The sequence below is a fragment of the Erwinia endophytica genome (assembly GCF_009295515.1).
Classification (GTDB): Bacteria; Pseudomonadota; Gammaproteobacteria; order Enterobacterales; family Enterobacteriaceae; genus Erwinia; species Erwinia endophytica.
The window spans coordinates 1-57,223 of record NZ_RQVV01000023.1 but is presented as its reverse complement, the minus strand read 5'-3'; the positions used below and the strand labels follow the sequence as shown (position 1 = coordinate 57,223).

Below are 57,223 nucleotides of genomic sequence, written 5' to 3'. Positions count from 1 at the left end.
GCCTCAAGCTCTTCTGCGCCCCGGCCAAAGATAAAAGGATCCCCCCCTTTAAGGCGTACCACGCGTTTACCGCATTGTGCCTGTTGCAGCAGGATCTGATTAATCGCTTCCTGCGGCACACAGTGGAAGCCCGCCCGTTTCCCGACAAAGATCCGTTCAGCATCGCGCCTGACCAGCTCCATGATCTCATCCGAGACCAGGCGGTCATACACCACGACATCGGCTTGTTGGATAGCTTGTAGTCCTTTCAGGGTCAACAAACCCGCATCACCCGGTCCGGCGCCAACCAGTACCACTTCCCCCTTGTTATCAAGCGGTTCGCTGAATAAGGTCTCGGTCAGTTTTGCCGCCTGCGCGGTATCTTTATTGGCCAGGGTTTGCGCTAACCGGTCATGATGAAACACTTTTTCCCAGAAGCGTCTGCGTTGGCCCATTTCGCTGAATTGGTTTTTAACCCGCAGACGCAGGGAACCCGCCCATGTTGCAATGTTACCGAGGTGCTGTGGCAGGATGGCCTCGATTTTTTCACGCAGCAGACGGGCCATCACTGGGGCCGTACCACTGCTGGAAATCGCAATCATCAGTGGGGAACGATCAACGATTGACGGCATAATCGCGCTGGCGCCATCAGGGGCGTCGACCACGTTACAGAACACGCGTCGCGCTTCGGCAGCCGCACTGACCTGCTGATTAACCTGCTCATCATCCGTCGCGGCGATAACCAGCCAGCAGCCGTCAATCATCTCTGCTGCAAAAGGGGTCTGGATTAGCGTCAGTTCGCCAGACTGCTGCCATAGCTGGAATTGTGGCGAGAAGCGCAGTGCGCAAACGTGCAGGTTCGCCCCGGCTTTCAGTAACAGCCGGGCTTTGCGCTCGGCAATATCGCCGCCGCCAACCAGCAGACAGGTTTTGCCACGCAGTTGGCAGAATAACGGGAGATAATCCATATGACGCTCACAGTAATAAAAAGGGCCGCTTAATGCGGCCTCAATATAAGTATAAGACAGGCATCAGACAGCGACTTCAACCTGGCCGTCACGCACTCTGGCGGGCCATGCCGTTATCGAGTGCGAGGGATCTTCCATACACTGACCATCGCTCAGGCGAAAGTGCTGCTTTTTCAGCGGACTGGCAACCCACAGTGACTGCTGATGTTCGGCAATAATACCGCGTGATAGTACGCTGGCCTGGGCAAAAGGGTCAATGTTACTCAGGGCGTATACGGTTTCCTCCGCTGAGGGACGGAAAATAGCGACCTGATGACCCGCCACCAGCGCACAAACGCCGGTCGCGGGCAGGATGCACTCTACAGCACAAACAGTATGCCATTCGCTCATGATTGCTCCTCCAGCAGCACCACCGGGATGCGCTCTTCCGGGCGGGCAGGACGGTGCTGATCACGTTCTGCCACAACCTGTACCAGCGGATCACGCTGGGTATCGTTAACAAAGTGCGCGAAGCGGGCCAACTGGTCACTGTCGCTGAGGGTGGCTTGCCACTCACAGGTGAATGATTCACGCAGGCGGGTGATTTCACTTTCCAACTGGGCGTTCAGGCCCAGCTTGTCGTTGATGATCACCTGCCGTAGATAGTCGATGCCGCCGTCGAGGCTTTCCAGCCACAGCGAGGTGCGCTGTAGTTTATCGGCGGTACGAATATACAGCATCATAAAGCGGTCGATATAACGGATGAGCGTCTCACGATCCAGGTCTGCCGCCAGTAAGTCGGCATGACGTGGCTTCATGCCGCCATTGCCGCAAACATACAGGTTCCAGCCTTGCTCGGTGGCGATGACCCCGACATCTTTGCCCTGCGCTTCGGCACATTCACGGGTACAGCCTGAGACACCAAATTTCATTTTGTGCGGCGTGCGGATGCCTTTATAGCGGTTTTCCAACTCCACGCCCAGGCCGACGCTGTCGCCGACGCCGTAGCGGCACCAACTGCTGCCCACACAGGTTTTTGCCATACGTAGCGCTTTGGCATAGGCATGACCGGTTTCAAAGCCTGCGGCGATCAGTTGCTGCCAGATGGCGGGTAGATCGTCTTTCTGTGCGCCGAACAGGCCGATACGCTGTGAACCGGTGATTTTGGTGTAAAGATGGTAACGACGGCTAATTTCGCCAAGGGCGATTAAACCTTCCGGGGTAATTTCGCCGCCTGCGGAACGGGGGATGATTGAGTAAGTTCCGTCTTTTTGAATATTGCCCAGAAAGTTATCGTTACTGTCCTGTAGCGCGATGTGCTGTGGTTTCAGCACATATTCATTCCAGCATGAGGCCAGCAGAGACGCGACCGTAGGCTTACAGATTTCGCAGCCGTAACCCTGGCCGTATTTCGCCAGCAGTTGGTCGAAGGTCTTGATCTCTTCCACGCGGATCAGGTGATACAGTTCCTGGCGGGAGTAGTGGAAATGTTCGCAGAGGTGGTGATTAACGACGATCCCCTGGCTGCTCAACTCAGCATTCAGTACCTGGGTCATTAAAGGTACGCAACCGCCGCAGCCAGTACCGGCTCTGGTTTCGGCTTTCAACGCCGCCACAGTATGGCAACCATTCTGGATGGCGTTGATCAGGTCACCTTTGGTCACATCGAAGCAGGAACAGATCTGCGCCGTTGCCGGCAAGGCGCTCACGCCTGGCGCCGGTTTGCTGCCTGCATGTTCAGGCAGGATCAGCGTGTCAGGATGCGCCGGTAGTTCGATGGCATTCAGCATCAGTTGCAGCAGATTGCCGTAATCACGGGTATCGCCGACCAGTACCGCGCCCAGTAGTTTTTTATTGTCGGCGCTGACGATCAGACGTTTGTAGATTTCCTGCTGCTCGTCCAGATAAACATAGCTACGTGCGCCCTCGGTGCGACCGTGGGCATCACCAATCCCTCCCACATCGACACCCAGTAATTTCAGTTTGGCGCTCATATCCGCGCCGGTAAACGCATTATCGTTGCCCAGGAGATGGTCGGCTGCGACCTGCGCCATTTTATAACCTGGTGCAACCAGCCCGTAGAGCCGGTTTTGCCAGGCGGCGCATTCACCGATGGCATAAATATCCGCATCGGCGGTCTGGCACTGGTCATTGATCGACACTCCGCCGCGCTGCCCCAGCGGCAGTTTGGCCTGGCGGGCGAGGGTATCCCGAGGGCGAATGCCGGTAGAGAAGACGACGAAGTCGACTTCCAGCTCGCTGCCATCGGCAAATTTCAGCGTTTTGCCGCCCGCCGGTCGGTCGATAATAGTCTGGGTATTTTTGCTGGTATGGACCAACACGCCCATTCGCTCAATCTTCTGACGCAGTTGTTGTCCACCCTGCGGATCGAGTTGTTCAGCCATTAATACTGGAGCAAATTCAATGACGTGTGTTTCAATGCCTAAATTTTTCAGCGCGCCAGCGGCTTCCAGCCCCAGCAGTCCACCGCCGATGACCGCGCCACGTTTGCTACGGCGTGCGCAGGATTCGATAGCATTGAGGTCTTCAATGGTGCGATAGACGAAGCAGTCCTGACCGTCGGCGCCATTGATTGGCGGGATCCATGGATAAGAACCGGTTGCCAGTACCAGCTTGTCGTAATGGACGTTTCTGCCGGTATTGGAATAGATAATCTTTTTCTGGCGGTTCAGGCTGATAGCTTGTTCACCTGTCAGCACTTCGATCTGGTGTTGCGGGTAAAAACCGGTGGGCACCAGTGACAGCTCTTCCTCCGTATGGTGGGAGAACCAGGCGGAGAGGTGTACGCGGTCGTAAGCGACGCGGGGTTCTTCGCAAAAAACGGTGATGGCAAACTGGCCGGGAGCGGCTTTTTTTACCAGTTCTTCGATCAAACGATGTCCAACCATGCCGTTGCCAATAATAACGAGTCGGATGCTCATTTTTGCCTCACATTGCAAAATCATGCCGCTACAATAGCGCGCATCACTGTAGGGTTATTGATGTACGTCAAGCTGCATTTCAAATACTCCTTTATGGGTAGATGTATGATTTATCACAATTTTAATAACCTGAGGAAATCCTTCGACTTTCCCTTTCTGCACTCCAATAGCTAATAATGGTAATCAGCGTGCAGCTTTGGAAAACAGTGGTATGGTTATCAATAATCACTGGTGTCGAGGAGTGTTTCCATGTTGGCTGCTAATTTGAAATGGATTAATCACGTTCGGTTGCCGTGGCGTGAAGGACTATGGCAGATTGCCATTCGCGACGGCAAAATCGCCGCGCTTTCGCCGCAACCGCAAAATGCGCCTGTTGCGGATGCACTGGATGCGGAAGGCGGGCTGGCTTTTCCCCCCTTCATTGAACCTCATATTCATCTGGATACCACGCAAACAGCGGGGGAACCGAACTGGAACGAGTCCGGAACATTATTTGAAGGCATTGAGCGCTGGGCGGAACGTAAGGCTCTGCTGAACCATGAAGACGTGAAAACGCGCGCCCGGCAGACCTTGAAGTGGCAGATTGCCAACGGCATCCAGCATGTCCGTACCCATGTTGACGTTTCCGATCCCTCGTTAACCGCACTGCGGGCGATGTTGCAGGTGAAACAAGAGATGGCGCCGTGGGTGGATATACAACTGGTGGCGTTCCCGCAGGAAGGCATCCTCTCTTATCCCGACGGCGAGGCGTTGCTGGAAGAAGCGCTGAAGTTGGGCGCTGATGTGGCCGGCGCTATTCCGCATTTTGAGTTTACCCGTGAATACGGTGTGGAATCGTTGCATAAAGTCTTCGCGTTGGCGCAGAAGTACCAACGCATGGTGGATGTGCATTGTGATGAGATAGATGACGAGCAGTCGCGTTTTGTGGAAACGGTCGCCGCGCTGGCGCTGCGCGAAAATATGGGCGCACGGGTAACGGCCAGTCACACGACAGCGATGCATTCTTATAACGGGGCTTATACTTCACGGTTGTTTCGCCTGCTGAAGCGTTCTGGTATTAACTTCGTTGCTAATCCGTTGGTGAATATTCACTTGCAGGGACGTTTTGACAGCTATCCGAAACGGCGTGGCATTACCCGGGTGAAAGAGATGCTGGAGGCCGATATCAACGTCTGTTTTGGTCATGATGACGTATTCGATCCCTGGTATCCACTGGGTACCGCCAATATGTTGCAAGTGCTGCATATGGGGCTGCATGTTTGCCAACTGATGGGGTATGGTCAGTTGGATGAGGGGATAAAGCTGATCACCACCAACAGTGCGCGAACGCTGCAATTACGGGATTACGGCATCCAGACTGGCAACAGCGCCAGTTTGATAATCCTGCCTGCCGACAATGGTTTTGACGCGCTGCGTCGTCAGGTACCCGTCCGTTACTCAATCCGTCATGGTCGGGTGATTGCACAGACTAAACTTGCAGAAACCACGATTCACCTTGATGAGAGTGAACACGTCAATTTTAAGCGTTAGCGGCGCTGACGAAAAAACCGGGGAAAGCTCCCCGGCGTGGTGGTTTGGTGTGGTCAGTGTGCGGATACAAGGCCGCGTTGTTTATGCTTGCTGACAAAACCCAGCAGCAGACACATCACGAACACCACTGCGTACAGGCCATTTGCGGTCATCAGGGCCGCGTGCGGGCCACCCTTATCCACTATGGGGCCGGTGACCACGAAAGTTAACATGGTGCCGACGGTGCCGCAGGTCAAAATAAAGTTCACTAACCTGGGCGAGGATATACGGGTCTGTAGCGATCCCAGGGTGATGATGGTGGTGTAAATGGCGCTGGAACAGAAACCCAGACTCATCATGATCCCTTTCAGCATGGCGGCATCGTTACAGCGGACGAACCAGTACATCAGTGCCGTGGAGAGCAGGGCCAGCACGGTGACGATGCGCTGAGGATCGAAAAAACGCAGGATGGCGCTGAACGCCCACATGCCAATCATGTAGGAGGTCCAGAAGGTGCCCACCAGTCCGCCAGCCTGGGCCAGGTCCATGCCCCGGTCTTTGGTGGCATATTGCGGTACCCAACTGATAAAACCTAACTGCCCGAGGATATAACACAAGGCGGCGACGGACAGGAACAGTACGCCAATACCCCATTTTTCCTTTTCTATCATCGGCTGGTTAGGGGTTTTCTTGCCCAGTTGTGGGAATTGAAAACACAGCGTCAGTACGAAGATCGCCACATAAATCACACCGATGCAGACATACACCCAGTACCATGGCAAGGAACGCGCCAGGATAGCAGCGGCGATGATCGGGAAAATGGTGCCCGCCATGCTGAAGAAGGAATCGGTAAACAACAGGCGTGAGCCGCGCTGACGGTCTTCATACAGATGGGTTATCAGGAAGGTGCCGATCGACATGGTGATACCACTGACCACCCCCAACACAAACATGCACAGTGAGAAAACGCTCAGACTGTGGCTGGTTATCAGGCCCAGCACCGCCAGCACCATCAGCACAAAACCAAATATCAGTTGGCGTTTCAGTGGGATGATTTCCATCAGCCAGGCATTTAAAAACACCGCCGCCAGAATACCGGCGTTAAGGAAGGTAAAGGTATTGCTCATCTGTGCGACGGGCAGGTGGAAATACTCCGCAATATTTTCCAGCACCATTCCTGTGACGATGACGACAGCGCCGGTTAGCGCATAGGAGAGGAAACTTATCCAGGTCAGTCCGATTCGATCGCGATTAGTCATTGTGGTAACTCGTAACTCGTCAGTCTTAAGGATCGTGAAGCAGGACGCTCACGATGAACTCTGGCAGTGTAGCGAGAATGGTGAACCGCTTGAATAAATAATAAAATATTTGGTTTCAATTACATAAGTTTCGTGATGAATATCACCGTTCTCACTGTCGCGTCTGGGATCGTCAACGTGTCATGCACGTAAATAAAGGTAAACCTCTGGCGCAGTGATAAGGCTCTCTTTACAATCAACGTTGTTTTTTCTGGCCTGTAGCCCTCAGTAAGGAATCTTTCATGTTAAAACGTACTTTGACCGCGGTCGCCACTGTGCTGGCATTGTCCACGATTTCCGCTTCCGCGCTGGCTGCGCAAGGGGATACTCACGTGCTGCTGACGACCTCGGTGGGCAATATTGAGTTGGAGCTCGATAATCAAAAGGCCCCGATCTCGACGAAAAATTTCGTGGATTACGTGAATAGTGGTTTCTACAACAACACCCTGTTTCACCGTGTTATCCCTGGTTTTATGGTGCAGGGGGGCGGCTTTACCACTGATATGCAGCAGAAACCGACCAATGCGCCGATCAAAAATGAAGCGGACAATGGCCTGCTGAACAAGCGTGGCACCATCTCAATGGCGCGCACTGCCGACAAAGACAGCGCCACCAGCCAGTTTTTTATCAACGTTGCCGATAATGCCTTCCTCGATCACGGTCAGCGTGACTTCGGCTATGCCGTGTTCGGCAAAGTGGTTAAAGGGCTGGATGTGGCCGATAAAATTTCGCAGTTACCGACGCAAAATGTGGGACCTTACCAGAATGTTCCCGTGAAGCAGGTGACCATTATTTCGGCAAAAGTCCTGCCTTAACTTTTCGTTGGCGCCGTCTGACCTTCCGGCTGAGCGGCTGATTGAGATGCTGGCGGCGGCGTTGGTAACGTGGTAAGCGAATGGCAGGAAAATGTGTAGAATAGCGGCCTGCCAATCCAGTCGGAGCGCTGATGCTGCTGCTAATTGATAATTATGACTCTTTCACCTGGAACCTCTATCAATATTTCTGTGAGCTGGGGGTGGAAGTGTGCGTACAGCGTAATGATCAACTGACGCTGGAACAGATAGCGGCTCTACAACCGGAAAGGTTGGTTATCTCCCCCGGACCTTGTACGCCCGATGATGCGGGGATCTCGCTGGCCGCCATTGCGGCATTCTCCGGGAAACTCCCCATTCTGGGGGTTTGCCTGGGGCATCAGGCCATCGCCCAGGCTTTTGGCGCACGGGTCGTACGGGCACGAGAGGTGATGCACGGCAAAACCTCGCCGATTGAACATAACGACAGTGGCGTCTTTACCGGACTGAATCATCCGCTGACCGTGACCCGTTATCACTCGTTGATCGTTGAAAAATCCACTCTCCCTGCCGAGTTTGACATTACCGCCTGGACGCTGCGTGACGGAGAACCTGATGAGATTATGGGATTTCGCCATCGTCATCTGCCGCTGGAAGGGGTGCAATTCCATCCGGAGAGCATCCTCAGTGAGCAGGGACATCAGCTATTGAATAATTTTCTCCGGCAGTAAAATAGTTGCCTTAAAGTGATTTTTTATGCATATTTTGTGATTATAATTTCACTTCCTTGCAACGTAAAAAATGGGGTAGTCAATGGCAGCGGATAAATTAGCAGTAACGCGGACAACCTTCGATGAGGTGATCCTGCCGGTTTTTTCACCTGCTCAGTTTGTGCCGGTGAAGGGTAAGGGCAGTCGGGTCTGGGATCAGGCAGGGAAAGAGTATATTGATTTTTCCGGCGGGATCGCCGTAACCGCGCTGGGCCATTGTCATCCGGCGTTAGTGGCAGCCTTAAAAAGCCAGGGTGAAACGCTGTGGCACACCAGTAATGTATTCACCAATGAGCCCGCGTTGCGCCTTGCCAGCAAGCTGACCGCAGCCACTTTTGCTGATCGGGTGTTCTTTGCCAACTCTGGCGCTGAAGCTAACGAGGCGGCTTTCAAGTTGGCGCGTTACTATGCCGCCAAACGCCATTCGCCTTATAAGAGCAAAATCATCGCTTTCCATAATGCTTTCCACGGACGCACACTGTTTACCGTTTCTGTTGGCGGTCAGCCGAAATACTCTGATGGTTTCGGTCCGAAACCCGCCGATATTGTCCACGTGCCGTTTAACGACCTGGACGCGGTTAAAGCGGTGATTGATGACCATACCTGCGCCATCGTGGTGGAGCCGATCCAGGGAGAGGGCGGCATCACCCCCGCCACGCCAGAATTTATGCAGGGTCTGCGCCAGTTGTGTGATGAATATCAGGCGCTGCTGGTACTGGATGAAGTGCAGAGTGGCATGGGCCGTAGCGGCAAGTTGTTTGCTTATGAGTACTATGGCGTGTCGCCGGATATTCTGACCACCGCGAAAGCGCTGGGCGGTGGCTTCCCGATCAGTGCGATGTTGACCACCCGTGATATCGCCTCGGTCATGTCGCCAGGCGTGCATGGCACCACTTACGGTGGTAACCCGCTGGCCTGTGCGGTGGCTGAGGCGGCGCTGGACATCATCAATACGGAAGCGGTGTTGCATGGCGTGGAAACCCGTCGTCAGCAGTTTGTTAGCGCCCTGCAGGATCTTGACGCGAAGTGGGATCTGTTCAGCGACATCCGTGGCAAAGGCCTGCTGATTGGTGCGGCGCTTAAGTCGCAGTATGCCGGCAAGATGAGCGATATTCTGCAGGCGGCGGCGGCGGAAGGCGTGATGTTGTTGACGGCGGGTACTGGCGTTATCCGTTTTGCGCCATCGTTGGTGATTGAACCGGCTGATATTGCCGAGGGGATGACTCGCTTCGCCGCGGCTGTGGGCACGGTGTTGGCGGCTTAAAACGGTCAGACAGCCTGAGTCATCAGGCTGATTTCCTTAAGCGCCGTGACAACCAGAGTCCATGATGGGGGCGGTTACTCCATGCCAGAGAAGAGATGGTGTGCATAACGCTGAGATGTCCCAGGATCCGTTGTACATGTCTTTCCAAAATGGTTACGGCTCCCTGTTGAATCTCAACTTGTGCATCCAGCAGCATGTCAGTGTCTGAACTGGGGCCATCATATTCCAGCCGCTGCTGACAACGTTGTAAGGCTATCTCACACGATTGTAAGCAGCGTTGCGCCAGGGATGGGGTCAGCATGGTGTGCTCCCGTGCGAGGATAGTCATCGCATTGATGTGCTCAACAATAAACTGGCTGTGCGTCACCCAAAGTTTCATATCCACCAGATAGCGGTCATTAAAACCCGGTTCCTGCATCGCCTGGTGCAGCGAGTTAAACAACGCGTTATGTGCCTGGTTGACGCGCATCCTTTGCCAGGCCAGCTTCTCCGGGTCTTGCTCATTGCCGAGCAACATCTGTAGCGCCTCCTGATAGGTTTCCAACGCATCGTGCGCATTCTGCCGCAGTAAGCCGCTTTGCCACTGCGGCCACAACCAGATCATGCCGCCGAAAGCAATCAGACAACCCATCAGGGTATCCATCAAACGTGGCAGCAGGAAGTCCGCGCCATTAAGCGACAACAATTGCAGCGAGTAAACGGCGGTTACGGTAAAACCAATCATTGCCCAGCCGTAGAATTTACGGATAAACAGATAGCTGACCAGAGTGATAACCAACATCACCAAGAGCATCAGCGTTTCGGGCACCTGCAATTGCAGGGTAATGGCGGCGATGACCAGTCCGGCAAAGGTGCCGAGTGCCCGGTGTTGAATACGTACCCTTGTCGCACGGTAGCCGTTTTGGCTGACAAACATGACCGTCATCAAAATCCAGTAGGGCTTGGGTAAATTAAAGAACAGCGCCAGCGAGCTGCCAAAAGCCAGCATCACCGCGAAGCGGGCAGCGGTGCGCAGTGCAGTGGATTTCAGCGAAAGGTAGTTTTTTATCGCCGGTAGCAAGGGCAGGCGGCGCTGGCGATCAGCCATCAGATCGCGTTGATAAAGAGGCCGCTGGTTGCGTAGCACCCGGGCTATCCGGCTGAAATGGTAATAGCAGAAACTGCCCACGGTGTTATCCGGGTGTTGGCGCGAAATTTTCTCCAGTGCCTGTAACGGTTTATCCATGCTGAAACGTTCCGGGAGCTTGTGGTACAGGATATCATCCGCTAACTCGCGCAACCTTGCCGCAATTGTCTGGGCATTCCAGCGGAGCACTGCCTCGGCATGGCTTTGTTCCACCAGTTTCAGTACTTCTTCCGGCTGATGCAGACTGACGGAGATATGTTCTTGCAGATCCAGCGCGACCTGAAAGGCGCGGGTTAGCCGTTTGTGATGACTGTCGTTGTTAGCGGCTAACATGTGCATTTGTTGGTAGCAGGTGGTTATCAGATCGACCGCTTTCTGCTGGCGGATGAGCAACGGCGGCAGGGTTTTTTCCGGGTCTGCCAGACGGGTCAGCTGTGTGTATTTTACCTCGCAGTAATCCGCCAGTTCACGGTACAGCAGGCTCAGTGTTTCGCGCATCGGCTGCTCTTTCCACAGCCGGAACCAGCACCAGTTGAAGACGCCATACCACACTGTGCCCATCACATAGAGCAATGGCGGTTGCCAGACAGGCACTCTGCCGGCAAGACTCAGGGTGAAGATGGCGGCAATCAGCGAACCGGGCAGTAATCGCCCATGTAGTGGGCTGATTTCTCCCGTCACGCCCAGCAACATAGCCATCACCAACAAGATAACCGGCAGGGGAACATGATGTTCGCCAAGGTACTGGATCAGGAAACTACTGAAGGCAAACAGGCTTCCCCCAACGATTAGCCGCTTAAAAAAGCGTTTATGCGGGGTATCAAGGCCGGCATTGTTGCAGCAAGCTGGAACTAACGAGAACAGCAGCCCTTTTTGCAAATCGCCCAGCAACCAGCCAATCGCGACGGGCAAACACAGCACCAGCGTTTGACGCAGTGCATAATTGACTTCAGGGTGATAAATGATTCGACGCCACATCGCTCCATACCAAATAAAGGCGCAACAGGGACTGTCGCGCCGTGGATCAGAGCCGGTTAGCGTGTACCGTAGACAACGATAGTTTTACCGTGTGCGGAGATCAGATTCTGATCTTCCAGCATTTTCAGGATTCGCCCAACGGTTTCACGGGAGCAGCCAACAATCTGGCCGATCTCCTGGCGGGTGATTTTGATCTGCATGCCATCAGGGTGAGTCATGGCATCCGGCTGTTTAGCCAGATTCAGTAGGGTCTGCGCAATGCGACCTGTCACGTCGAGGAATGCTAAATTACCGACTTTCTCAGAGGTTACCTGCAGACGACGTGCCATCTGTGAAGAGAGACGCATCAGAATATCGGGGTTGACCTGGATCAACTGGCGGAACTTTTTATAGGAAATTTCAGCGACTTCACATGCGGATTTCGCCCGAACCCATGCGCTGCGTTCCTGGCCTTCTTCAAACAGGCCAAGCTCACCAATAAAATCACCTTGATTGAGGTAAGAAAGGATCATCTCTTTGCCTTCTTCATCCTTAATCAGCACTGCTACCGCGCCTTTGACGATGTAGTAGAGCGTTTCCGCTTTTTCACCCTGGTGAATCAGCGTGCTTTTGGATGGATACTTATGAATATGGCAATGTGACAGGAACCATTCAAGTGTCGGGTCTGTTTGCGGTTTGCCGAGAACCATTCGCTGTTATCCTCTATTGTAATCGTGCCTTAAATTCAGGGGCTGAATTCCCTGGCAGGCGTTGTAATAGTCAAGCGTTTCCCTGGGCAGGAAATTTATTCGGGCTTTTGTTCAAAGCCTGGCTCGTTATGTCATTCCGTTTCGTCATGATTGTAGAGTACTGACGAAGGTATTACAGCTTTGTTTGTAGCACAGCTTTGGACGGGTGTCTTGTGTTGTCTCGCTTCAGCATAGTGCGAAATTTGCTGCATTGCCGTTTTTGTTACTAAAGCGTAATCTGACGTTAACTGAATGAATTAGAGGAATTTGTTATGCAAGCACGAGTCAAGTGGGTGGAAGGGCTGACCTTTTTGGGAGAATCCTCATCGGGACATCAGGTATTGATGGATGGCAACTCCGGTGATAAAGCACCCAGCCCGATGGAAATGGTGCTGATGGCGGCGGGCGGCTGTAGTGCGATTGACGTGGTTTCTATCCTGCAAAAGGGCCGCCATGCGGTAACCGATTGTGAAGTGAAGTTGACCTCTGAGCGGCGTGAAGAAGCGCCACGCCTGTTTACGCATATCAATCTGCACTTTATTGTCAGCGGTAAGGCGCTTGCTGATAACGCGGTGTCGCGTGCTGTTGACCTCTCTGCGGAGAAATATTGTTCCGTAGCCCTGATGTTGGGCAAAGGAGTGGCGATAACCCACAGCTATGAAGTGATTGCGCTGTAAAATGTCCCACGCCCCGCAGCGCCGGGGCATTACTCTATTGTCTTCCCTTCGATGAGCCGTTTCACCAGCGGTCCCATAATCAGTTCCATCGCCAGCCCCATTTTACCGCCTGGCACCACCAGCGTATTAATTTGCGAGATAAACGATCCCTGTAACATGGTCAACAGATACGGAAAATCAATATCTTCCAGCGCCTGAAAATGGATAACCACAAAGCTCTCATCGAGAGAAGGGATGCCCCGTGCAGCGAATGGATTGGAGGTATCAACGGTGGGTACGCGCTGGAAGTTAATATGCGTACGGGAGAATTGAGGGGTGATGAAGTTAATGTAATCTTCCATTGAGCGGACCACAGAATCCATGACCGCTTCACGTGAATGACCGCGCTCGCTGGTATCGCGCACCAGTTTTTGGATCCACTCCAGGTTGACGATGGGCACCACGCCTACCAATAGATCCACCTGCTGCGCAACATTGTTTTGCGGTGTGACCACACCGCCATGCAACCCTTCATAGAACAGGACATCAGTGGGTTCCGGCAACGGCTGCCATGGCGTAAAGGTACCGGGTACCTGATTCCATGGCACGGCCTCGTCGTAAGTATGCAGATATTTGCGGGACTGACCGCGGCCGCTGCGGCCATATTCCTGGAAGGTTTGCTCCAGAAGCGCAAAATCGTTGGCTTCCGGGCCAAAATAACTGATGTGTCGTCCCATATCGCGTGCTTTACGGATCGCCATATCCATTTCAGGCCGGGTATAGCGATGAAAGCTGTCGCCCTCCACCTCTGCTGCATGCAGGTTCAGCTGCTGAAAAATTTTCCGGAAGGCCAGACTGGTGGTGGTGGTTCCCGCGCCGCTGGAACCGGTTACGGCAATCACCGGATGTTTGGCAGACATAGCAGAGCTCCCTGAGAAAGATCATATCGAATCAGCATTGGTATCATGTTTCGCGCACGGGTGTCACCTTTGCCCCTCTCCGATGCCAAAAAAGCAACACGCCGCCGCAATTTTGCTGCTTCATTTAGTGTTCAAAATTAATCAGACTGAATAAAACAGTGCAGGAGATAACTTTCGATGAATATGCCGTCGTCACGCTGGTGGTGGGATCTCTCTACCCGTGAATTCAGCGAGCTGGAGATGGACAAAATTGTTGCGGTGCTGCCGACTGGCGCGGTGGAGCAGCATGGACCGCATTTGCCGGTCAGGGTGGATGCCGCGATTAATGCCGGGATTATTGCCGAAGCGGTCGGAATGATGCCCGCGGACCTGCCTGTGCTGATCCTTCCCGCGCAGCCGGTCGGCAAATCTGATGAACATCTCAATTACCCCGGTACGCTGACCCTTCCTTATGATGTGTTGGGTAAAGTGTGGTTTGAAGTGGCAAAAAGCGCCTGGCGCGCCGGGATCCGCAAGCTGATTTTCTGGAACTCGCATGGCGGCCAGCCGCAGCTGATGGAAATTGTCTGCCGCCAGTTGCGTATTGAGCTGGGAATGTTTGCCGTCGGGGCCAGTTGGTTCCGCACCATCGATTCCAGCGATCTGTTCAGTGAACATGAGCGGCAGCACGGTATTCACGGCGGGGAGTCGGAAACCAGCGTGATGCTGCATCTTCATCCAGATTTGGTGCAGATGGCGTACGCGGAGAATTTTGTTTCCGCTTCGGTGGCACTGGCGGAAACCTGCGGCATTCTTACTCCAGAAGGCGGCGTGGGCTTTGGCTGGATGGCGGAGGATCTGCATCCTTCCGGTACTACCGGCAACGCATCTGCTGCGGATGCTGAGCGCGGCAAAATCGAAACCCGACGGGCGGCTGAGGCGCTGATTAAGCTGATCCGTGAGGTGCAGGTTTACCAGCCGCCTTATCAGTCTGCTTAGCCTAAGCCATCTGGTTCATCATTGCCTTGATCGTTTCTGCCAGCACGCTGCCAATGGCGCTGGTACCACGATCGTGCCCAATCAGCATCAGGTTCTGCGTGCGCTGCGCCAGCTCACGCACCGGAATATAGATCAGCCTGCCGCTGCGCAGATCGAACTCAATATCAAATGGCGTCAGGAAGGTCAGCGCCTGGTCGACCATGGCCGCCTGACGCATCACCTCGATCGAATTGGTTTCAATGACCGGATGCACGGTCACCAGCGCCCGTGAGAACAGATCGTTCAGATAGGGACGGATCACCATCGATTTGTCGGCAATCACCAGCGCATGGGGCACACAGTCGCTCAGGCGCAGGCTGGTTTTATCCGCCAGTGGATGGCCGGGAGCGACCACTGCCCCCAGCCGTCCGACCGCGCTGCCCAACGTGCGCAGGGAAGGGGGTAAATCAAAGTCGAATCCCAGCCCTAAATCCGCCTCGCCCGACTCCACTGCACTGGTAATGTCGTGCCCGGTGGTCATCTGCCGCAGGACTAATTTTACCCTTGGATTCGCCCGTCTGAATTCCGCAGCCACGCGGGGGATCAGGTTAGCCGCCAGCCCGCTCATCATCGCTACTGTCACTTCGCCGCGCCTCAGCCCTTTCAGTTCCTCAATCTTAATCTGCGCCCATTCCAGCTCTTTAAATGTCTGGCGCACGTGGTGGATCAGCACTTCTCCGGCGGCGGTCAGCATCATTTTGCGCGGCAGGCGCTGGAATAGCGGAGTGCCAAGCTCTTCCTCCAGCGCGAGGATTTGCCGGTTAATGGCAGAGGCAGAAATATGCAGTCTGCTGGCCGCTTTTCGGATTGACCCGCTGCGCGCCACTTCATCCAGGTAGGTCCACAGGCGATGCTGAAGCATAACGACTCCGTAGTGTTGCCTTTAAGGCATCGTTGAGTACGAAAAACTGTGCTTTTAAGGTAACGAAAATCGCGGCATAACTGAACAATCTTCAGTTGAGGGGGCATAAAAAATGGCAGGTGTAAGTCGCAGGGGATTTGCAAAGATGCTGGCGGGCGCGGTGATGTTACCGGCTCTGGCGCCGTTACTTTCTCGCCGCGCGCTGGCAGCGGATAAGAGCATCAAAATCGCGTTGCTGTTGCCGGGCTCGGTCGCCGATGGCGGCTGGAGCATGCTGGCGTATCAGGGGTTGCAGGCGCTGAAAAAAGAGGGCTTCCGCGTGGCCTGGAGCGAAAGCGTGCCGCAGGCGCAGATGGAGCAGGCAATCCGCGGTTATGCCGACGACGGTTACTCGCTGATTATCGGCCACAGCTTTGAGTACGGTTCGGCGTTTGCCGAAATTGCCCCTGACTATCCGGATACCCACTTCTTCGCCTCCACCTTTAAGCCGGGTGAAACAGCGCCGGGCAACGTGGAATACGTCAATCTCGCCTATCTGCAGGCGGCTTATGCCGCAGGCGCACTGGCAGCACTGATTTCTGATAAAGGAAAAGCGGTCGGCTTTGTCGGCGGCGGTGATAACCCAACACAGCAGGCAATGATGCGTGCCTTTATTGCCGGTGCCGAGAAAACCCGCCCGGGCGTGAAAGGGCTGGGCGTGGTCACCGGTGATTACGATAACGCAGCGAAGGGCAGAGAGGCGGCAACTACCATGATCGGCAATGGAGCCGATGTGATCTGGCATGCTGCTGATGTGACCGGGCTGGGGGCGCTGCAGGGTGCCGCCGCCGCGAAAGTTAAAGCCATCGGCTGCTATGCCGATCAGATGGATGTTTCCCCGGCGTACATTGCCTGCAGTCTGAAGCAGAACCTCGACTGGATGGTGGAAGAGGTCGGCCATTCCGTGGCGAATAACGCCTTCCTCGGTGGCAAGGAGTGGGCACCGACGGTGGCAAAAGCCTGGTCTGTGGTGCACGGCAAAGATCAGTACAACAGCAAGCTGGTCAGCGCTGAAGCCTGGCAGAAATTCACTGCCATCTGGCAGCAGCTGGATAACGGCACCCTCGTGCCGAAAGTGTGAGCGAGCCTGAAGTGATGGTAGCGATGCAGCCCCGTGTAGCATTAAACAACGTGACCAAGCGATTTGCGCGCGTCACGGCGAATGACGGCGTGTCGATGAATGTCGCCGCAGGGGAAATCCACGCGCTGCTCGGTGAGAACGGCGCGGGCAAAAGTACCCTGATGCAGATTCTTTACGGGCTGTATCAACCCGACGAGGGCGAAATTGTTATCGACGGGCACCCGGTGACCCTGCGCGATCCCGGGGATGCCATCGCGCACGGCATTGGCATGGTCCATCAGGAATTTATGCTGGTCCAGCCGATGACCGTGGTCGAGAACGTGATTCTTGGCCTGAAGGAAACCCGTAGCGGCCGTCTGGATTTGCAGGCGGCAGCGCTGCGGTTACAGGCACTTTCCAGTCGCCACGGGCTGGCGGTCGATCCCTGGGCGAAAATTCAGCATCTGCCAATCGGGGTCCAGCAGCGGGTGGAAATCCTCAAGCTGCTGTATCGCGATGCACAGGTGCTGATCCTCGATGAACCCACCGCCGTGCTGACGCCGCAGGAAAAAGAGGGGCTGTTTGCCACGCTTCGCTCGCTGCGGGAAGAAGGGCGTTCGGTGGTGATAGTGACGCATAAGCTCTACGAAATTATGGCCGTGGCGGATCGCGTATCGGTGATGCGTGGCGGCAGGATGATTGAAACGGTGGCGGTGGACGAAACTTCAGAAACCGATCTTGCCCGCCGCATGGTTGGACGCGACGTGGTACTGCGGGTGGAGAAAACCCCGTGCCAGCGTGGCGAGGAGATCCTGCATGTGGACAACATCGCGCTGCGCGATGAAACCGGTCAGCAAAAAATCTGGCGTGCCTCGCTGAAAGTCTCTGCCGGAGAAATTCTCGGTATTGCCGGGGTGGATGGCAACGGTCAGTCTGAGCTGGCGGATGCGCTGCTTAATCTGCGGCAAATTGAGGCGGGCCGCATTCTGCTGGCCGGAGAAGATATTTCAGCGCTCTCACCGGCGGCACGCCGGGCGAAGGGCATCGGTTTTATTCCCGCCGACCGCCGCGGAGTCGGTTCCGTCATCTCGTTGTCGATAGCGGACAATGCCATGCTCGGTGACCAGCAGGCGTTCACTCATGCCCGCGGCTGGCTGCTGGACCGCAAAAAGATTGCCCGTCACGCCCGCGCGATCATCGACCACTTCAAAGTACGCACGCCGGACACTGATTTCGAGGCGGGCAAACTCTCTGGCGGCAACCTGCAAAAACTTATTCTGGGACGTGAAGTGGCCCGCAAACCCCGGCTACTGGTGGTTGAGCAGCCTACCCGTGGGCTGGATGTGGGTGCTGTGGAAGCGGTCTGGCAGGGGTTGCTGGCCGCCCGCGACAGTGGTTGTGCGATTGTCATGATCTCCGCCGAGCTGGAAGAAATTCTCAACCTTTCCGACCGCATCGCGGTGATGTATGGCGGCCAGATAGCTGGCGTGCTGGATGCCTCTGACGCCACGGCAGAAAAGCTGGGTGAACTGATGGCGGGCGGTAAATTAACGGGAGCAGGCGATGACTAGGCTGCTTGAAAAACGACTCGCCCCTGCGGACTCTTCCGCCGCCGTTATCGCCACCACCTCCGGTGCGATGCTGGCGGCATTTGTTATTGCCGGGCTGCTGTTTATTCCCTTCGGCGGCAACCCTTTCAGCGCTTACAGCTTTTTGTTCAGCGAGGCTTTTGGCTCTCTGCGGGGTTTTAGCCAGACGCTGGTGCAGGCCACGCCATTAATCCTGATTGCACTGGGAACTATCGTTATCTGGCGTGCCGGGCTGGGTTATATCGGTTTTGAAGGCTGTTTCCTGGTTGGCGCGGCGGCAGCCAGCTGGGTCGCGCTGGCCGGAACACCACAGGGTATACCGTGGGCGCTGCCCGGCTGGGGTTACTGGCCTGCGGTGATGGTGGCCGCTTTTGTCGCTGGAGCATTGTGGGCCGGTTGGGTTGGCTTCCTGCGCGTGCGGTTTGGCGGCAATGACGTACTGATTTCGCTGATGGCGAACTACGTGGCGGTTTTTCTCATTCAGTATCTGGTCTCCGGCCCGATGCGTGCGGTGGGTGACCTGCCACAAACGCCGCGCTTACCACATGATACGTGGCTGCCTTTTATCATGAAGGGCATGCGTGCGCACTGGGGACTGGGTATTGCGCTAATCGCCACTCTTTACGTCTGGTGGCTGATCCGTGCCACGCCTGCAGGATTTGAAATCATCGTCAGCGGGCTGAATCCAAAAGCGGCCCGCTATGGCGGCATCGCCGTCGGCAGGCGGCAGATGAGCGCGGTGCTGCTAGGCGGCGGTCTTGCTGCGCTGGCCGGACTTTGCGCCGTGCTTGGCGTGCAGCACCGCCTGATGGAAGGATTGTCCGGCGGCGTGGGCTTTATAGGCGTGGTGGTGGCGTTACTCGCGAGGCTGAATCCGCTGCTGGTGATCCCGACCGCAGTGCTGTATGGCGGCCTTGAAGTGGGCGGCAGCGCGATGCAGCGCCAGACTGGCCTGCCAACGTCAGTGGTGCTGATCCTGCAAAGCCTGGTGGTGATCCTGATCCTTGCCGGAGACATTCTGCGCTACTACCGGCTGCGCTGGCCTGGCCGCACTCCGGCGCAGCAGTTGTCGGAGGAGAAATCATGAGCGCGCTGATGAATATAGATACGGCTTTCATCGTCACCTGGCTTGCTGCCGCAGTGCGTCTGGCGGGGCCGGTGCTGCTGGCGGCGCTGGGTGAAATCTATGCCGAGCGGGCTGGCGTGCTGAATATTGGCATTGAGGGCACTATCCTGATGGGGGCGCTCGCCAGCTATATGACGGCAGTTTACAGCAGCTCGACGGCTCTGGGATTTATCGCCGGTGGTGTGGCCGGGCTGGCGGTGGGTGTGCTGCTGGCGGCTTTGTACCTGCGGGCTCATGCCAGCCAGATCGTGATTGGGATTGTCTTTAATATCCTGGCTGGTGGCGTGGCGACCTGGATTTATTCGCTGGTGATGGGCGATGCCTCTTCCCCTACCATTACCATGCTTAACCCGATTCATCTGCCGCTGTTGTCGAAGATCCCCGGCATTGGGCCGGTGCTGTTCACTCAGCCTTTGCCCCTCTATCTCACCTTGTTGCTGGTGGCTGTGGCGCATTTTGGCCTGTTCCATACGCGCTTTGGCCTCTCGTTGCGTGCGGTGGGTGAAAACCCGCGTGCGGCACATGCGGCCGGGCTTAATGTACTGCGCATTCGCACCTGGGGCGTGCTGCTCTCCTGCCTTGGCGCAGGGCTGGCTGGCAGCTATCTGGTCACCGCTCAGATTGGCCTGTTCCGCGACAATATCGTCAGCGGTCAGGGCTTTATCGCGCTTGCCATCGTTATATTTGGGCGCTGGAGCCCGGTGAAAGCGCTGATTGCCGCGTTTATTTTTGGGGCTGCCGATGCGCTGCAGCTCTCACTGCAGCTTTTCGAAAGCAGCCTGCCGCCACAGGTCTTACTGGCTCTGCCTTATCTGTTGACCATTCTCGCTATGTCAGGCGTGGTAGGACGGACGGTGCAGCCTGCGGCGTTAACCCAGCCTTACCGGAAGGAGTAAAGGATGAAGAATTTCCGCTTAACCAACCCTGCGGAGGCTCAGGTCTTCCGCATCAGTCCGCAGGACACCAACTACTTTGTCGTACTGTTCGACAGGCATCAGGACGGGATTGAGAATATCTTCGTGGTGGAAATTTTCACCGTTGGCGGTGCCACACCGCCGAATGAACATGCCCATGCGCATGAGTTCTTCTATGTCTTACAAGGCGAAGGCATCGCGCGCTGTAATGGCGACGAAGTGACTATTCGCCAGGGTGATGCGTTACTGCTGCATCCGGGCAATGAGCATATGATTAAAAATACCGGCAAGGGTAAGCTCTATACCCTGACGGTGATGACGCCGAACGAAGGCTTTGCTGAGCTGATCCGTAGTGGCCAGCCGATGACGCTGGATGAAGAAGATCTGCGCGTGCTGTGCGGGGGCTGATATGGCAGGGAATCTTCTGGGCAGTTCCGCGCACAACCAGTGGCGGGTGTCAGCCGGGCAGGTGGATATGGTACGCGCGCCGGTGCTGCCCAATCCGGTGACGCTGACCAGCCGCGGTCGGGAGGTCACTTTCGATCTCAACCGCACAGCGCTGTTGGTGATTGATATGCAGAATGACTTTTGCCATCCCGAAGGCTGGCTGGGGCATATTGGCGTGGATGTCACTCCGGCTCGTGCGCCTATCGCACCGTTGCAATCTCTGCTGCCCGGCCTGCGGGAAGCGGAAGTGCCGGTGATCTGGCTGAACTGGGGCAACCGTCCTGACCGGCTGAACCTCAGCCCGGCGCTGCTGCACGTCTACAACGCGGACGGCGAAAGCGTGGGGCTGGGCGATCCTTTGCCGGTGTCTGGAGCGCCAGTGCTCGAAGCCGGAAGCTGGGCTGCCGATGTGGTTGAAGAACTCAAACCTGCGGCCAGCGATATCCGCGTCAATAAATACCGTATGTCTGGTTTTCAGGACACCGAGCTGGACAGCATCCTGCGCAATCTGGGGGTGACCACGCTGCTGTTTGCCGGGGTGAACATCGATCAGTGTGTGCTCTGTACGCTGCAGGATGCCAACTTCCACGGCTATGACTGCCTGCTGCTGGAAGATTGCAGTGCCACCACTTCCCCGACGTTTTGCCTCGATGCCACGCTGTACAACGTGCAGCAGTGTTTTGGGTTTGTCGTCGGATCAACCGAGCTGCTGCCGCAACTGTAAGGAATCGCCGTGTCTTACCTTCTTGCCGATGGCTGGATCATCACCATGAATCCGGACCGTGACATTCTCCAGCAGGCCAGTTTGCTGATTTCCGGTGACCGGATCGCGGCTATCGGGACGCGGCAGCGCCTGCAGGTGGCCAACCCGGAAGCGGAAGTGATCGACTGCCGCGACAGCATCATCATGCCGGGTATGGTGAACACCCATACTCACCTTTTCCAGACGCTACTTAAAGGGCTGGGGGATGACATGGTGCTGAAGAAGTGGTTCACCTGCATGACCGGGCCGAGTGCTGTGGCACTGACCGAAGAGGATGTGTTTGCCGCTGCGCTGCACGGCTGCGTGGAGTCGATCCGTTCTGGCGTGACCTCGCTGGTCGATTTTATGTATGCCCATCCGCGGCCGGGCCTCACCGCGAAAGTCATTGAAGCCTTCGAGCTGAGCGGCATCCGGGGGCATGTCTGCCGGGGGTTTCTCACCACCGGTGCGGAACATGGCATCCCCCTGGAGCTGATTGAAACGCCGGAAGCGGCGCTGGCTGATGCACGGCAGGTTATTCAACGCTATCACCGCCCGGATGGCCGGGTGAAAGTCGGACTGGCACCCAGCATGATCTGGGCGCTGGATGAAAAGGTGCTGCGCGGAACCCGTGCGCTGGCGGATGAAGCCGGGGTGCTGATTACCACCCACGTGGCGGAGACTGACTTTGAAATCGCACAGGCGCAGCTGCGTTTTCAGGGCAGCGATACCGAATTCTTAAGTGATATCGGCTTTCTCGGGCCGGATGTACTGGCGGTGCATTGCGTGCGGTGCAGCTCACGGGATATCCGTGCCCTGAAGCATCATGATGTGCGCGTTTCGCATAATCCCTGCAGTAACCTCTATCTGGCGTCCGGCATTCCGCCAATTCCGGAAATGCTGGCAGCAGGGATCACCGTTGGCCTGGGGTCGGATGGCCCGGCCAGCAGCAACAATCACAACCTGTTCCAGGCGATGAAGACCGCCGCGCTGATGCAGAAGGGCATCCATCGCGATCCCACCATTATGACGGCGGAGAAGGTGATGGAAATGGCCACCATCGACGGAGCAAGGGCGACAGGTCTCGATCATCTGGTGGGATCGCTGGAGGTGGGGAAAAAAGCCGACGTGATCGTGATTGGCACCGATCATCCGGCTATGACGCCGGTCCACCATCCGGTTTCGGCGCTGGTTTACTCCGCGCTCGGGCATGAAGTGACGGATGTGTTCATTGACGGGCAGGCGGTGATGCGTAATGGCATCTTAACCCGCGTTAATCAGCGCGAGGTGCTGCAGCGTTCAGCCAGAGCGGCCGCTTCTCTGGCTACACGAACCGGTAACGATAAACCGCGCCGCTGGCGTTCCTCCGCTTTTTAACCGGTAATCTGCCCGCGAGGCATGATGTTGACGGTCTCGTGCAGTTCTGACCATACCAATACGGCTTCGCCGCTGATTAGCTGACGGCGGACATCGTTTACTTTTTGTGCCAGCGAGCGTTCCTGTTCGCCGTAGTCGGTGCCTTCACGCAGCACAAAGGCCTCGATCAGGTTATCGAGTGTTTCAGTCGCCAGATTTTGCCAGGGAATCATCATCTTAGTTGTCCAGCCAGGTTGATAGCCATTGTGGAATACGGTGTTCCAGCCACATCTGTGGCCTGCGTAATGTTCCTCCGACAAATCCCACATGTCCACCGTAACGAGTCAGTTGATACGTTACGCAGGCAGGCAGCAGAGCTGGGTCGGGGATGACCTCGTCAGTCATAAAAGGATCGTCCTGTGCGTGAATGATCAGTAAAGGTTTGTGCACGTTGGGCAACAACGGCAGTGCGCTGCAGCGGTGGTAGTAATCTGTGGCATCCAGAAAACCATGCGCTTTGGCGGTAATGGCGTCATCGAAGTCGCGCAATCTCTTCAGTTTTTTTAGCTGGGCTAAATCCACAGGCAGCGTACCAGGCCAGACCAGCAGTTTGCGCCTGGCGTTCTGCTTGAGCTGGTTCAGCAGATAGCGCTGGTAGAGGCGGGAGAATCCCTGTTCCAGTTTGGCGCTGCACGGTTCCAGCATCAGCGGGGCCGACACCACGACGCCGGCATCCAGTAGACAGTTATTGCCTTGTTCTCCCAGCAGAACGCTCAGCATATTGCCGCCCAGAGAAAAGCCCACGGCAGCGGTGGGCGCCGTTCCCCACTCGTCACGCAGCCATTGCAGGAAGAAAGCGGCATCACCGGTTTCGCCTGAATGGTAAATCCGCGTCAGTCGGTTGGGTTCTCCGCTGCAACCGCGAAAGTGCATCACTACGCCCAGCCAGCCTCGCTGTTGGCAGGCCTGTAACAGACCATGAGCATAGGGGCTGTTGACGCTGCCTTCCAGCCCATGGAATATCACTACGCGAGGTTTGTGGCGGGCCCCGGCGGGGTCTTCACTCCACGCCAGGTCAACAAAGTCGCTATCCGGCAGGGTCAGGCGCTGCCAGTGCGGCTGTAGCATAAGGCGGCGGCGCAGCAATCTGGGCAGCAACGTTTGCAGATGCGCGTTGCTCATGCCTGGCATTGGCTGAAAGGCGCCCTCCGCTTGTGGACTAAAATTCATGTTCAAAATGCTTGTAGGATCCCTGTCACATTGCTAGCTTCTTCAGATTCGTTTTTGGTCTTGGGGTGAGGAGCGCCCGTTTCATATGGAATTGAGTTTGTTTTTATCTATGCTGGGCTTTCTGTGGGTCGCTGCGATCACGCCTGGCCCTAATAATATGTTACTCACTGCCTCGGGCGCCAACTTTGGTTTTCTGCGATCGCTATGGTTACTGATGGGTATCATGATTGGTATGCAGGTGATGTTGTTGCTGGTGGCTTTTGGCGTGGGTGGACTGATCCTGCTTTATCCTTCCCTTCATCTGTTTCTCAAAGTCGCCGGGAGCGCTTATCTGCTCTGGCTGGCATGGAAAATCGCCACCGCTGAATATGAAAAACTGGAAGCTGGCGATGGGCCAACCAGGCCAATGCCGTTTTGGCAGGGGGGATTGTTGCAATTGATCAACCCGAAAGCGTGGTTAATGACGCTGGGTGCCGTGGCCAGTTTTAGCCAGGCAGGTGAGGCCTACCGGAGTTCAGTTGTCGCTATCAGCTTCGCGATGGCGCTGGTGAACATCGTGGCCGGTGTTATCTGGCTGGGGTTTGGTTCACTGATTGGCCGCATCCTGCACAGTCGATGGGCCTGGACTATTTTCAACGTCTCAATGGGGCTGTTAACCGCCGCGTGTGTCGTGCTGATCTGGCATTGAGTCTGGTGGAAAGGTGCACTTAATTACCCGGTTGCGCTCCGGTATCGCGTAATGCCATAAAGGACATTATCTCTTATCAAATATAATGCACTTATCTTATTGAGATGTAACGGACGTATTTTGAGTTGTGTATTCAATATGGTGATTGGAGTTATGATGCATAATGCTCACTTATCCAGTGGAAGAGAGGTGACGTTTTTCGGCGAGAGTTTTTTAGCGTGCGCGCAACGGCATTAATGCTGATATGCAGTGCTCGTGCGGTGTCGCGAATACCAGCATTATTCATGGCAAGATCAATGATCTGATCCTTCATTTTTCACTGGGTCTGTTTGCTTACAAAACGGACATTTTACCTCAACCTTAGCCATCAGAATCCCTTTGATAAAGACGGGGTATTCAACGAATTGAATACTGACCATCGCCAGGGCGTTGTGTATGCAGCCTAAGGTGATGTTATTTGATGAGCCGACTTCCGCCCTGGATCCCGAGATGGTCAATGAGGTCCTGGATAAGATGATAAATCTTGCCCGGGATGGCATGACCATGTTGTGCGTCACCCATGAAATGGGTTTTGCCCGCGAGATGGCCGATAGGGTGGTATTTATGGATCAGGGGCGGATTATTGAACAGGCGACACCCGGGGAATTTTTCCAGCATCCACAGACAGAACGAGCGAAAGACTTCCTGAGTAAAATCATTCATTAATAACCATAAGGCAGGGTTGATGATGGTGGGTCAAGATCAAGAACTTGCGCGTAGGGATTGCCGGATTGGCAACATTGTGCGACGTAGTGATTGAATGTGCGCCATCCCATTTGCTTACGTCCATTGCCACGCCAGCCTTACGTTTGGGTAAAACCGTCATCGTGCTTAGCTCCACCGGGTTACTCGCTCTGCCGCAGTTAGCGGTTATCGCCCGTGAACACGGTGGCCGAATTATCGTGCTGTCAGGGGAGATTGCTGGACTTGATGCGTTGGTCGCCGCGGCGCAGGGTGAGTTGTATTCAGTGAAAATGGTCACCCGTAAGCCGCCAGAATCCTTGTCTGGCGCACCTTATCTGCGGGATAACGCGATTGACGTGCATAGCATGACTGAACCGACACGGATTTTTAGCGGTTCTCCCCGGGATGGGGGCGGATCGCACTGAATACGAAATTTGGGCCGTGCCGGGATTACAGTACAATAGCCATATTGTTGAAGTGAACTCGGCGGCTTCTCGTTTTATACTCACGATCGAAAATGTACCTTCCTCTAATAATCCCCGAACCGGTATTCTCACCCTGTATAGTGTGCTGGCGGTATTGGATCGTTTAATGAGCCCTGTACGTATCGGCACCTGATAAAAATGCGCTATTAATCAATGAGTTGACTCTGTCACAAACCTTGCAAAGTGGGTGACATATGTCTCTCGTTGGCTCATGCATTGCCGATGCTAATATCACGTTTATTCGAGGTTATCGATGATCCGTCATGTGTTGTTCATTACGTTTACTGAAAGGGCCCGTTCGTCAGAGATAGAACGGGTCAGGAAGGCATTTTTACAGATACCTGACCAGGTTGATGGCGTGTTGAGCGTTGAATGGGGTTGCAATGACAGCCCAGAAGGGAAAAATGCTGGCTTCACACACTGTGTGCTGATGACGTTTCGTGATGAAATAGCCCGTCAACGTTATCTTCCTCATCCAGCCCATGAGGCGATAAAGGCTATTTTCCAGCCGGTGCTGAGCGACATTATTGTGTTTGATTTCACCGTGATGAAGAAGGATGTCTATCCAGGATAATTTGAGTTGCAGGACAAAAAGCAGGGCGTCATTGAGCTGCGCTAACCCCGTAAAGGGGAAAGGCGACAGACCGAATGACATAATAGGAAATAGCAAGGGAGCCGAGACATTACTGTATGGATAAGAGGTATTTTTCATATTTTACCCATTTAACGTTTTAACACTGGAGACCACATGGGACAGCGAAAATATTTAACGCAAGGCGAAGTACAAAGTTTACTGGAATGCGCCCGTCAGGGGGGCAATCCTGAACGAGACTACTGTTTGATCTATATGAGTTTCATTCACGGGTTTCGGGTCAGTGAGGCCTGCCAGTTGCGTCTTTCTGATCTGGATCTGAAAGGAGCAAATCTGCATGTTCAGCGAATGAAGAACGGTTTCAGCACTAATCATCCGTTACTGGGTAATGAAGTCAAAGCGATCCGGGCCTGGCTGAAGGTGCGTCAGACCATGCCGGGCGCAGAGAGTGACTGGTTGTTTTTATCCCGCTATGGTGGCCCGTTGACCCGACAACGAATTTATCAGGTCATTAGTAAATTGGGAAAATTGGCCAATATTTCTGTAGTTTCGCATCCGCACATGTTGCGCCATGCCTGTGGTTTTGCTCTGGCCGATCGGGGAGTAGACACCAGATTGATTCAGGACTATCTGGGACACCGTAATATCCGCCACACAGTGCGCTATACGGCCAGTAATGCGGAACGTTTCGAGGGCGTGTGGTGTGCGAAAAACAAACAAAAAAGGAGACAATTAGGACCAAATTGTAAAGGTATTATATTCATGATTGAAAAAAAATCCAACTTAAAATTGGATTAGTCCTAAAATATTTCAACTTATTGTAAAGTATACAGAAAAAATTCTTTCTACATGACTAACCTGCAATTTTTCAATCTTTCCAGGCACTCCAGTCCCAACGATACCTTCCTGAGTTCTCACTTGAAAACTTCTACCTTCCATTTCGAAAGCAAATAAAACTGAATTTATAAATAATGTTGGTTTTATTTGCTTTGAATTAATAAAAATCAGTCAATAATTTTTAAACCTCACGATGGTTGTCAAAATGGTCCTAATTGTCAACTGCTCCTTAGATGGAGATGGCGGTAGCGTGTCTTTTGAATGAGGCTAAGAGGGTGTAATGAAGCGATTAAATGGCTATATAACTTTAGAAATATTTATAATATTAGCTGCTTATGCAGTGTGTTGGTTTGAAAGGAAAGAGATTTTCGAGCTCATTGAGCACAATCGAATGATCAATAGTATTATCATGCTGTTATTTCTCATTTCTTCATTATATGTATTAAGTGATGCAATAAATAGTGCCAGGAAAGGGAGGTTATGGAGTAAGCAGAAGGATCATCTTTCTGATGACTATTCTCTTAAAATATTTGGTCGTAAATTTTATAAAATAACAGATTTATCAAATGACACATCTCATGAGGTCGTTAGTCTGTGGAAAAAGTCTATTGAATGGAAAAGTCATGTTCTGGAATATATATCAGGATCGTTAATTGGTATTGGCTTGTTAGGTACATTTATCGGATTGATGCATACAATGGGCTCCGTTTTCAATGTGCTTTCGACCAGTGTATCGGGTAAAGATTTAGTATCAGAGTTAGGTGTCCCTCTTTCTGGCATGTCCACGGCTTTTTCTGCTTCAATGTTAGGTCTTTCCACCTCCCTGACTGTTGGCTTATTAAGCGTTCTGACGTCTAAAATGAACAACGAATTTACTTCCGAGGTTGAAAACTGGAGTCTTGAAGTAAAAGGTAACAAAGGAGAAGACGGCAATAACGGTCAGGAACATCATTACCTGAGCAAAGTAGTCTCACAAGTCGAAGATAATAGCAATTTAGTTAAAATAAATAATGAATATTTTTCAGGGATTATCAACGCATTCAGTAATAACAATAACTATCTGGTCGATTTGAATCTGACTATGTCAAATATTTCAGATAATACCAGTCGTATTAATGATGCTCTTAATGGTTTAAATGTATTATTCAATGAAAGTAATTCAAAAATAGAAATTGTAAGGATGCAGATTGAGTCCTTAATAAAAGGAAGCATTCAAGGTAACAATGAAAATAAAAAATCGTGGCGTGATATTGAACAAGGTGTAACAGCTATAAAGTCACTTATTGAAAATAATGAAGATAACCTTAATAAATTCCATAAGATCCAGGAAATAATGTATGAGTCCGGTTTTTTTTGCTTGAATGAAATTGTATCAATGCGCAAGGTACTTGAATCATCTTTAGCAAAGAAAAACGAAAACTTTATTGGGGGTGGAAATGAATAGTATAATGTTGATTATATTTGGATTGATAGTTGTTTCATTCAATAGTAATGCGATGACAATAGAAGAGGCTATCAAGAGTGGTATAGACTATAATCTTAATATAAAAATGTCAGAAACAGAAAAAGAGATTTCTCATTATAAAGTAGAAGAATCATATGCGTCATATTGGCCCCAGGTTACGTTGACGGGAAAAAGCAGGACATCAGATCATCGTTATAGTGATGAGTATGTGAGAGATGATGATGAAAGTGCCATGCTTAACTTTGGCGCACAATATACAATATTAGATTTGGCAAGATATGAGCAGGTCAATGCAGCAAAAAGTGCATTAGATGTACAAACGTGGGGATATAAGATAGATAAAGAAAAATTAACATTTCAAATTATTAAGGCATATATTGATGTCTGGAGAAAAAAGAGAACGCTTGAAATAGGGAAGGAATATCTTAATCAGGTGACTGGATTGACCGAGAAAGTTAAACTCAGAGTAGAAGGTGGGCTATCTCCTTCATCTGACCTGGTAAGATCTGAAGCTTCTGTTGATGATGCAAAGACAAGGCTGGAAAATGCGGAGAAGGACTTTGTTAATGCAAAAATAAATTTATCTTCTCTCATCGGAAGAAATGATGATATTTCTACAATGTTTAACGAAAACTCACATCCTGTTGTTCCTAAATTTATCTCAAACAATGAACTTGAACATATAAATCTTTTGCTAAAGCAACTGGATTCAGATATCCAGCAGAAGCAATACGAGTACCAATTTACACGTAAAAGTGATTATCCAAAAGTGCAGTTTTTGGCAAATTATAAACAAAGAAATCAAAGTGTTGACTCTCCTGATTTACAGTTCTATATCCAGGTAACTGTACCCATTTTTACTGGTTTTATGTCTACCAACAAGATAAATGAAGCGGCTGCTGACGTTAGGTTAAGTAATTATAAAAGAGAGTCTGCATTAAGAGATTTGAATAAGAACTATAACTCAACAAAATCATCAATAGAAAAAGAAGTCAGTATATGGGAATTGAACAATAATGCAATTATCAATTCCAGGAGAACACTGGAATTGTATCAAAATGAATTTAATCTCGGGAGCAGACCGCTTTCTGACATTATCGATGCACAGCGAGAATTACAAGTATCATTAATTGATATGGTAGATGCAAAAGCTAATTTTTATGATTATGTTGCTGCCGCATATAATCTGTGTGGTGATACAGATAAATTCATAAAATTCATATAAGAGGTTTATTTTTATGTCGCAAAAAAATCATATATGGCCTGCCTATGTTGATATGATGACGGTATTGCTGTTGGTCTACTTAATCATCAATGCAATGTATTCTGCATTACTGGCTAATGCCGATCTTGATCCGAAACCCATTAAAAAGATCACAGAAAAAACACAATCAGGCTCAGATGATTCAAGAAGTGTTGAAATTATGAAAGAATATCAGAGTTTATATAATGATGAATCGGGAGATTTGGTTGTAAAAATTGACAATGATCAATATACGTTATATTCCGATGATATTAATGCAATTTCAAGTTGGTTAGATAAACAACCCAACGATAATGGTCATTATGAAGTCAGTGTATTTTTGCATGACAATGAAGATGAAACATCGGGTACTCTTTTACGCAAACAAACAATTCTTTATTATCAGGTATTATCTGTATTTAAAAAGAATAACGTCGCATTGAGTTTAATTAATAATCGGAATGCAACACCAACAAAAGAATATAGCAATATCATTAAGATAAGGCGTAAAAAAAATAATGGTTAGATTGTTTAAACTATATCCTGTCTTTTTTTTTATTGCTCTTTTTCTTTTTCTTTTTCTTAAAGTGGATGTGATTGTGCATGCCAGGGGATATATACAGATTAAGGACAGGAATATAATTATTGATCATCCTAATGGCGGAAGGATAAATAAACTTTATGTGAGGGATGGTGACAGGATAAAAAAAGGAGAAATAATCGCTGTCGTTGATAATAGCTATATTTCTGAAGACTATAATAAAAACAAGCTTCTTGTTGATACCATGTCAATAAGGAAGAAGAGGCTGGAATCACAAATTAATAATACTGATTTTATCATTAATGGAGATGGTAAATGTCGCGATATATATAATCAGGAATTTTTAATATATCAGTCTGAAATGAAGAAGTTTCAAGATCAATATATGGGGGGGCAGGCAGTAATTGCACAAAAAGAAGCTGAAATAGATGCTAATAAAATAAAGATATCAGGATTGAAACAGGCATTAAGTTATGATGAGACACAAGTCAATTTATTAAAAAGAATGATCAAGGTTGGCGCTGCTTCTCAGTCAATGCTACTGTCAAAGCAAAATGAGACTCAACGGACACAGAATGATTTAAGTGATGCAATATCTGCATCTGATGTGCTTAAGAGTGAATTGCAAAAAGCAAAATTTGATACTGATAATATTAAAAATACGTTTAATACTGAGAGTCAGATTGAATTACAAAAGGTTCAGGATCAGTTAAATGATGCCGAGTCAAAATTGAAGGGAGCAAATGTACGTAAAGAACAGGAAGAAATTAAAAGTCCCGTCGATGGAATAATCCAAAAATTAACAAAATCTAATGAAGGGGCTGTCATACCCCCAGGTGGGGAAATTCTTGAAATAACGCCTACGGATGTACCAATGGTCGCCAGTGTGAACTTAGAGACCAGAGACAGATATAAAATATGGCCGGGAATGACCGCTAAACTGGAGGTGAATGGGTTAGAGAAATTATCTGATGGTACAATTTATGGAAGTGTAGGGGTTATCAGTGCTGATTCGGTTACTGATAATAATAATAAAGGTATACGGTATTATAAAGTTGATATCCTTATGGATAAAAATAAAATCACAGATAAAATATATCCGGGGATGTCTGTCGATGCGTATATTATTGTAGGGAGAAGAACAATACTTGAATATGTTATTAATCCTATTATGAAAGGGATAGGTAATTCATTTGGTGAAACTGGATAATGTGTTGAAATAATTTAATTTAACTTTTAAATCATAAATGTGAGGCTATCATGAATACCCCAGATAAAATCATTCTTATCAAAACGCTACAGGAAAATAATCTACCATTCCCTCTTAATGGGACAACGGTTTCTATTGATGGACAGGATTTTGTTTTTAAAACAGCAGCCGGAATTATCTATAAGCTGCCATTTGCGGCACAGTTCTCTGGTCTTACTGATGACGCATTTGAAGTTAAATTCTCTGATGGTATTCAGTTAACTTCTAAACAGTTAATTGATAAAGCTATTGATAATCTATCAGAAAATAAAGAGTATATAACCAATCATCATGTAAATAATGAACAACAGAATACAGTTGACCATGAAAAGGTTATCACAAAAACAGTCTATGAAACCGTTAAGATACTTGTTCATGATAATAATAGCCAGGATGCTGGTGCGACGCCTCAAGATCAAGATGATGGTAGTGCCAAGGATAATATTGATAATATCGATATTTCACCACCAGAAGACGTTATATATTTTTCTGCCAATACTTCAGCAACATCAACAAGAAATCAAACTCCTGACACACCTGACACTCCTGACACACCAATCATCATACCTCCAGCCCCGAAATCGCCGAATATAAGTGTATTACAGTTGGATACATCTATTGATGAAAAAGACCACACCGTTGATGTAGGAGGTGGCGATAGAAATACTTCCAGTTATGATCTCCAGTATGGTACAAAAACAGTTGATTTGAGTAATAGTAATGATAACTGGACAATCAATGCACAGATTAGAGGAAGTGCTGATGATGAGAATACACTAACTAAAATCATACGATTAGATGATGTTACTACCATAACCGGAATTTCTACTAGCCAAAATAGTGACTATAGCATAATTTCATGGGACTCAGATAAAGGCCGTGAATTAGGTTTAAAGCAAAATGAATTTGCGGTTGTCTACTCTACGGAGCATGATGACTCATTTTCTGTCAATGTCAACTTCGCCCCCCCTGATTATAACGGAGATACGTCTTATAATCTCGGTTTTAACATATCACCCGATCCCTTATCAATAAATGATGCAGCAGGTACGACTATGCTTGGAACAGATCCTGCACCTCTGATCATTAAAGGCGGGAATGGTGATGATAGCATTATTGCAGGGAGAGGCGATGATATTTATGACGGTGGAGGTGGCCATAATACTATCGATTATAGCCAGTTTAACCATGGTATTACTGTAGATTTTCAGGCTTCGGATAGCAGTACACTGGAAAGCGCTGGATTGAAAGATACCGACTCTGCAACAGTAAGTGGAACGGACATTAAATCTCAGCAAGTGATTAACAATATACAGGAAGTTACTGGAACCCGTTATGATGATGTTTTTATAACTAACGCCAGTGATCATGTTTTCCATGGCGGTGATGGAAATGATACTTTTATTGGCTATGGGGGGAATAATACCTTTGATGGCGGGAGCGGAAATAATACGGTGGACTACCGAAATGTTGGCGGTACCACCTTTGACCAGGTTAGCCTTGCTAAAGGTCTGGATGTTGAGCTAAACGGCGTTAAGGTTGATCTGACCAATAATGTAACCGGTGATAATGGTTGGGTGGATGCTAATGGCACTGAAGGTAAGGATCAGTTGTCTAACATTCACACGGTTTATGGTACATCCTATAATGATTTAATCATTTGTGATGATAACGATAATATTATCTATGGTGTGGATGGTGATGATGTTGTGGTGTCAGGATACGGAAATAATACTGTAGATGGTGGAAAAGGAACGACAACAGTCGATTATAGTAAAATTAACGGTGTCGTTGATGTGAATTTAAACACCGGTATTGCTAATAAGGATAATGGTAATAAAGATAATCTTACCAATGTATCCGCGATTATTGGTTCTGATGATGGTGGTACGCTGACCGGGAAAACCGGCGCATCTAATACCCTGATAGGAACCGGCGGAAATACCATTTTTAATCTTGATGGCGGTACAAATACTGTTTTTGGTGGTGACGGGGATAATACATACAATATTTCCAACAGTATAGTCACTGTGACTGCTGATGGAAATAGCAATATCGGTAATTATACCAATGATATGCTGACATATCATGGTTCCACATCAGGTAAGGACACAGTCAGTATTACCGGTGGACGCAATTCGATTTTTGTTGGTACGGGTTACAGTGATCTTACTTTCGGTGGTTCGTCATTTAATGATGTTCACACTTCAAATGGTGGTGAAGTTGTCTATCATGGCGGAGACAGTTATTCTGAATTATATCTTGATGATCAAACGAAAACATCTCTTGATTATTCAGGCGTCGATGATGATGGATTTAATGCTGATCTCAATAATGGAGTCATAATCAGTAATAGTGGTAATTTTAGTGACCGAATTTTATCCGGTATAATAGACAGTATAACGGGAACAACTTTCGGCAATGGAACATATACTGCATCAGACTATACCACAGACCTGAGTGTCCATGCTTATGGTGCAAATAATACTATTTCTTTAGGGAAAGGGGTAACATATTCAGTCTTGATTGATGCAAGTGCATCTGGTGTGGGAGGAAATAATAACGTCATCACGACCAATGGAGGTGAAAATAACAATATACTCATCAATACCAGTGGCTCGAATAATAAAATCACTCTGGACTCAAAAACGGTTAGTAATAGAATCGAGATTACCGGTGTAGCATCTAATAATACAGTCTATGTTTATGGCGGTAAGCATAATTCAATAGTGTTTGATGATTCAGGAATAAATAATACAGTTGATTACAGTCATACTAGCGGTGTTTTACATATAGATCTTGGTGCAGAGACGGCATCCAGCAATGGCAATGAAGGCTCTGATACTTTAGTTGGAGTCAACTATATCGTTGCAAATGGTGCCAGTGGCAGCACGTTTGAAGCCAAAGAGGGGGTTAATACAACCTTTGATCTTTCCAACGCAAAATCCGCATTTATCACTGCAACAAACACTGGAAGTGATACTATCTGGAGTAAAAGCAATACTAATAAAATAGATTATTCTGACCTGACTAACAGTCTCACATTTAATATTAACAGTACAAGCAAAACAACAATAAAAAAATCGGATAGTGACACTGATACTGTTAACGGGTATGTGGGAACATATACTGGGAGTAATCATGGCGATAATTATACTATCAATGCAGGTTCATATTCTGGGCTAAACATCAACGGTGGTAGTGGTGATGACACTTTCACTGTCACTAATGATTACAAGGGCACCGCAGTAGTGATTGATGGTGGTGCTGGCCATGATACTTTTACGTATGCAAATAATTCAAATACTTATACTACTTATGTTGAATTCACTAAAAACACTGCTAATGGATTCAATATGACTGTATGTTACAATGGATATTCAGCCACTAACAGTAACGGATATATGACTGTCAATGATATGAATGCTTTTCATCTGTCTGATTCCGGTTATAATGATTTGAAGTGGGATGCCGGTATTAATGGTATTAATGTCACCGTAGATTCACATAATCCCCCATCAAATCCTAATGTTTATACTTTTGATGTTAATGGTGGCGGTAACTATATAAATGGTGGTGTAAAAGGACTTTCTACAACATCTTTTTCTGCTGTGAATTATGATACCGTATCTTCAATGAGTAGTACTTCAGCTAACATCAATTTGAATACGGGTGTGGTGACTTTTTCAGACGGACGTGAAAATGACACCTTGGTTAATATTAACAGAATTGAAGGGACAGTTAATGATGATACTATTACAGGGCATACCACCATGTCTGATATTTTCTCTGAATCAAACGGTAATGATACCATAAACGGCAATAGTTCAAGTGGTAATATCTATGTTACTACAGGTGGCGGCGTTAATGCAGACCTGAACGCCGGCACTATAACCAAGAGCAATGGGGAAACAGGTGTTGATCATATTCAGAATATACAGGAATTAGATCTTGATAAATTAAGTGCTAATTCAACGGTTGTTGCCAAAGATAACTCTAATATGACATTCAAACTTGATTCCGCTAATGTTACTTATACTATAACCGCTGCTCATAGTGCTAATGATACATATAATATTACTGCAGGCACGTTGGAAATGAACTATTCAGATTTTTCAACAAATATCACTGATAACTTAACGGACAATACAGTTATTAAAGGGGATGATTCAAAAGATACATTCAGTACTCATATAAATAATATAACAACCGGCACCGGTGATGACATTTTCACCTGGTCAAAATTTAGTGATGTTTCTTCTGTAACGATTAATGGCGGGGCGGGAGATAACAAACTGGTCGAAAGTTCTAATGGGGATACTTCACTGACTCTGGGGGCATTATCGAACGTGAGCAATGTAGAGACACTGGATCTGTCAAATGTGAAGCATACATCAATATCATTTGATGTTGACGGTTTCTTCAAGGCTCATACAAATGAAAGTGATTTTACCATCAAAATTCAGAATAACGATTCGTCAGCCCTGCATTTAAGTAAATCCAGCGCATGGACTGATACAGTTTCGCCAGACGGAAAGACTGATAACTGGAGTGATACCAGTGGGCATGAACTTCATGTTGTTCATGTTTCAGCCGCATAATATTCGCCCTGGTCAGGGCAGGACGTTCTGACCAGTATAATATTTTAAAATTCCGGGTGTATATTAAATGTACGAAACTGAAAAAATACGCTTCTGCGCAACGTTATTATCATCTGTTAATGAGTTTTTTGCCGCTTCCAGCGTAAAACTTAATCCTGTATTAATAGGGCAGCTTATTGAAATTTATCCTTCCTCTGATAATTTCAATAACATTCTTTCCTACGTTGGTGGTTTAGTCAATTGTAAGTTTGTACCGTTATCTAAAAAACACGTCATACAATCAGATGAATTATTTCTGGTATACTGTCAGGGGGAATGGTCTGTTGTCCGAAGCGATGAATTTAAAGATGATGTACAGATTTTTAGAGTAATCCATTTAAAGAAGAATGAGAGATTCAGTATTGGTGAGTTATTGAATACCTGGTCAGTAAATAAAAGTGGGATTTTTCATTTTTTTCTTTATTCTGTCCTGCTTAGTTTCCTTGCATTGTCAATTCCTCTCTATATGAATGCCATCTATGGGCGGATTATTCCTTCTTCTGCCGAAGCGTCTCTTTGGACGCTGTCTACATTAATCACCCTTTTATTTGTTTGCGAGGTTTATTTAAAGAAGAAAAGAGAACGGGTTATTAAGCGGTTCATGACTGATTTTTCTGTCTTTTTTGAGGCAGGGTATATCAGGAAGTTGGTATCTTTTGTTGCATCGGAGGGAAATCAGTGGGGAAAAACCCGCAATGAGGCCATTTTGAACTTTACCAAGTTGAGGGCTTTGTTTTGGCTGTTCTTTTCGACTAATTATATTGATTCTGCTTTCTTGTTTATATATCTGTTCGTTATTGCCATTGTTGGGAAATGGCTTGTTCTTGCCACTGTTTTTATTGTCGCCATTCAGGTTTTAATAATAATTTATTATGACAGGAAACTGAAGTTGACAAATGTTGAATCTGTTAATGAGGTTGTCAGTCCACCTGTTTATTTACTTGATAACTATAAATCCCGGGGAATGGAAGATTCGTATGTGAATATCTGTTCATTATTAAGTGCCCAGGGAAATTTGATTCAGAGTATCAAACTTAATAATAAAATATCATCTTCCACCGTATTCACCTTTCTTTGTTCATTTCAGACCGTCATCACGGTGATTCTGGCTTATTATTTACTTCAGGATAATGATATATCATCAGGTTCATTATTTGCTACCATTATTCTGTCAGGGAAGGTCAATCAGTCTATTGGTCCTTTGTCTTCCTTGTTACCATTGTTCAGGAGGATTCGTTCCAGTTTTGCGCAGATAGAATCTGTGTTAAAAACATCCACCCAACATTCTGATGTTGTTAGCAATATTAATGATCAACAGGTGATTTGGGATATTGAAAAGTTAACTTTCTCATATGGGCCGGATGTTCCTCTCTTTTCCGAAATCAGTTTCCGTATTGCACATGGCGAGAAAGTGGCAATAGTCGGCGGTGAAGGTGTTGGTAAATCAACCCTGCTGTCGCTGTTATTAGGTGTGCTGAGCCCGTCTTCAGGTAAAGTTCATCGTAATATCTTTAACGATGATAAAAACAGTCTCTATTATTTTCCGCAAAAGATTTCGGCTTATGCGGACACACTTTACACTTATCTGAATTCGGATGGTTCCATTAATGATGATAAGATAAAAGAAGTCTTGTCACTCCCTTTCTTGTGGTGGATCCCTGCTGAATTCCGTTCAGGAGTCCACTCACCTGTCAGCGAACATTTTAATACTCTGCGTGCGGACAGAGTTCAAATGCTGGAAATGGCCAGAGCCTTGTTATCTCCCAGTAATATCTATGTTATGGATGAACCGACAGCATATGTTAATTCAGAAATAGAAGGGATGTTTTGCAATCTGTTGAAAAGCAAACTTTCTGATGATGATACATTGGTTTTTTTTACAAACAGGATAAAACTGCTGGAGCAGGTGGATCGTATTATCGTTCTTGAAAATGGAAAAATCACTTTTGACGGTGGTCGGCAGGATTTTTTATTGAAGGTAAAAAATTAATTTAATTAAGAATTGCCCAGGATTCAGGTATCCATTGCTGGTATTTATTCTGAGAGGGAAGTTCATTTGTTTTTTATTAATATGGTCTGTTCTGCTGGTAAGAATTAATGCGGCGTTTTTTATGGTTTTTATTCGCTTTGATTAAATGAATACATTCATAAAAAAGTCATTATCTGGCCCAGAATAAGCAATCTCATGAGGTTATTTTCATCAATGATTTTCAGGCCGGTTTTAAGGACTTTCATTAAATTACGGATAAATCAGCAACTGAAGGCGCACTTTTGCCACTGATCATCACAGCGATACATCTGGTGTGAACCTGTGTTGATCGTTGCTCTGGTTGTGGCCTCAGGTACATGAACTGATCTCAGGATAATAAACCGGAGGGCAGCATGATGGATATATGGCAGACGGGAGGGTGGTGCTGGGTGTGGCTGGGTATGACGATCATGCTGACAACGCTGATGCGGTTCATCCCAGCCAGTGACGGACATTGCCTGCAGCGGGTCTCCGGTGCCTGGTGGTGGCGCCTGCTGCGCGGTGACATGGCGCTCGGTGGGTCGACCGGCGTCGGACTGGGTATGGCTGCGGTTCTGTGGTGGTGTATCACCGCCGGCATTCTGGTCTCTTTTCAGATGCGCGCTGCACTGTTCCTCACCGCAGGAGGAGGGATATTGGTCGCGCTGGTCAATGCGGGGCGCCGGGCACGGCTGTCCACAACCCAGACATTCTGTCTGTGCGGTGCACTGAGTGCGGGAGGGGTGCTGTTGCTGATGGTCGCGGTCCGTCTGTGGATAAGTCTGTCCGGGAGATGAGCAGAGTGACGTTGAATCAGGCCAGCCGGCACAGGCGGCGATAGCAAAGTAATGACAAGAAATGAGGTACGACGATGAAATCAGAAGCGGGAGATTTTCTGCGGAGTGACTGGCGGCACGTAGGGGTGATTGACCCCTGTAACTATGGGCGGCAGGGGCTGGTGATGGCCCTGCGTTCTCCGCCTGGGATAAGCCAGGGACAGCACAGTGTCCAGGGGTATGACGGTGTGGAAGATGCGCTGTCCCACTCATGGGGAGGGCAGTCAGACCGTTGCCTGGCGCAGGAGAGAACAGCGGAATCCAGGGATATCCTGGTAGTGCGGCTGCCACCGAACCCGCTGGAGGGTCTGGCTCTGCTACTGCAACTGGGTGCGCTGACGGAGGCAGCCCTGTCCGGGATTATGCTGACCGTGCTGTCGCGCTTTTCAGCAGGGGAAGTCCGACGAGTGTTGCGCAGGGCCGGAGTGGAGAATCCGCTGTGGGTGATGGATGACCGACTCCCTGTCATGACACTGTGTTCGGCAGTAGCCGGGTCAGAGAACGACAGTGGGGAGGGGGCGTTCCCCTCCACGGGTTTCCAGCCCCGCCTGACGAATAAGGAACGGGAGGTACTGGTGTCTTCTCTGTTGGGGATATCTGTGCAGGAGCAGGCTTACCAGCGCACCCTGAATATCTCAACGGTGTACGGACAGCGACAGTCAGCCCTGTACAAGCTGGGTGTCGCCACGTTGCCCGGGTTGCTGGAACTTTTTGACGCCCACCGGCCAGCCCTGACCGGGTCTGGCTGTGGACGGGCGGAAGGGCGCTATGCATCAGCCGGATAGACGGAACCGGCGTTTACCCACCGTCCCGCGCCATTTCCGGCCCTGGCGGAGAATAAGAACACAAGAAGGAGAGAGATAAATGAAGACAGGATTACATCCGGTGGTTATCGCGTTGCTGCTCGGCGCGATGGTCACTCTCAGCCATCATCCCGGCACCGTGAAAGTTGCCGGCAGGGGGGATACCGCACCGATGAACCAGGACGTGCGCAATCCGGTCTCTGTCCAGCAAGTCCGTTGGCGGTGGCCTCTGGCCGGACCGGCTGGGGGGGGGCGGTTGCCGGGAACTGAGCAGGATGAGGACCTCAGCATTCAGGACACGACAGAAGACAGTCCGCGGGTGGCGAAAGCCCTGACCGGGCAGGTGTTTCAGGGCCCCAGCTACCGGTTCTAAGTGGATCGCTGGCTGACGTCAGGTCAGGGTGAACCCGTGCGGCAATGATAAATGATGAGGAACGACGGATGAGACGCAGTACATTTAACTTTCCCGGGACCTGGGTGATGGTTTTTCTGTTACCGCTGGCGGGGTGCGACCAGAAGAGCGCAGAGACGCCTTTGCCACCTTCCACACCCCCGGTTACGGCATCTACACCGGTTCCTGCAGCCCCCGCCGTTGCCGCGACAAACGCGCCGGTGGAGAGCGCCACGGCGCTGTATTCGCTCCTCGCACCTGTCGCTCTGTTCCCGGATGCTCTGCTGGCCCAGGTGCTGGCGGCCAGTCTCCATCCTGATGATGTGGCCTCCGCCTGTGTCTGGCTGCTGCAGAATAAAACCCTGAGCGGCGACGCGCGCCGGCAGGCGGTGGATGCCCGGGACTGGGCGCCTGCCGTGAAGGCGCTGACCGGTTTTCCGGATGTGCTGGCCCAGATGGCCCGGAACCTGTCCTGGACCCGGTCGCTGGGTGACGCTTACCGCGATTCGCCGGAGACGGTGATGAACGTGGTACAGATACTGCGGCAGCGGGCGGCGGACAGCGGGGCGCTGAACAGCTCGTCACAGCAGAAGGTGGCACGTTCACCGGCCTCCGCTCTTGCATCAGGGCGCGAGGCAAGGACGGCGCCCGCCGTGACGAAGGCCTCAGGCTCGCCGCCTGCCGTACCGGCCCCCCGGCAGACCATTACCATACAGCCCGCCAGTCCTGATGTGGTTTATGTTCCGGTGTATGGCAGTGCGGTCTACGGTACCCCGCCGGTGGCTTATCCTCCGGGTTACAGCACCGGGGACATGGTGGCCACCGGTCTGGTCAGCTTCACGGCTGGTGTGATGGTGGGCGCGGTGGTGGGCAGCCATAATGACTGGGGGTGGGGACAGTGGGGAATGCACTGGGGACCGGCACCGGTGGTGGTGTACCGGCAACGGACGTTTGTTGACCGGACGGTCATCCGCCATGATGGCTTCCACCGGCCCGGTCCTGATCTGGCGCCGGGGCCGGTACGTTTGCCGCATTTTGCACCGGTCAGAGGACCGGCGGGGCCCACGCATTATGCTGGTGGCGTGGCACACCTTCCGATGACGCCGCCGGTGGTTCATCACCGGGCGGTGGGGCCGCTGCGTGAGCCCCCTGGCAGGCCGGAGCGGCAAAGCGTTCATCATCCCGCGCCGGTGAGGGAACCGGGTCCGGTCTGCCGGCCATACGGAACGGAGAAGCCTCTCAGGTATGACCCGCCGTTACGCACCGCGCCCTTACCGTATCGTTCTTCAGCCGAAATAGCGACAGCGGGATTGTCAGGGCTGGGGGGACAGGAATACGGGAAAACGGATGAGCGCTTTGCGGGCGGCATGATACGTCACCGCCGTGACTGACGTTTCGGCAGCGCGGCAGTCGTTATCGCGGCGTGCTGGTTGCCGTGTTCCTGATGGCGAGACCGGTTGCTGAATTGTGCCACTGCGCGCGGCAGTCAAATTCAATACCGTTGCGGTAAGTGATTTATGTTGATCAAGTGTCCTCTGTTAGCGGTTATGTAACCGCCAGCAATTAAATCTTTGGTGATTTTCATGATCGTGCTGCGTGAGATTTTTGTGGTGGAAAGGATATAATTCACAATAGAGTTTTTTTCCCGGAATTCGTCAGTATTCATTTCCAGTTCTAATAATTTACCCTTGATGGTGTCATAGGCACTGTCATTCAGTAAATGCAGGTCTCGCCAGTAAGAATAATGCAAATGAAATGACAATAATATGGCAACGTCTTTCCATAACCCGGGTGCCTGACTGAGTACCTGTTGTGTGTCGGCATAAGAGAGCGTGTATACCTCGCTGCCTGGAGAGAAATTCATATAAATTTCTCCAACGGCAGGGATCAGTAAATCAGCAAGCCCGAAGATATGAGGGGCTTTGACCGTAAACAACCGTAGCTTGTCTGGTTTTCGGTATAGCCAGTAATATCCCTTGGTCAATATATAGATATTATCCTCCCTTTTAATGGAAGATTCTAATTGATGAGGCAGGACTTTACTGGCACTTTTTAAAAATGCACGTTGCAGCCTTTCAATACTGTCCAGTGGTTTGATGTTTGTCACACTTTGTAATGTTTTTCTGAAGGGATCCCGACTGCCTGACATACTGATTACTCCGGTCAACATCCCTGCATTCATAAATTCATTTTAAATCTAACCGGATAATTCCTGATATTCAACAAAAATTAACGTGAAGGGGTGATCAGGAGTAGAGCGATATCAGACACATAAGATCATGGACTGGGATACAATTCTTTCTGAAATATTTTATGTAGGTTGTTCAAAGCTGTTTATTGTAGGGAACTCAGGTGTATGGCCATTTTTTGTCCAGGCACTCACGAAACGTGCTGCATTTGCAGCAGTGTAACGAACCGTATGTCTGATATTCCGGTGACCAAGATAATCCTGAATTAATCGGGTATCATTTCCTCGTTCGGCAAGATGATAGCCACAGGCATGTCTGAGCATGTGCGGATGGACCGTCAACGGTAGGTCGCTTATTTTTCCATACTTCCTCAGTAAGTTATAAAATCGTTGTCTGGATAGCTTATTTCCTTTTTGTGAAATAAATAGCCATGAACTTTCTTTTTTTATCCATTTTTTTCGCTCAATTAACCAACGTTGTAAGGTGATATTTTCCTCTGGCAAAAGAGGATGAATTGTACTGAATCCGCCTTTGAGCCGATGAATGTTTATTTTCATTGACAGAGGATCATAATCTTCAACTTTAAGAGAAAGAAGTTCACTCACCCGCAAGCCATGCAAAAATGCCATCATTATCATGCAGTAGTCTCGATGATGATGATTTCCTTTTGTAGCTGCATTTAGCAGATGATGAATTTCATCTTCAGTAAGATAGTTACGTTTCATGGCTGGTGGCTCTTATCTTCAATTTTTATTAGGAATTTTCTTATCTCCAAGTGTGCACAGAATGCAGGCGTATATCCATGAGATAGTCCGATTTTGGACTTTATATCGTTATCTGCTTACATCTTATGTTATTTCCCTGGGCGCTTCTGTTCCGGCTTATTGGCGTTACAGCTTGCTGACACCTGAGATCCTGCTGTTTAATCCACTTTTCTGTTTAACAATCCCCCTTTTCTTCTAATGACTTATCGTTATAAGCGATAATTTTTAATTACTTTATCGAGATGATTGCTCTCGGTTACAAAGAGGTTGTTCACCTCATAACAATGATAACCGGAGCATGGCTATGGTGCGTAATTTCACATTTTCTCTGCTAGCCGCCACGTTTTCACTTTCCGTGTTCAGCGCACAGGCGGTGGATGTCACGATCGCTTATCAGACCTCGGCGGAACCTGCTAAGGTCGCGCAGGCTGACAATACTTTCGCCAAAGAAAGTGGCGTCAGGGCGGACTGGCGTAAATTCGATAGTGGCTCCAGCGTGGTCAGAGCGCATGCTTGCCGTCTCACATCTGACCGCCCGTTATGACAGTCATCTGGTGCTGGAAGACATCAATCTGTCGATCGCCGCAGGAGAACTGGTGGTGATACTGGGGCCTTCAGGCTGCGGGAAAACCACCTTGCTGAATCTGATTGCCGGTTTCTTACCGGTAGAATCTGGCACCATTACGCTTGGTGATAAGGCGGTGACCGGGCCTGGCGCCGAGCGTGGCGTGGTGTTCCAGCATGAAGGCCTGTTGCCATGGCGTAACGTATTGGACAATGTGGCGTTCGGCTTGCAACTGGCTGGTGTGGAAAAAGAAAAACGTCGCGATATCGCCCGGCAGATGCTGAAGAAAGTCGGATTGGCTGGTGCGGAAAAAAAGTGTATCTGGCAACTTTCCGGGGGAATGCGCCAGCGTGTGGGTATCGCACGCGCGCTGGCGGCCCGTTTCGGCAACGTGCATATCCATCCGGTTTATCCTCATGCGCCAGGCGTGGAAGAGATTATCGTGCTAGATACGCACGATGATAATCCGCCGGATAATGATAACTGGCATACCGATGTGACCTTTATTGAACGGCCACCGGCCGTCGCAATCCTTGCCGCAAAACAATTGCCAGCAACCGGAGTTCCAGGTGCGCTGGCATTGGCAGGAAAACGATCTGGCCATCTGGGATAACCGGGTGACGCAGCATTATGCCAATGCAGATTATTTGCCAGCGCGGCGTATTATGCACCGCGCGACCATTCTCGGGGATAAGCCATTTTAACCACCGACTCAGCAAGCGCGATAGTGAACAGGGTGCTACGGGTTGTGCGCAATGGCGCCAGAAACAGTACGGACGCGATATACAGAGGTCTGAGCCGTGTGCAATGACCCCGCGGTAGCCTCGTCGCCCGGAACATTTATTGCAGCAGGGTCTCTAACTGTTCCTGGGCATCCAGCCACGCTATTTCGCACGCTTCCAGCGCCGCTTTCGCCTCTGCCTGTTGCTGCAGCGCTGTCGTCAGCTCCGCTTTACGGCTTGGATCGTAGAGCCCTGAGTCAGCCAGTTTTTCTTCTGTCGCCGCCAACTGGCTATGCAGTTTTTCCATTTGCTTCTCCAGCTTATCGATCTGCTTACGCAGTGGCTGGGTTTGCGTACGCAGTTCAGCTTCCCGACGCTTCTGATCTTTTCTGGCCTGTGCGTTGTTGATGGGATCGGGTCTGGGCTCGGCACTGCTGACCGGTTGTTTTTGTAGATCGCTCAGCCACTGTTGATAATCGTCCAGGTCACCCTCGAAGGCTTCCACCTTGCCGTCATGGACCAGGTAGAGGTCGTCGGTGGTGGAACGTAACAGGTGACGATCGTGCGAGACCACCACCAGTGCGCCTTCAAAGTCAATCAGTGCTTCGGTTAGTGCCTGACGCATATCGAGATCGAGATGGTTGGTTGGTTCATCCAGCAGCAGCAAGTTGGGGCGCTGCCAGACGATCAACGCCAGTACTAACCTTGCTTTCTCACCGCCAGAGAAACGTCCTGTGTGCTCGGTCACTTTGTCGCCCTGGAAACCAAAACCGCCCAGGTAATCGCGCAATTGCTGTTCCAGTACGTTAGGGGCCAGTCGTACCAGATGTTGCAGCGGTGATTCATCAGTCCGTAATAATTCCAGTTGATGCTGGGCGAAGTAGCCCAGTTTGACGCCCTTCGCCAGGCCAATATCGCCTTGCAGCGGCGCCAGTTCACCGGCCAGCAGTTTAATCAGGGTGGATTTACCCGCGCCGTTGCGGCCCAGCAGACCAATACGCGAGCCGGGCACCAGGTTCAGTTTGATCGCCTTAAGGATGACGTGTTCGCCATAGCCCGCGCTGACTTTTTCCATATTCAGCAACGGCGTCGGCAGGTTTTCCGGCGTACGGAAACTAAAAGTAAAGGGATTATCGACATGGGCGGGCGCAATCAGCTCCATGCGCTCAAGCATTTTAATCCGGCTTTGCGCCTGTTTGGCTTTACTGGCTTTGGCTTTAAAGCGGTTGATAAAACTCTGTAGGTGCGCCACTTTCTGCTGCTGGTTTTCGAACATTGACTGTTGCTGCGCCAGTTTGGTCGCCCGCTGAATTTCAAACGAGCTGTAGTTGCCGGTATATTCAAATATCGACTGCTGCTCAATATGCAGAATTTTACCCACCACGGGATCGAGGAAGTCACGGTCATGGGAAATCAGGATGAGTGTACCCTGATAACTTTTTAACCAGCGTTCGAGCCAGATAACCGCGTCGAGGTCGAGGTGGTTGGTCGGCTCATCAAGCAGCAACAGATCGGAACGGCAAATCAGTGCCTGTGCAAGGTTCAGGCGCATACGCCAGCCGCCAGAGAAGTCGCTGACCGGACGCTGCAATTGCTCCTGAGAAAACCCCAAACCGTTAAGCAGACTGGCCGCACGTGACGGTATTGTCCATGCCTGGATAGCATCGAGCTTGCCATGCAACGTGGCAATGGCGTGGCCATCATCAATTTCATTGGCATGTGCTAATGCAGATTCGAGCTGGCGAAATTCGCGGTCGCCGTCAATAACATACTCAATGGCCGGTTTGGTCAGCGCAGGCGTCTCCTGGTTAACCCACGCCAGCGACCAGTTACTGGGATAATTGAAACTGCCGCCATCGGCGCTTATCTCGTTCTTAAGCAGCGACAGCAGCGTAGATTTGCCGCAGCCATTTTTTCCCACCAGGCCGACTTTCTGCCCTGGATTGATGGTGGCGGTAGCGTTATCCAGCAACACGCGGACACCACGCCGTATTTGTAACGAGGAGAAGACAATCATAAGCGCCGTAATAGTCAGGATATGTTAAATTAAATCATCATAATTGCTTTGCGGAATACACAATTCCGTTGCGTCGAGCATGGTAGCGGAATTTCCCCGCAATGACGACGATTTGGAGGGGAATGATGTCGCAGCCAGCCAACGTTTTGCTGCTTTATGCTCACCCGGAGTCACAGGATTCGAGGGCTAATCAGGTTTTGTTGCAGGCAGCGCAAGGCCTGCCTCAGGTGACGGTACATGACTTGTACGCACATTATCCTGATTTTTTTATTGATATTCACTATGAACAGCAGTTGTTACGTGAACATGAGGTGATTGTTTTCCAGCACCCGTTATATACCTACAGCTGTCCGGCATTGCTAAAAGAGTGGCTGGATCGGGTGTTATCACGGGGATTCGCCAGTGGACCCGGTGGCAACGCATTGGCAGGAAAATACTGGCGTAGCGTGATAACCACGGGTGAACCGGAAACCGCCTACCATCAGCAAGGCCTGAATCGTTATCCCATGTCAGAGATTATGCGTCCCTTTGAACTGACCGCCCAGATGTGTCGTATGCACTGGTTGACGCCAATGATTATTTACTGGGCGCGGCGGCAGACGCCTGAGGCGATGCAACACTTTGTGCGCGCCTACGGTGACTGGCTGGCGGCGCCAAAGCCTTATGGAGGTTGTTGAATGGCAGGGCAAACCCTCCTGACTGCAGGCGTGGTCTATCTTTTTGCTGCGGTGATTACCGTTCCGATCGCCGCGCGCCTTGGTATTGGTGCTGTATTGGGGTACTTGCTGGCGGGGATCGCGATTGGGCCCTGGGGATTGGGGTTTATCAGCGATGTGGATGAGATCCTGCATTTTTCTGAGTTGGGTGTGGTGTTCCTGATGTTTATCATTGGGCTGGAGCTGAAACCGTCGAAGCTTTGGGCATTACGTCACTCTATCTTTGGTGTTGGCGCGGCGCAGGTCATCCTGAGCGCGATTATCCTTGGCGGGTTGCTCCGGCTCACTCATTTCTCATGGCAGGCGGCGACGATTGGCGGCATCGGCCTGGCGATGTCCTCTACCGCCATGGCGCTGCAATTGATGCGTGATAAAGGGATGAATCGTAATGAATCCGGTCAATTGGGCTTTTCCGTGCTGCTGTTTCAGGATCTGGCGGTCATCCCCGCTCTGGCACTGATTCCGCTGTTGGTCGGGGGCGACAGTGGTCATACCGACTGGATGAAGGTCGGTATAAAGGTGCTGGCTTTTGCCGGGATGCTGGTGGGGGGACGCTACCTGTTCAGGCCGATTTTTCGCTTTATCGCCGCCTCTGGCGTGCGTGAAGTTTTCACCGCAGCCGCGTTGCTACTGGTACTGGGATCAGCGCTGTTTATGGATGCGTTGGGTTTTTCCATGGCGCTCGGCACATTTATCGCCGGTGTTTTGCTGGCTGAAAGTGAGTATCGCCATGAGCTGGAAATTGCCATTGATCCTTTCAAAGGTCTGCTGCTTGGCCTGTTTTTTATCTCGGTCGGGATGGCGCTGAATCTGGGGGTGCTTTATACCCATATTACGGAAGTTATTGTTGGTGTGGTGGCGTTGGTCGCCATCAAAGCCGTGGTGCTTTATGTACTTTCCCGGCTGTTTGGTCTGCGTAGCTCAGAGCGTTTGCAATTTTCCGGGGTGCTCAGTCAGGGCGGGGAATTTGCTTTTGTGCTGTTTTCGGCGGCAGCGGCGGCAAAACTGTTCAGTGGCGATCAGATGCCGCTGTTGCTGGTGACGGTGACGCTGTCGATGATGACGACACCGCTGTTGATGCAAGGGATTGATAAAATTCTGACCAGCCGTTTTAACGACGGGGACGATAACGACGAGAAACCGTTTGTTGAAGATGATAAGCCAGAGGTTATCGTGGTCGGTTTTGGCCGTTTCGGTCAGGTTGTCGCGCGCCTGCTGATGGCGAATGAGAAGCGTATTACGGTGCTGGAGCGAGATATCAGCGCAGTCAGCCTGATGCGTAAATACGGTTACAAAGTATACTATGGTGATGCCACCGAACTGGAATTATTGCGGGCAGCGGGGGCGGAAACGGCGAAGTCGATAGTGATAACCTGTAATGGTCCGGAAGATTCGATGGAGATTGTGCACCTTTGTCAGCATCATTTCCCGCATCTACAGATCCTGGCGCGGGCAAGGGGACGCGTGGAAGCGCATGAGCTGATTCAGGCGGGTGTAACCCAGTTCTCGCGTGAGACCTTTTCCAGTGCGCTGGAGCTGGGGCGCAAAACGCTGATGGCATTAGGGATGCATCCCCATCAGGCTTTTCGGGCCCAGCAGCACTTCCGCCGTCTGGATATGCGTATGCTGCGCGAGTTGATGCCGAACCATGCGGACAGCCAGCAAATTTCGCGAGTAAAAGAAGCCCGTCGTGAGCTGGAAGACATTTTTCAGGCTGAGATGCAGTATGAGAAACACCAGTTTGATGGTTGGGACGAATTTGAATAGGAACCGATATGCGTAAAAGATTTATCGCCGGTGCGACCTGCCCCACATGTCAGGCAATCGATACGTTGGCCCTGCAGCGCGAAAATAATATCGATGTGGTTGAATGCGTTAAGTGCGGTCACCAGATGCGCGAAGCGGATAAACAGGTTCGGGATCAGGTTCGCACTAATGAGCAAGTGATCGGAATTTTTCATCCTGAGTAGCGTTATGGCCCGGCTTTTTTTAAGCTGTAGCGTACAGCGGTGTTGAAATTCAGTAAACTCGGCGTAATTTAGAGCCCTTCACGTTGGCAGAAGGCTAACAGAGTAAGGGCTTAAGCTCTCAACGGTTAGGAGTAATCATGAAAGTAGCAAAAGACCTGGTGGTCAGCCTGGCATACCAGGTACGTACAGAAGACGGCGTGTTGGTTGATGAGTCTCCGGTGAGTGCGCCGTTGGACTATCTGCACGGTCATGGTTCTCTGATTGCTGGTCTGGAAAAAGCATTGGAAAATCATCAGGCGGGTGACAAATTTGAAGTGGATATCGCCGCCAATGACGCTTATGGTCAGTATGATGACAATCTGGTCCAGCGCGTACCGAAAGATGTGTTCATGGGGGTTGATGAACTGCAGGTCGGCATGCGCTTCCTGGCGGAAACCGATCAGGGACCGGTTCCGGTCGAAATCACTCAAGTGGAAGACGACCACGTTGTGGTGGATGGTAATCACATGCTGGCAGGTCAGAACCTGAGCTTTAATGTCGAAGTCGTGGCTATCCGTGAAGCGACGACGGAAGAACTGGCCCACGGTCATGTTCACGGCGAGCACGATCACCACCATGACCATGACCATGACCATGACCATGGTAAAGGCGGTTGTGGTAGCGGCGGTTGTGGCTGCAGTCACTAATCTTCAACAAGGCCACCTTTGGGGTGGCCTTGCTGTTTATATGATTGAATACTTAGTAGTGCGGCGGCGGCGTTTCTTCCGACTGCGAAGCAATCATTGAAGGAGCGACTGATTTTAATTTATCAGTCAGCAGGCGCATCTGTTCACGCAGACGGGCTATCTCCAGTTCATGATGAATCACCGTTTGGTTAAGCTCTTCGAGGGTGTGTTCCTGGAAGGCCAAACGGCTTTCCAGCATTTCCATACGCTGTTCAAACAATGATTGTTGCATACACTTTCCTCTTGTTACTGCACAAGTCATTATAATGACTGGATTGCTCCGATTCTAACGGCAAAGCAGGAACGGAAACAGGAATTACGCCTTTTATTTCAGTCACACTATTGAAAAAAAAGGCGTACTTGCTTTTCCGTGGTGAAACTTTTGAATTGATAAACGGTCGGAAGTTAACTTACGTTTGCATTGCGAGATTGTGCAGTATTCTTGCATACAGTTATAGTACGGACTCTGGTCTGTAAATGATTTCCGAGGTGAGAGGCTTCGGTTTTGGAGAAATGGATGAAATCACTGTTTAAAGTCACATTGTTAGCCACGACCATGGCCGTTGCGCTGAATGCGCCTCTGGCAATGGCCGCTGAGAGCGCGCCGGCGGCAGCGCCTTCAGCACCAGCCGATCAGGCGCCTCCACAGGTTCCAAAGAATGCCGCGTTCAAAAATGACGATCAGCAGTCTGCTTATGCGCTGGGCGCCTCACTGGGACGTTACATGGAAAATTCCCTGAAAGAGCAGGAAAAACTGGGCGTCACCCTGGACAAACAGCAGCTGATTTCTGGTGTGCAGGATGCGTTCGCTGGTAAGAGTAAACTCTCTGACCAGGAAATCGAACAGACCCTGCAGGTCTTTGAAGGCCGGGTGAAAGGCGCCGCTCAGGCTAAAATGGAAAAAGACGCGAAAGCGAACAGCGAAAAAGGTGAAGCTTTTGCTGCCAAATTCGCCAAAGAGAAAGGCGTGAAGAAAACCGAGAGCGGCCTGCTTTACCAGGTCGAGAAAGAGGGAACCGGTAGCGTTCCTACCGACAGCGACACAGTCGTTGTGAACTACAAAGGTACGCTGATCGACGGTACTGAGTTTGACAACTCTTACACTCGTGGTGAACCTCTGTCTTTCCGTCTTGACGGTGTGATCCCTGGCTGGACCGAAGGTCTGAAGCACGTGAAGAAAGGCGGGAAGATCAAATTGGTCATTCCACCAGACCTGGCATATGGTAAAAATGGCGTTCCGGGGATCCCGCCTAACTCCACACTGGTATTTGATGTCGAGCTGCTTGATATTAAACCCGCAGCGAAAGCAGACAATAACGCCTCAAGCTCAACTGAAGCGCCAGCGGACTCTCAGTCTAAGTAACGCATTCCCCGCCGCCACACTTCTGTGGCGGTGTTCTTTTCCCTGCCATAATCCCCCGTTTTTTGTTGCGTCCTGCAATTCATAACAAAGGTCAGGACAGGCGTTTACGATATTTGCTACACTAGCCGCCGTGTATTTTCATCAGAATGAGTCTGTCCTGGCGCCGTATGGCAGGTTATTTTCAAGGGTGGTGTCTTTATAATGTCTGGTTCAATTTTTACCGGCGACATAGCCGATCTGGAACTGCTGGAACAGCATCCCTTCGAGCAAACCGACTTCGATATCCTGAAATCCTATGAAGCGGTGGTGGATGGCCTGGCCATGTTGATTGGCACGCATTGCGAAATCGTGCTCCATTCATTGGAAGATTTGAAGTGCTCCGCGGTGCGCATTGCCAATGGTGAACATACCGGCCGTAAAATTGGCTCACCTATTACTGATCTCGCTCTGCGTATGCTGCATGATATGAACGGCGCTGACAGTAATGTTTCCAACACCTACTTTACTCGCGCCAAAAGCGGGGTGTTGATGAAGTCAGTGACGATTGCCATCCGTAACGGCAGGCAGCGTGTTATTGGTTTGCTATGTATCAACATGAACCTTGATGTGCCGTTCTCGCAGGTTATGGCCACCTTTATGCCGCCGGAAACCCAGGATGTCGCCTCTTCGGTTAACTTTGCCTCCTCGGTCGAAGACCTGGTGATGCAGACGCTGGAATTCACCATCGAGGAAGTCAGCGGCGACCGCAATGTCTCCAACAATGCCAAGAACCGCCAGATTGTGCTTAATCTGTATGAGAAGGGGATTTTTGATATCAAGGATGCCATCACCCAGGTAGCCGATCGTCTTAATATCTCTAAGCACACGGTTTATCTGTATATTCGCCAGTTCAAAAATGGTGATTTTCAGGGGCAGGATCGCTAATGCGTTTTACCTTGCTGGTCACTGGACCGGCTTACGGTACGCAGCAGGCCAGCAGCGCGTACCTGTTTGCGCAGGCTTTGCTGGCCCAGGGGCACATTCTGGAGAGCGTGTTTTTTTATCGCGAAGGCGTGCTGAATGCCAGTGTATTAACTTCTCCCGCCAGTGACGAGTTTGATTTGACCCGAGGTTGGCAGCAGCTTCATCAGGAGCGAGGTGTGGCGCTGAACATTTGTGTCGCAGCGGCGTTACGCCGAGGCGTGACGGACGAGCAGGAAGCCAGGCACCTTGGTTTACCGGGCGCTAATCTGGCGTCGGGTTTTCAACTATCGGGGTTGGGGGCGCTGGCTGAAGCGGCTTTACGTTGTGAACGGGTGGTCCAGTTCTGATGAATCGTATCGCTGTCGTCTTTACCCAGTCTCCACATGGTAGCAGCGCCGGTAGAGAAGGGCTGGATGCCGTTCTGGCTATTTCGGCGCTGAGTGAAGACATTGCTCTTTTTTTTATCAGCGACGGCGTGTTGCAACTGCTCCCCGACCAGCAGCCCGAATTGGTGCTGGCGCGCAATTACGTTGCGACCTTTGGGGTGTTGCCGCTCTATAATATCGATAACCTGTATGTTTGCGCGGCGGCGTTGGCGGAACGTGGTCTGCCGGCAGATGGACTCAAGGTGCTGCCGGTTGAGGTACTTTCGCCAGACGCTCTGCGGGCAGAACTGGAAACCTATGATCGCCTCATCACCTTTTGAAGAAATAAAGACATTATGCTGCACACCCTGATCAATTCTCCCTTTCGATGTGATTTCACTGCGCTGTTGCGTCTGTTGGCTGAGGGAGATGACGTGCTGTTGATTCAGGATGGGGTGCTGGCGGCGTTACAGAGCAGTCAGCACCTTGCATCCTTGCTTAATGCCCCCATCTCTGTATACGTATTGCAGGAAGATGTGAACGCCCGTGGACTCTCTGCGCAAATTTCATCCAGCGTAATGACAGTAAGCTATACTGATTTCGTCGCGCTGACAGTAAAAAACCCGCAACAAATGACCTGGTAGAGACGATATCCTGGTTATTTCTTGACACCTTTTCTGCTCAGCCCTAAAATTCCGCGTCCTCGTTATACCACGAGGCGATTTATCACGTGTTTACGAAGCAAAAGCAAATCCCAGGAGCTATTTAATGGCAACAGTTAACCAGCTGGTTCGCAAACCACGCGCACGCAAAGTTGCAAAGAGCAACGTGCCTGCGCTGGAAGCCTGCCCGCAGAAACGTGGTGTATGTACTCGCGTATATACTACTACTCCTAAAAAACCGAACTCCGCACTGCGTAAAGTATGTCGTGTTCGTTTAACCAATGGTTTTGAAGTTACTTCCTACATCGGTGGTGAAGGTCATAACCTGCAGGAGCACTCAGTTATCCTGATCCGTGGCGGTCGTGTTAAAGACCTGCCGGGTGTGCGTTACCACACCGTTCGTGGCGCGTTGGACTGCTCAGGTGTTAAAGACCGTAAGCAGGCACGCTCTAAGTACGGCGTGAAGAAGCCGAAGGCTTAATGGTTCTCCGTTAAGTAAGGCCAAACGTTTTATCTTAAATGTCATAATAAACTCGTAGAGTTTTGGACAATCCTGAATTAACAACGGAGTATTTCCATGCCACGTCGTCGCGTAATTGGTCAGCGTAAAATCCTGCCAGATCCTAAGTTCGGATCAGAGCTGCTGGCTAAATTTGTAAATATCCTGATGGTAGATGGTAAAAAGTCTACTGCAGAATCAATCGTTTATACCGCGCTTGAGACCCTGGCTCAGCGTTCAGGTAAAAGTGAACTGGAAGCATTTGAAGTAGCCCTGGACAATGTTCGCCCAACGGTGGAAGTTAAATCCCGTCGCGTTGGTGGTTCTACTTATCAGGTGCCAGTTGAAGTCCGTCCGGTGCGTCGCAATGCTCTGGCAATGCGTTGGATCGTTGAAGCTGCTCGTAAACGCGGTGATAAATCTATGGCTCTGCGCCTGGCGAACGAACTTTCTGATGCTGCAGAGAACAAAGGTACTGCAGTGAAGAAACGTGAAGACGTTCACCGTATGGCCGAAGCCAACAAGGCGTTCGCACACTACCGCTGGTAACAGCCTCGTAGTTGTTATTAACCCAGCGGAGGTCCCAGTGACACGCCCGCTGGGTTTTACTAACTTAGAACGTCCGAGAATCAGAGGAATCAAATGGCCCGTACAACACCCATTTCACGTTACCGTAATATCGGTATCAGTGCACACATCGACGCCGGTAAGACGACGACGACTGAACGTATTCTGTTCTATACCGGTGTAAACCATAAAATCGGTGAAGTTCATGATGGCGCCGCCACCATGGACTGGATGGCGCAGGAACAAGAGCGTGGTATTACTATCACCTCCGCAGCGACTACCGCTTTTTGGTCCGGTATGGCGAAGCAGTTCGAGCCGCACCGCATCAATATCATCGACACCCCTGGACACGTTGACTTCACTATCGAAGTAGAGCGTTCCATGCGTGTTCTGGACGGTGCCGTCATGGTTTACTGTGCGGTTGGTGGTGTTCAGCCGCAGTCTGAAACCGTATGGCGTCAGGCGAATAAATATAAAGTGCCGCGTATCGCGTTCGTTAACAAAATGGACCGTATGGGCGCTAACTTCTTGAAAGTTGTTGACCAGATTAAATCTCGTCTGGGCGCTAACCCGGTGCCATTGCAGTTGGCTATCGGTGCCGAGGAAGGTTTCACCGGTGTTATCGACCTGGTGAAAATGAAGGCGATCAACTGGAACGACGCCGATCAGGGTGTGACCTTCGAATATGAAGAGATCCCGGCTGAAATGGCTGAACTGGCTGAAGAATGGCACCAGAACCTGATTGAATCCGCAGCTGAAGCTTCAGAAGAGCTGATGGAGAAATATCTGGGTGGCGAAGAACTGACGGAAGAAGAGATCAAAACGGCTCTGCGTCAGCGTGTTCTGAATAATGAAATCATCCTGGTGACCTGTGGTTCCGCCTTTAAAAATAAAGGTGTTCAGGCCATGTTGGATGCGGTGGTGGATTACCTGCCAGCACCAACCGACGTACCGGCAATCAAAGGTATGTTGGATGATGGCAAAGATACGCCGTCTGAACGTCATGCGACAGATGATGAGCCGTTCTCTGCACTGGCATTTAAAATCGCTACCGATCCGTTCGTGGGTAACCTGACGTTCTTCCGTGTTTACTCTGGGGTGGTTAACTCTGGTGACACGGTGCTGAACTCAGTGAAGTCCGCACGTGAGCGTTTTGGTCGTATCGTACAGATGCATGCCAACAAACGTGAAGAGATCAAAGAAGTTCGCGCAGGCGATATCGCTGCCGCTATCGGTCTGAAAGACGTCACTACCGGGGATACCCTGTGTGATCCGGATTCACCGATCATTCTGGAGCGTATGGAGTTCCCTGAGCCGGTAATCTCTATCGCTGTTGAGCCAAAAACCAAAGCGGACCAGGAAAAAATGGGTCTGGCTCTGGGACGTTTGGCTAAAGAGGACCCGTCTTTCCGTGTATGGACTGACGAAGAGTCTAACCAGACCATCATCGCCGGTATGGGTGAGCTGCACCTCGATATCATCGTTGACCGCATGAAGCGTGAATTCAACGTTGAAGCGAACGTCGGTAAACCTCAGGTTGCTTACCGTGAAACGATTCGCAGCAAAGTTACCGATATCGAAGGTAAACACGCCAAGCAGTCTGGTGGTCGTGGTCAGTATGGTCATGTTGTTATCGACATGTATCCGCTGGAACCGGGTTCAAACCCGAAAGGCTACGAGTTTGTCAACGACATCAAAGGTGGTGTGATCCCTGGTGAATACATCCCTGCGGTTGATAAAGGTATTCAGGAGCAGCTGAAGTCTGGCCCGCTGGCTGGTTACCCGGTAGTGGACATTGGTGTGCGTCTGCACTTCGGTTCTTACCATGATGTTGACTCCTCTGAGCTGGCGTTTAAACTGGCAGCATCTATCGCCTTTAAAGACGGCTTTAAGAAAGCAAAACCTGTGCTTCTTGAACCTGTCATGAAGGTTGAAGTTGAAACGCCTGAAGAGAACACAGGTGACGTTATCGGTGACCTTAGCCGTCGTCGTGGTACGCTGCGCGGTCAGGAAACCAACGTGACCGGCGTGGTGATTCATGCAGAGGTTCCGTTGTCTGAAATGTTCGGATACGCAACTCAACTGCGTTCTATCACGAAAGGCCGTGCATCTTACTCTATGGAATTCCTGAAGTATGATGAGGCACCGAGCAACGTCGCTCAGGCTGTTATTGAAGCCCGTGGTAAGTAATCGGGTTTAACCAACCAATTGATCCCGTGCTCTCCTGACCACACAGGAGGGCACAGAAAGTAAGGAATATCGCCGTGGCTAAAGAAAAATTTGAACGTAACAAACCGCACGTCAACGTTGGTACTATCGGCCACGTTGACCACGGTAAAACTACC

54 protein-coding genes and 6 pseudogenes (1 of these 60 cut by a window edge) are annotated in these 57,223 nt (G+C 50.4%); 45 read left to right on the top strand and 15 right to left on the bottom strand.

The features are described from left to right. From cysG to nirB, 3 genes are all read right to left on the bottom strand, one after another. On the bottom strand, positions 1-947 hold the 5' portion of the coding sequence (gene cysG, locus EH228_RS07480; RefSeq protein ID WP_152321045.1) for a siroheme synthase CysG. It extends 418 nt beyond the left edge of the window; 947 of the gene's 1,365 nt are visible here — the first part of the coding sequence; the start codon lies at positions 945-947; its stop codon lies beyond the left edge, outside the window. A gap of 63 nt (positions 948-1,010) precedes the next feature. Then, positions 1,011-1,337, bottom strand: coding sequence for a nitrite reductase small subunit NirD (nirD, locus tag EH228_RS07475; RefSeq protein WP_152321044.1), 327 nt, complete (start codon positions 1,335-1,337; stop codon positions 1,011-1,013). Next, a complete protein-coding gene (gene nirB, locus EH228_RS07470) occupies positions 1,334-3,868 on the bottom strand; it encodes a nitrite reductase large subunit NirB (RefSeq protein ID WP_152321043.1) in 2,535 nt (844 codons plus the stop codon). The genes nirD and nirB overlap by 4 nt, the downstream gene beginning before the upstream one ends. A gap of 249 nt (positions 3,869-4,117) precedes the next feature. Between nirB and EH228_RS07465 the strand changes: the two genes are divergently transcribed. After that, entirely contained in the window at positions 4,118-5,398 is a 1,281-nt protein-coding gene (locus tag EH228_RS07465; RefSeq protein WP_152321042.1) for a cytosine deaminase, read from the top strand. A gap of 53 nt (positions 5,399-5,451) precedes the next feature. On the opposite strand, the gene tsgA is transcribed toward EH228_RS07465, so the two are convergent. Then, a complete protein-coding gene (tsgA, locus tag EH228_RS07460; RefSeq protein ID WP_152321041.1) occupies positions 5,452-6,636 on the bottom strand; it encodes an MFS transporter TsgA in 1,185 nt (394 codons plus the stop codon). Between the two features lie 281 nt (positions 6,637-6,917). On the opposite strand from tsgA, the gene ppiA reads away from it, so the two are divergent. The 3 genes from ppiA (at position 6,918) to argD (ending at position 9,500) form a co-directional block, all read left to right on the top strand. Further along, complete coding sequence (ppiA, locus tag EH228_RS07455) at positions 6,918-7,490, top strand: peptidylprolyl isomerase A (RefSeq protein ID WP_152321040.1); 573 nt, start codon at positions 6,918-6,920, stop codon at positions 7,488-7,490. 131 nt (positions 7,491-7,621) lie between these two features. Then, on the top strand, positions 7,622-8,197 hold the full coding sequence (locus EH228_RS07450) for an aminodeoxychorismate synthase component II (protein ID WP_152321039.1): 576 nt from the start codon (positions 7,622-7,624) through the stop codon (positions 8,195-8,197). 82 nt (positions 8,198-8,279) lie between these two features. Continuing rightward, positions 8,280-9,500 (top strand): bifunctional acetylornithine/succinyldiaminopimelate transaminase, encoded by a 1,221-nt coding sequence (argD, locus tag EH228_RS07445; protein WP_152321038.1) that lies wholly within the window; start codon positions 8,280-8,282, stop codon positions 9,498-9,500. Between the two features lie 22 nt (positions 9,501-9,522). Here the strand turns inward: argD and EH228_RS07440 are convergent, their stop codons facing one another. Together EH228_RS07440 and crp are read right to left on the bottom strand one after the other, a co-directional pair. Next, positions 9,523-11,604 carry a YccS/YhfK family putative transporter gene (locus EH228_RS07440; protein ID WP_152321037.1) on the bottom strand — a complete coding sequence of 694 codons (2,082 nt, stop codon included), beginning with the start codon at positions 11,602-11,604 and terminating at the stop codon, positions 9,523-9,525. 56 nt (positions 11,605-11,660) lie between these two features. Next, a complete protein-coding gene (gene crp / locus EH228_RS07435; protein ID WP_048917664.1) occupies positions 11,661-12,293 on the bottom strand; it encodes a cAMP-activated global transcriptional regulator CRP in 633 nt (210 codons plus the stop codon). Positions 12,294-12,604: 311 nt separating this feature from the next. Between crp and EH228_RS07430 the strand changes: the two genes are divergently transcribed. Then, positions 12,605-13,009, top strand: coding sequence for an OsmC family protein (locus EH228_RS07430; protein WP_152321036.1), 405 nt, complete (start codon positions 12,605-12,607; stop codon positions 13,007-13,009). Between the two features lie 29 nt (positions 13,010-13,038). Here EH228_RS07430 and EH228_RS07425 read toward each other — a convergent pair whose 3' ends face one another. Continuing rightward, positions 13,039-13,908 (bottom strand): phosphoribulokinase, encoded by an 870-nt coding sequence (locus tag EH228_RS07425; protein WP_152321035.1) that lies wholly within the window; start codon positions 13,906-13,908, stop codon positions 13,039-13,041. A gap of 177 nt (positions 13,909-14,085) precedes the next feature. On the opposite strand from EH228_RS07425, the gene EH228_RS07420 reads away from it, so the two are divergent. Beyond that, on the top strand, positions 14,086-14,886 hold the full coding sequence (locus EH228_RS07420; RefSeq protein WP_152321034.1) for a creatininase family protein: 801 nt from the start codon (positions 14,086-14,088) through the stop codon (positions 14,884-14,886). Position 14,887: 1 nt separating this feature from the next. On the opposite strand, the gene EH228_RS07415 is transcribed toward EH228_RS07420, so the two are convergent. Beyond that, a complete protein-coding gene (locus tag EH228_RS07415; protein WP_152321033.1) occupies positions 14,888-15,787 on the bottom strand; it encodes a LysR family transcriptional regulator in 900 nt (299 codons plus the stop codon). A 112-nt stretch (positions 15,788-15,899) separates the two neighbouring features. Between EH228_RS07415 and EH228_RS07410 the strand changes: the two genes are divergently transcribed. Genes EH228_RS07410 through EH228_RS07380 form a run of 7 tightly spaced genes read left to right on the top strand, consistent with a single transcriptional unit; the run spans position 15,900 to position 23,081 of the window. Beyond that, on the top strand, positions 15,900-16,907 hold the full coding sequence (locus EH228_RS07410; protein WP_152321032.1) for a BMP family protein: 1,008 nt from the start codon (positions 15,900-15,902) through the stop codon (positions 16,905-16,907). Next, positions 16,904-18,457, top strand: coding sequence for an ABC transporter ATP-binding protein (locus EH228_RS07405; RefSeq protein WP_240116252.1), 1,554 nt, complete (start codon positions 16,904-16,906; stop codon positions 18,455-18,457). The genes EH228_RS07410 and EH228_RS07405 overlap by 4 nt, the downstream gene beginning before the upstream one ends. Beyond that, positions 18,450-19,562: an ABC transporter permease gene (locus EH228_RS07400; protein WP_152321031.1), complete on the top strand. Its 1,113-nt coding sequence runs from the start codon at positions 18,450-18,452 to the stop codon at positions 19,560-19,562. The genes EH228_RS07405 and EH228_RS07400 overlap by 8 nt, the downstream gene beginning before the upstream one ends. Further along, positions 19,559-20,497: an ABC transporter permease gene (locus tag EH228_RS07395; protein WP_152321030.1), complete on the top strand. Its 939-nt coding sequence runs from the start codon at positions 19,559-19,561 to the stop codon at positions 20,495-20,497. Before EH228_RS07400 ends, EH228_RS07395 begins: the two co-directional genes overlap by 4 nt. Positions 20,498-20,500: 3 nt before the next feature. Beyond that, positions 20,501-20,923 (top strand): cupin domain-containing protein, encoded by a 423-nt coding sequence (locus EH228_RS07390; protein WP_152321029.1) that lies wholly within the window; start codon positions 20,501-20,503, stop codon positions 20,921-20,923. A 1-nt stretch (position 20,924) separates the two neighbouring features. Then, positions 20,925-21,686, top strand: coding sequence for a cysteine hydrolase family protein (locus EH228_RS07385; RefSeq protein WP_152321028.1), 762 nt, complete (start codon positions 20,925-20,927; stop codon positions 21,684-21,686). Between the two features lie 9 nt (positions 21,687-21,695). Continuing rightward, on the top strand, positions 21,696-23,081 hold the full coding sequence (locus EH228_RS07380; protein WP_152321027.1) for an amidohydrolase family protein: 1,386 nt from the start codon (positions 21,696-21,698) through the stop codon (positions 23,079-23,081). Here the strand turns inward: EH228_RS07380 and EH228_RS07375 are convergent. Both EH228_RS07375 and EH228_RS07370 read right to left on the bottom strand, forming a co-directional pair. Next, the gene (locus EH228_RS07375; RefSeq protein WP_152321026.1) at positions 23,078-23,296 is read right to left on the bottom strand and encodes a YheU family protein; all 219 of its coding nucleotides are present in this window, start codon (positions 23,294-23,296) and stop codon (positions 23,078-23,080) included. The genes EH228_RS07380 and EH228_RS07375 overlap by 4 nt on opposite strands. A gap of 1 nt (position 23,297) precedes the next feature. After that, positions 23,298-24,290, bottom strand: coding sequence for a hydrolase (locus EH228_RS07370; protein ID WP_152321025.1), 993 nt, complete (start codon positions 24,288-24,290; stop codon positions 23,298-23,300). 85 nt (positions 24,291-24,375) lie between these two features. Between EH228_RS07370 and EH228_RS07365 the strand changes: the two genes are divergently transcribed. Next, positions 24,376-24,978 carry a LysE family translocator gene (locus tag EH228_RS07365; protein WP_152321024.1) on the top strand — a complete coding sequence of 201 codons (603 nt, stop codon included), beginning with the start codon at positions 24,376-24,378 and terminating at the stop codon, positions 24,976-24,978. Between the two features lie 173 nt (positions 24,979-25,151). Here the strand turns inward: EH228_RS07365 and EH228_RS07360 are convergent. Beyond that, positions 25,152-25,346, bottom strand: a pseudogene (locus tag EH228_RS07360) (IS1-like element transposase); the annotation flags it as partial. 43 nt (positions 25,347-25,389) lie between these two features. On the opposite strand from EH228_RS07360, the pseudogene EH228_RS07355 reads away from it, so the two are divergent. The 15 genes and pseudogenes from EH228_RS07355 to EH228_RS07285 all read left to right on the top strand — a co-directional run. Further along, positions 25,390-25,683: pseudogene (locus EH228_RS07355) on the top strand (ATP-binding cassette domain-containing protein); the annotation flags it as partial. Positions 25,684-25,727: 44 nt separating this feature from the next. After that, positions 25,728-26,126: a hypothetical protein gene (locus tag EH228_RS07350; protein WP_193323297.1), complete on the top strand. Its 399-nt coding sequence runs from the start codon at positions 25,728-25,730 to the stop codon at positions 26,124-26,126. Then, a complete protein-coding gene (locus EH228_RS20810; protein ID WP_152321022.1) occupies positions 26,107-26,319 on the top strand; it encodes an aspartate dehydrogenase domain-containing protein in 213 nt (70 codons plus the stop codon). Before EH228_RS07350 ends, EH228_RS20810 begins: the two co-directional genes overlap by 20 nt. A gap of 120 nt (positions 26,320-26,439) precedes the next feature. Further along, positions 26,440-26,760 (top strand): Dabb family protein, encoded by a 321-nt coding sequence (locus EH228_RS07340; RefSeq protein ID WP_152321021.1) that lies wholly within the window; start codon positions 26,440-26,442, stop codon positions 26,758-26,760. Between the two features lie 174 nt (positions 26,761-26,934). Further along, on the top strand, positions 26,935-27,576 hold the full coding sequence (locus tag EH228_RS07335) for a tyrosine-type DNA invertase (RefSeq protein WP_152321020.1): 642 nt from the start codon (positions 26,935-26,937) through the stop codon (positions 27,574-27,576). A gap of 319 nt (positions 27,577-27,895) precedes the next feature. After that, the gene (locus EH228_RS07330; protein ID WP_152321019.1) at positions 27,896-29,059 is read left to right on the top strand and encodes a MotA/TolQ/ExbB proton channel family protein; all 1,164 of its coding nucleotides are present in this window, start codon (positions 27,896-27,898) and stop codon (positions 29,057-29,059) included. Beyond that, positions 29,052-30,305: a TolC family protein gene (locus tag EH228_RS07325; RefSeq protein ID WP_152321018.1), complete on the top strand. Its 1,254-nt coding sequence runs from the start codon at positions 29,052-29,054 to the stop codon at positions 30,303-30,305. Before EH228_RS07330 ends, EH228_RS07325 begins: the two co-directional genes overlap by 8 nt. 13 nt (positions 30,306-30,318) lie before the next feature. Continuing rightward, positions 30,319-30,849, top strand: coding sequence for a hypothetical protein (locus EH228_RS07320; protein WP_152321017.1), 531 nt, complete (start codon positions 30,319-30,321; stop codon positions 30,847-30,849). Then, on the top strand, positions 30,842-32,074 hold the full coding sequence (locus EH228_RS07315; RefSeq protein WP_152321016.1) for an HlyD family type I secretion periplasmic adaptor subunit: 1,233 nt from the start codon (positions 30,842-30,844) through the stop codon (positions 32,072-32,074). The genes EH228_RS07320 and EH228_RS07315 overlap by 8 nt, the downstream gene beginning before the upstream one ends. A 50-nt stretch (positions 32,075-32,124) precedes the next feature. Further along, positions 32,125-36,714 (top strand): beta strand repeat-containing protein, encoded by a 4,590-nt coding sequence (locus tag EH228_RS07310; protein WP_152321015.1) that lies wholly within the window; start codon positions 32,125-32,127, stop codon positions 36,712-36,714. 67 nt (positions 36,715-36,781) lie between these two features. Next, the gene (locus tag EH228_RS07305; RefSeq protein WP_152321014.1) at positions 36,782-38,743 is read left to right on the top strand and encodes an ATP-binding cassette domain-containing protein; all 1,962 of its coding nucleotides are present in this window, start codon (positions 36,782-36,784) and stop codon (positions 38,741-38,743) included. A gap of 392 nt (positions 38,744-39,135) precedes the next feature. Then, entirely contained in the window at positions 39,136-39,558 is a 423-nt protein-coding gene (locus tag EH228_RS07300; RefSeq protein WP_152321013.1) for a hypothetical protein, read from the top strand. 74 nt (positions 39,559-39,632) lie between these two features. After that, entirely contained in the window at positions 39,633-40,382 is a 750-nt protein-coding gene (locus EH228_RS07295) for a helix-turn-helix transcriptional regulator (RefSeq protein ID WP_152321012.1), read from the top strand. Between the two features lie 79 nt (positions 40,383-40,461). After that, positions 40,462-40,773: a hypothetical protein gene (locus tag EH228_RS07290; protein ID WP_152321011.1), complete on the top strand. Its 312-nt coding sequence runs from the start codon at positions 40,462-40,464 to the stop codon at positions 40,771-40,773. Between the two features lie 68 nt (positions 40,774-40,841). Next, complete coding sequence (locus tag EH228_RS07285) at positions 40,842-42,182, top strand: DUF3300 domain-containing protein (RefSeq protein ID WP_240116251.1); 1,341 nt, start codon at positions 40,842-40,844, stop codon at positions 42,180-42,182. A 101-nt stretch (positions 42,183-42,283) separates the two neighbouring features. Here EH228_RS07285 and EH228_RS07280 read toward each other — a convergent pair whose 3' ends face one another. Together EH228_RS07280 and EH228_RS07275 are read right to left on the bottom strand one after the other, a co-directional pair. Beyond that, positions 42,284-42,940, bottom strand: coding sequence for a helix-turn-helix domain-containing protein (locus EH228_RS07280; RefSeq protein ID WP_193323296.1), 657 nt, complete (start codon positions 42,938-42,940; stop codon positions 42,284-42,286). 162 nt (positions 42,941-43,102) lie between these two features. Next, entirely contained in the window at positions 43,103-43,705 is a 603-nt protein-coding gene (locus tag EH228_RS07275; RefSeq protein WP_152321009.1) for a tyrosine-type DNA invertase, read from the bottom strand. A gap of 343 nt (positions 43,706-44,048) precedes the next feature. On the opposite strand from EH228_RS07275, the pseudogene tauA reads away from it, so the two are divergent. The 3 pseudogenes from tauA to EH228_RS20175 all read left to right on the top strand — a co-directional run. After that, positions 44,049-44,258 (top strand): annotated as a pseudogene (gene tauA, locus EH228_RS07270) (taurine ABC transporter substrate-binding protein); the annotation flags it as partial. Next, positions 44,254-44,688: pseudogene (locus tag EH228_RS20180) on the top strand (ATP-binding cassette domain-containing protein); the annotation flags it as partial. The pseudogenes tauA and EH228_RS20180, both read left to right, overlap by 5 nt. Then, positions 44,674-45,013: pseudogene (locus EH228_RS20175) on the top strand (TauD/TfdA family dioxygenase); the annotation flags it as partial. The pseudogenes EH228_RS20180 and EH228_RS20175, both read left to right, overlap by 15 nt. Before the next feature lie 136 nt (positions 45,014-45,149). Here the strand turns inward: EH228_RS20175 and EH228_RS07260 are convergent. Then, positions 45,150-47,048 carry an ABC transporter ATP-binding protein gene (locus tag EH228_RS07260; protein WP_152321008.1) on the bottom strand — a complete coding sequence of 633 codons (1,899 nt, stop codon included), beginning with the start codon at positions 47,046-47,048 and terminating at the stop codon, positions 45,150-45,152. A 125-nt stretch (positions 47,049-47,173) separates the two neighbouring features. Here EH228_RS07260 and kefG point away from each other — a divergent pair, with 125 nt between their 5' ends. The 4 genes from kefG to slyD all read left to right on the top strand — a co-directional run bounded on the left by kefG (position 47,174) and on the right by slyD (position 50,420). After that, the gene (gene kefG, locus EH228_RS07255) at positions 47,174-47,725 is read left to right on the top strand and encodes a glutathione-regulated potassium-efflux system ancillary protein KefG (protein WP_152321140.1); all 552 of its coding nucleotides are present in this window, start codon (positions 47,174-47,176) and stop codon (positions 47,723-47,725) included. Further along, positions 47,726-49,531 (top strand): glutathione-regulated potassium-efflux system protein KefB, encoded by a 1,806-nt coding sequence (kefB, locus tag EH228_RS07250; RefSeq protein WP_152321007.1) that lies wholly within the window; start codon positions 47,726-47,728, stop codon positions 49,529-49,531. A gap of 8 nt (positions 49,532-49,539) precedes the next feature. Beyond that, the gene (locus EH228_RS07245; RefSeq protein ID WP_152321006.1) at positions 49,540-49,734 is read left to right on the top strand and encodes a YheV family putative zinc ribbon protein; all 195 of its coding nucleotides are present in this window, start codon (positions 49,540-49,542) and stop codon (positions 49,732-49,734) included. A 137-nt stretch (positions 49,735-49,871) separates the two neighbouring features. Further along, complete coding sequence (gene slyD, locus EH228_RS07240) at positions 49,872-50,420, top strand: peptidylprolyl isomerase (protein ID WP_152321005.1); 549 nt, start codon at positions 49,872-49,874, stop codon at positions 50,418-50,420. A gap of 52 nt (positions 50,421-50,472) precedes the next feature. On the opposite strand, the gene EH228_RS07235 is transcribed toward slyD, so the two are convergent. Continuing rightward, positions 50,473-50,691, bottom strand: a complete 219-nt coding sequence (locus EH228_RS07235; protein WP_152321004.1) for a protein SlyX — start codon at positions 50,689-50,691, stop codon at positions 50,473-50,475. Positions 50,692-50,976: 285 nt separating this feature from the next. Between EH228_RS07235 and fkpA the strand changes: the two genes are divergently transcribed. From fkpA to EH228_RS07190, 9 genes and pseudogenes are all read left to right on the top strand, one after another. Further along, the gene (fkpA, locus tag EH228_RS07230; protein ID WP_152321003.1) at positions 50,977-51,822 is read left to right on the top strand and encodes an FKBP-type peptidyl-prolyl cis-trans isomerase; all 846 of its coding nucleotides are present in this window, start codon (positions 50,977-50,979) and stop codon (positions 51,820-51,822) included. A gap of 201 nt (positions 51,823-52,023) precedes the next feature. Further along, positions 52,024-52,746 (top strand): helix-turn-helix transcriptional regulator, encoded by a 723-nt coding sequence (locus EH228_RS07225; RefSeq protein ID WP_152321002.1) that lies wholly within the window; start codon positions 52,024-52,026, stop codon positions 52,744-52,746. Beyond that, entirely contained in the window at positions 52,746-53,132 is a 387-nt protein-coding gene (gene tusD, locus EH228_RS07220; RefSeq protein ID WP_152321001.1) for a sulfurtransferase complex subunit TusD, read from the top strand. Before EH228_RS07225 ends, tusD begins: the two co-directional genes overlap by 1 nt. Continuing rightward, positions 53,132-53,491, top strand: a complete 360-nt coding sequence (tusC, locus tag EH228_RS07215) for a sulfurtransferase complex subunit TusC (protein ID WP_152321000.1) — start codon at positions 53,132-53,134, stop codon at positions 53,489-53,491. Before tusD ends, tusC begins: the two co-directional genes overlap by 1 nt. Before the next feature lie 15 nt (positions 53,492-53,506). After that, on the top strand, positions 53,507-53,794 hold the full coding sequence (tusB, locus tag EH228_RS07210) for a sulfurtransferase complex subunit TusB (RefSeq protein ID WP_152320999.1): 288 nt from the start codon (positions 53,507-53,509) through the stop codon (positions 53,792-53,794). A 124-nt stretch (positions 53,795-53,918) separates the two neighbouring features. Continuing rightward, the gene (rpsL, locus tag EH228_RS07205) at positions 53,919-54,293 is read left to right on the top strand and encodes a 30S ribosomal protein S12 (protein WP_075182598.1); all 375 of its coding nucleotides are present in this window, start codon (positions 53,919-53,921) and stop codon (positions 54,291-54,293) included. A gap of 96 nt (positions 54,294-54,389) precedes the next feature. Next, positions 54,390-54,860, top strand: a complete 471-nt coding sequence (gene rpsG / locus EH228_RS07200) for a 30S ribosomal protein S7 (RefSeq protein ID WP_115457818.1) — start codon at positions 54,390-54,392, stop codon at positions 54,858-54,860. Positions 54,861-54,953: 93 nt separating this feature from the next. Beyond that, positions 54,954-57,068, top strand: coding sequence for an elongation factor G (gene fusA, locus EH228_RS07195; protein WP_152320998.1), 2,115 nt, complete (start codon positions 54,954-54,956; stop codon positions 57,066-57,068). Between the two features lie 74 nt (positions 57,069-57,142). After that, positions 57,143-57,223: pseudogene (locus EH228_RS07190) on the top strand (GTP-binding protein); the annotation flags it as partial.

What these genes read in the sequence shown, in the direction of transcription:
- EH228_RS07280 (WP_193323296.1), bottom strand. Translation starts at nt 42,940, where the DNA reads ATGTCAGGCAGTCGGGATCCCTTCAGAAAAACATTACAAAGTGTGACA.
- EH228_RS07420 (WP_152321034.1), top strand. Translation starts at nt 14,086, where the DNA reads ATGAATATGCCGTCGTCACGCTGGTGGTGGGATCTCTCTACCCGTGAA.
- EH228_RS07425 (WP_152321035.1), bottom strand. Translation starts at nt 13,908, where the DNA reads ATGTCTGCCAAACATCCGGTGATTGCCGTAACCGGTTCCAGCGGCGCG.
- slyD (WP_152321005.1), top strand. Translation starts at nt 49,872, where the DNA reads ATGAAAGTAGCAAAAGACCTGGTGGTCAGCCTGGCATACCAGGTACGT.
- tusD (WP_152321001.1), top strand. Translation starts at nt 52,746, where the DNA reads ATGCGTTTTACCTTGCTGGTCACTGGACCGGCTTACGGTACGCAGCAG.
- EH228_RS07440 (WP_152321037.1), bottom strand. Translation starts at nt 11,604, where the DNA reads ATGTGGCGTCGAATCATTTATCACCCTGAAGTCAATTATGCACTGCGT.
- EH228_RS07235 (WP_152321004.1), bottom strand. Translation starts at nt 50,691, where the DNA reads ATGCAACAATCATTGTTTGAACAGCGTATGGAAATGCTGGAAAGCCGT.
- nirB (WP_152321043.1), bottom strand. Translation starts at nt 3,868, where the DNA reads ATGAGCATCCGACTCGTTATTATTGGCAACGGCATGGTTGGACATCGT.
- rpsL (WP_075182598.1), top strand. Translation starts at nt 53,919, where the DNA reads ATGGCAACAGTTAACCAGCTGGTTCGCAAACCACGCGCACGCAAAGTT.
- crp (WP_048917664.1), bottom strand. Translation starts at nt 12,293, where the DNA reads ATGGTTCTCGGCAAACCGCAAACAGACCCGACACTTGAATGGTTCCTG.
- EH228_RS07415 (WP_152321033.1), bottom strand. Translation starts at nt 15,787, where the DNA reads ATGCTTCAGCATCGCCTGTGGACCTACCTGGATGAAGTGGCGCGCAGC.
- EH228_RS07370 (WP_152321025.1), bottom strand. Translation starts at nt 24,290, where the DNA reads ATGAATTTTAGTCCACAAGCGGAGGGCGCCTTTCAGCCAATGCCAGGC.
- tusC (WP_152321000.1), top strand. Translation starts at nt 53,132, where the DNA reads ATGAATCGTATCGCTGTCGTCTTTACCCAGTCTCCACATGGTAGCAGC.
- EH228_RS07320 (WP_152321017.1), top strand. Translation starts at nt 30,319, where the DNA reads ATGTCGCAAAAAAATCATATATGGCCTGCCTATGTTGATATGATGACG.
- EH228_RS20810 (WP_152321022.1), top strand. Translation starts at nt 26,107, where the DNA reads ATGGGGGCGGATCGCACTGAATACGAAATTTGGGCCGTGCCGGGATTA.
- EH228_RS07385 (WP_152321028.1), top strand. Translation starts at nt 20,925, where the DNA reads ATGGCAGGGAATCTTCTGGGCAGTTCCGCGCACAACCAGTGGCGGGTG.
- EH228_RS07335 (WP_152321020.1), top strand. Translation starts at nt 26,935, where the DNA reads ATGGGACAGCGAAAATATTTAACGCAAGGCGAAGTACAAAGTTTACTG.
- EH228_RS07340 (WP_152321021.1), top strand. Translation starts at nt 26,440, where the DNA reads ATGATCCGTCATGTGTTGTTCATTACGTTTACTGAAAGGGCCCGTTCG.
- EH228_RS07410 (WP_152321032.1), top strand. Translation starts at nt 15,900, where the DNA reads ATGGCAGGTGTAAGTCGCAGGGGATTTGCAAAGATGCTGGCGGGCGCG.
- EH228_RS07400 (WP_152321031.1), top strand. Translation starts at nt 18,450, where the DNA reads ATGACTAGGCTGCTTGAAAAACGACTCGCCCCTGCGGACTCTTCCGCC.
- ppiA (WP_152321040.1), top strand. Translation starts at nt 6,918, where the DNA reads ATGTTAAAACGTACTTTGACCGCGGTCGCCACTGTGCTGGCATTGTCC.
- fkpA (WP_152321003.1), top strand. Translation starts at nt 50,977, where the DNA reads ATGAAATCACTGTTTAAAGTCACATTGTTAGCCACGACCATGGCCGTT.
- EH228_RS07375 (WP_152321026.1), bottom strand. Translation starts at nt 23,296, where the DNA reads ATGATGATTCCCTGGCAAAATCTGGCGACTGAAACACTCGATAACCTG.
- EH228_RS07395 (WP_152321030.1), top strand. Translation starts at nt 19,559, where the DNA reads ATGAGCGCGCTGATGAATATAGATACGGCTTTCATCGTCACCTGGCTT.
- kefG (WP_152321140.1), top strand. Translation starts at nt 47,174, where the DNA reads ATGTCGCAGCCAGCCAACGTTTTGCTGCTTTATGCTCACCCGGAGTCA.
- argD (WP_152321038.1), top strand. Translation starts at nt 8,280, where the DNA reads ATGGCAGCGGATAAATTAGCAGTAACGCGGACAACCTTCGATGAGGTG.
- EH228_RS07245 (WP_152321006.1), top strand. Translation starts at nt 49,540, where the DNA reads ATGCGTAAAAGATTTATCGCCGGTGCGACCTGCCCCACATGTCAGGCA.
- EH228_RS07310 (WP_152321015.1), top strand. Translation starts at nt 32,125, where the DNA reads ATGAATACCCCAGATAAAATCATTCTTATCAAAACGCTACAGGAAAAT.
- EH228_RS07300 (WP_152321013.1), top strand. Translation starts at nt 39,136, where the DNA reads ATGATGGATATATGGCAGACGGGAGGGTGGTGCTGGGTGTGGCTGGGT.
- tusB (WP_152320999.1), top strand. Translation starts at nt 53,507, where the DNA reads ATGCTGCACACCCTGATCAATTCTCCCTTTCGATGTGATTTCACTGCG.
- kefB (WP_152321007.1), top strand. Translation starts at nt 47,726, where the DNA reads ATGGCAGGGCAAACCCTCCTGACTGCAGGCGTGGTCTATCTTTTTGCT.
- EH228_RS07290 (WP_152321011.1), top strand. Translation starts at nt 40,462, where the DNA reads ATGAAGACAGGATTACATCCGGTGGTTATCGCGTTGCTGCTCGGCGCG.
- EH228_RS07260 (WP_152321008.1), bottom strand. Translation starts at nt 47,048, where the DNA reads ATGATTGTCTTCTCCTCGTTACAAATACGGCGTGGTGTCCGCGTGTTG.
- tsgA (WP_152321041.1), bottom strand. Translation starts at nt 6,636, where the DNA reads ATGACTAATCGCGATCGAATCGGACTGACCTGGATAAGTTTCCTCTCC.
- EH228_RS07315 (WP_152321016.1), top strand. Translation starts at nt 30,842, where the DNA reads ATGGTTAGATTGTTTAAACTATATCCTGTCTTTTTTTTTATTGCTCTT.
- EH228_RS07295 (WP_152321012.1), top strand. Translation starts at nt 39,633, where the DNA reads ATGAAATCAGAAGCGGGAGATTTTCTGCGGAGTGACTGGCGGCACGTA.
- EH228_RS07365 (WP_152321024.1), top strand. Translation starts at nt 24,376, where the DNA reads ATGGAATTGAGTTTGTTTTTATCTATGCTGGGCTTTCTGTGGGTCGCT.
- EH228_RS07285 (WP_240116251.1), top strand. Translation starts at nt 40,842, where the DNA reads ATGAGACGCAGTACATTTAACTTTCCCGGGACCTGGGTGATGGTTTTT.
- EH228_RS07305 (WP_152321014.1), top strand. Translation starts at nt 36,782, where the DNA reads ATGTACGAAACTGAAAAAATACGCTTCTGCGCAACGTTATTATCATCT.
- EH228_RS07325 (WP_152321018.1), top strand. Translation starts at nt 29,052, where the DNA reads ATGAATAGTATAATGTTGATTATATTTGGATTGATAGTTGTTTCATTC.
- EH228_RS07390 (WP_152321029.1), top strand. Translation starts at nt 20,501, where the DNA reads ATGAAGAATTTCCGCTTAACCAACCCTGCGGAGGCTCAGGTCTTCCGC.
- EH228_RS07275 (WP_152321009.1), bottom strand. Translation starts at nt 43,705, where the DNA reads ATGAAACGTAACTATCTTACTGAAGATGAAATTCATCATCTGCTAAAT.
- fusA (WP_152320998.1), top strand. Translation starts at nt 54,954, where the DNA reads ATGGCCCGTACAACACCCATTTCACGTTACCGTAATATCGGTATCAGT.
- EH228_RS07225 (WP_152321002.1), top strand. Translation starts at nt 52,024, where the DNA reads ATGTCTGGTTCAATTTTTACCGGCGACATAGCCGATCTGGAACTGCTG.
- rpsG (WP_115457818.1), top strand. Translation starts at nt 54,390, where the DNA reads ATGCCACGTCGTCGCGTAATTGGTCAGCGTAAAATCCTGCCAGATCCT.
- nirD (WP_152321044.1), bottom strand. Translation starts at nt 1,337, where the DNA reads ATGAGCGAATGGCATACTGTTTGTGCTGTAGAGTGCATCCTGCCCGCG.
- EH228_RS07450 (WP_152321039.1), top strand. Translation starts at nt 7,622, where the DNA reads ATGCTGCTGCTAATTGATAATTATGACTCTTTCACCTGGAACCTCTAT.
- EH228_RS07465 (WP_152321042.1), top strand. Translation starts at nt 4,118, where the DNA reads ATGTTGGCTGCTAATTTGAAATGGATTAATCACGTTCGGTTGCCGTGG.
- EH228_RS07330 (WP_152321019.1), top strand. Translation starts at nt 27,896, where the DNA reads ATGAAGCGATTAAATGGCTATATAACTTTAGAAATATTTATAATATTA.
- EH228_RS07430 (WP_152321036.1), top strand. Translation starts at nt 12,605, where the DNA reads ATGCAAGCACGAGTCAAGTGGGTGGAAGGGCTGACCTTTTTGGGAGAA.